The organism is Tardiphaga sp. 42S5 (assembly GCF_034044155.1).
GTDB lineage: Bacteria > Pseudomonadota > Alphaproteobacteria > Rhizobiales > Xanthobacteraceae > Tardiphaga > Tardiphaga robiniae.
The window spans coordinates 2112512-2169547 of record NZ_CP139027.1 but is presented as its reverse complement, the minus strand read 5'-3'; the positions used below and the strand labels follow the sequence as shown (position 1 = coordinate 2169547).

Below are 57036 nucleotides of genomic sequence, written 5' to 3'. Positions count from 1 at the left end.
CCCTGCGCGCGGATATAGGCCTTGGCGGCATCGGCATCGCTGAAGCGCTCATAGGCCGCGGTCGGAATGTTGTTGGCCTTGCAGAGATCCTTGGTGAAGCCCTTGGAGCCTTCGAGCCGGGCGGCGGCCTTGCTCGGTCCGAACGACTTGATACCGGCAGCAGCCAGATCGTCGACGATCCCCGCAGCCAGCGGCGCTTCGGGGCCGACCACGACGAAATCGACCTTGTTCACCTTACAGAAATCAATCACGGCCGCATGGTCGGTGATATCCACCGCCACGCATTCGGCCTCCCGGGCGATGCCGGCATTACCGGGCGCGCACCAGAGCTTGGTCAGCAGCGGAGACGCGGCGAGTTTCCACGCCAGCGCGTGTTCGCGACCACCGGAACCGAGGAGGAGAATGTTCATAACCAGCCAGACCAATTGCAATCAAACACGTCCACCGTTTAGCACGGCGCGTCGGCACGGCAATCAGTGGTCTGAGTAATCAACCGACCAGGCGACCAACCCGTCACGCGACGGCGACACTTGTTTCCGCGCGATAGCGGCGGATCAAACCCACCGTCCAGCCAAGGAAATAGCCGGCGCAGGCCCCCGACACCAATTGACCGATCAGCGGGACGGCAGCACCCGAACCCAGCTTCATCGCGGTTGCGACCGCCACGGCATATTGCAGGAGGAAGACCGACAGGTTGCGGATCAGGGGCAGCCAGCTCCCGGGACGCAGAATGGTGCCGTCCCGCCGATCGACCGTCATCTCGCCGGGGCCGATCCACAGAGCGACGGCCGCCATCACGATTGCCGCTGCCAGCCATGCCCCGATCAGATGCATTTGGCCGCCGGCAAAGATCAGCCGCGACATCCCCATCAGGAGAAACACCATCGGAACGATCAGCAAACGGCGCAGCTCTGTCTTTCGCGGCCGAAGCGACAGGCTTCCGAGCCAGATCAGCAGTGCCAGCAACGCGAACACCCAGATCGGCGTGTTGGTCAGAATGCGCCACGCGACGTCCATGACAATCTCCCAGGCTTTGCTCTACTTGCCTTCCGCAGTTGCGATGATCTCACGCAAGGTGGCGACGTGCCGCGCGAAGGCACCACGCCCGGTCGCGGTGGCCGTCACCGTTGTCTGCGGCTTCTTGCCGACAAAGGCCTTTTCGACGCTGACATAACCGGCTTTCGCCAGTGTCTCGATATGAGCGCCGAGATTGCCATCGGTGGCGCCGGTCAGTTTCTTCAATCGCGGGAAATCCAGCCCCTGTGCCGGATGCAGCGCGTTCAGCGCTGCCATGATCTTGAGCCGCAGCGGCTGATGGATGATGTCGTCGAGTTCGGCCATGTCAGCTGCGCCGCATCCAGAGGCCACCGAGCAACAGGCCGCCACCATTGACGACAGCCATCCAGAGCGTGAACCACGGTCCGGCGAAGAAGTAACCGAGCAGCGTCAGCGCGATCACGCTCATGCCGATGACGACAAAGACGCGGCCGAACCAGAACCCTGTCATCACGTAAGGCAACATGAAGTAAGTCGTCCAGAACGCGCCGATCTGCCGCGGCACCATGTTCCCGAAAACGATGCTCCACAGACAGCCAAAAGCCACGAACGCGATAAACGCTGCCGTCGCGCGGGCATCGAAGGTGCTGACACCTTCGCGCTTCTTGTTGAGGGCCCCGATGATGATCGCGCAGATGACACCCGCGACGATGACGATCGACCAGATGACGGGAGCCGCAGCAGGCGCGAAGAACGAGAGCAGATAACCGATAAAAGTCGCAACGCCCCATAGAATGAGCATCGTGCTGGCATGCCGATAGAACACCGACTGCCGGACCAGCCGACTGAGGCTCTCGATTTCCATCAACGCAGCACTGGCTTCCTGGCTGTTGATCACGATGTCACCTCGTTGCGATATCGTCGGCGACGACGGCGACGAAACTTGCCGTGCTGACGACGTCCATATGATTTGCGTTGTCGAGGACGCGCACGTCGATATTGGCTTTCGACTGCATCGCCTCGCGATATTTGTCCGCGAACATCAGCTCGTCATTGCGCCCGGCGATGACCGATATGGGCCCATTCGCCGGATCGAGATCCAGGCGGTAGTCGCGATGCGTGCCGAAATTCTGCAGCAGCCTGAACGAATACTCGGATGTCAGAATGCGTGTCGACCCCGGTTGCACGGCAAAGGCGACCACCGGAAGCTGCGCACAGCATGTCACCCCGAACGACTGCAGCACGCTGAGCGCGATGATGCGCGGCACACTCGGACTGGCCCATCCACCTGCGTTCTCGCGTGTGGAGGGCGACTTCAGGCCGAGATAGGGTGACAGCAGAACGGTGCGTGCGAAAAGCCCCTGATTGACGGACCCCGCCACGCGCAGCGCAAACCCGCCGCCGGACGAATGCCCGGCAAGCGTGAGTGGCGACGCCAGCCCCTGCCCGCGCAAATGGCCGACGAGATCTGCGAGATCATCGTCAAGCTGGCCGAGATAGGCGATATCGCCGCGGGTCCCCGACGCGCCATGGCCGCGCATGTCGGGAGCGATGCTTTCGACGCCCCGCGCGGCAAGCGCTTTCGCGAGAGCGTGCACCGCGATGCTGGATCCCGACGAGCCATGAATGAGCAGTGCGGCACGGTTCACGGACGGTCCGGATGGCGTGTAGCGCCGGTAGGCCAGATTCGAGCCGTCTCTCGCCTGGAAATACTGCAGTGGCGGCACGTCCCCGCGATACGCACTGCGCGCCGTGTCCGCAATGGAGGCCAGTGCCTTGGGCCTGGAGACCGGCACCGCAATCATGCCGGCCAGCACCAGGGCGACCAGGCCCGCTGCAGCAAGGAGCCAAATGATGCCACGAACCGCGAAGATCAATATCGACGCCATAATACCCGCCATTCTCTGAATACAGATAACTCTGTACAACAGAGTTATCTGTAAATCAATATCTGATTGGCGTTTTGCGACCGACATCCCTACTTTGCGACGATCCTGAAAGCCGAGATTCGATGCCCAAAGCCGCCGCCCCCCTCACCAATTCCCCCGAATTCACCGTCTCCGAGCTGTCCTCAGCCCTAAAACGGACGGTGGAAGACACATACGGGAACGTGCGGGTGCGCGGCGAAATCTCGGGTTTTCGTGGGCCGCATTCGTCCGGCCACTGCTATTTCTCGCTCAAGGACGAGAGCGCCAAGATCGAGGCGGTGATCTGGAAGGGCGTCCATGGCCGGATGCGGTTCAAGCCGCAGGAAGGCCTCGAGGTCATCGCCACCGGCAAGCTGACCACCTATCCCGGCTCGTCGAAATACCAGATCGTCATCGAGGCCATCGAACCCGCGGGCGTCGGCGCGCTGATGGCGCTGATGGAGGAGCGCAAGCGCAAGCTTGGCGCGGAGGGTCTATTCGACGAAGCGCGCAAGCAGCTGCTGCCATGGCTGCCGGAAGTCATCGGCGTGGTGACATCGCCGACCGGCGCTGTCATCCGCGACATCCTGCATCGGCTGGAAGACCGCTTCCCGCGCCGCGTGCTGGTCTGGCCGGTGAAAGTTCAGGGCGAAGGCTCGGCCGAACAGGTCGCCGCCGCGATCCATGGCTTCAATGCGCTGCCGGTGGGCGGCGCCATTCCGCGGCCGGATCTGCTGATTGTCGCGCGCGGCGGCGGCTCGCTGGAAGACCTGTGGTCGTTCAACGAAGAGATCGTGGTGCGCGCCGCGGCCGAGAGCATGATCCCGCTGATCTCGGCTGTGGGCCACGAAACCGACATCACGCTGATCGATTTCGCTGCCGACAAGCGCGCGCCGACGCCGACAGCGGCCGCCGAAATGGCGGTGCCTGTGCGCGCCGAACTGATGGTGGAGATATCCGGCTTCGAGCGCCGCATGATGCTGTGCTGGCAGCGCGGGCAGGAATCCCGCCGCAACGAACTACGCGCCGCGGCGCGTGCCCTGCCGGATCTCAGCGAATTGCTCGCCATTCCGCGCCAGCGCCTCGACGGCGCAACCGCATCGCTGCCGCGTGCGTTGAAGGCCAATACGCATGCGCATCATCGCCGCTTCGCTCAGGCGAGCTCGGGTCTCACGCTGCGCGTGCTGCGCGCACAGATCGCCCACGCCACGCAGCGACTGACGGTATCGGGTGAACGCCTGAGCCTCTCCGCGCGTGCACTGCTTCGGCAGCGCCGCGATCGCTTCACTGGCCTTGAAGCACGATTGAAGGCTTCCAAGCTCGCCAATGCGCAGGCGCAGCGCAATGCCATCACGCGCGATCGGGAGCGCGCTCTGCGCCTTGCCGAACGCGCGCGCCGTGCATTGACGACGCTGGTGCAGCGCCAGCAGGCACGCGTACAGGCGTCGAGCCAGTTGCTCGGTGCCCTCTCCTATCGCAGCGTGCTGGCCCGCGGCTTTGCGCTGGTGCGCGACGAGCAAGGCGCGGCGCTGCATGCCGCCGCCACTGTCGGAGCGGGCGCGCGCCTGAGCATCGAATTCGCCGATGGCCGCGTTGGCGTGACTGCCGATGGCGACCGCACGGCCGCTGCGCGTGAAGCAAAGCCTGTGTCGCCGGCCGCGCCGAAAAAGGCGACGAAAATCGATCAGGGCAGCCTGTTCTAGAGTCGCACAGGCCGCCTTTATTGGGCGACGCCGCGGCCCTATTTATGCTACGAGATGACGACATTCAGGGCCGGTGACCGATCCGGCAAGACGACTTAGTGACGATCCAGGAGACCAGCCGTGCTGAACAAATTTGGCCCCTCGGGCCACGGCGAAGCCCAGTTGCAATATCTCGACGGCGATTTCCGCGTGGTGTCGCCCGGCACCTATGTGACTTGCGCCATCACAGGCGAGCGCATTCCGCTGGACGAGTTGAAATACTGGAGCGTCGATCGTCAGGAAGCCTATGCGGTACCGAATGCCGTGCTGGCGCGGCATTATCCGGACGCTGTGAAGGGTCAGAAGTAAGGCCGTAGGATGGGTAGCGCGTCTTCGCGAAACCCATCATCTCCCCGCACGAAAGGTGATGGGTTTCGCGGAGTTTATCATCGGGCGCGCTTCGCGCGACCCGTTGGCTCTACCCATCCTACCTTCCGAGTGTCTTCACTCTTGCCCGATTGAGCTTCTCGACCACGAAAGCCTGCAGCGCCGCCTTGTCTTCGAAGGCCAGCGTGACGGCGAATGGTACGATCTCCGCCGCGGCCGGCATGCTGCTGAGCTTGACGATGTCCTTCTCTGTCGTCACCAGCACTAGCCCATCACGCTTCGCTTGCAGGGTCAGCGCGTCGATCTCAGCGGGCGCATACGGGTGGTGATCGGCGAAGGCCTTCTCCACAGCCACGTCCACACCTGCATGACGCAACGTCCGGAAGAAGCGTTGGGGATCGCCGATTCCCGCAAAGGCCAGCACGCGCTTGCCGCGCAAGGCTGCCACTGACGCCTCATCCGGCACAAGGCGCGCCGTCAATACCGGACCGCCCCGGCCCGCGACCAGCGCCGCCACGCCCGTCGCTGCAACACCATCGCCAATCACCACGAGCGCATCGGTGCGTGCGATCTGCAGATCGAGCGGCGCGCGCAAAGGTCCTGCGGGCAGCACGCGCCCGTTGCCGAGACCGCGATTGCTGTCGATCACAATAAACGACGCGTCCTTCGCGATGGCCGGATTCTGAAAGCCGTCATCCATCACGATGACGCTCGCGCCGGTCGAGCGCGCCAGTGCGGCGCCTGCGACGCGATCCCCGGAGATCACCACCGGCACCTGCCGTGCCATCATCAGCGGTTCGTCGCCAACATCTGCCGCCACATGCCTCGACGGATCGACTTTCACCGGGCCGCGCAACTTGCCGCCATAGCCGCGGCTGAGCACCACCGGCGTCTCGCCGAGATCGCGCAGCACTTGTACCAGTGCTAACGTGGTCGGCGTCTTTCCGGCACCGCCGACGTGATAGTTTCCGACGCAAAGCACGGGAATGCCGACATCGACGCCCTTGCGGGCCATGCGGCTGCCTGCGACTTCGCCATAGATGGCGCCAAGCGGCATCAGCAGACGCGACAACCATGTCGATGGCGGCCGCCAGAATGCCGGCTCACGCATCCTGCGCTCCCGCTTCGAGCCGGAGCTGCATCAAATAAGGCTCCAGCGCATGCAGGGTGCGGTCGAGCGCGCCGCCAAGCCGTTCAACCACGCGATGCCCGGCCTCGATTGCGGCATTGCGTGCCGCCTCGTTGCCGAGCATCTGGCCGAGCTGTTTCACCAATTGCTCCGAGGAGTCGGCGAGCTTTGCGCCGCCGGCTCCATCCAGCGCCTCATAGACGTCGGTGAAATTGAAGACATGCGGACCATGCACCACGGACGCACCGAGCTTCACGGCTTCAATCGGATTCTGCCCGCCATGCGGCACCAGCGAACCGCCGATGAACACCACCGGTGACAGACGATAGAACAGGCCGAGCTCGCCCATGGTGTCGGCGACATAGATATCAGTGCCTGCATGCGGCAATTCCTCGCGCGAGCGCAAGGCAACCTGCGCACCTGCCACCGTGATCATCTGCGCGATATCCGCCCCGCGATGGGCGTGGCGCGGCACGATGACGGTCAACAATTTCGGGAAGAAGCTGGTCAGCGTCTTGTGAGTCTCGAGGATGATTTCCTCTTCGCCGGGATGCGTCGAGGATGCGACGATGATGGGGCGACCGCGCGTCACCGCCATGAGCTTATCGAGCTTCACAGCGTCGCCGGGCGGCGCCTGCACATCGAGCTTCAGATTGCCTGTCACAACGACGCTGCGCGACCCCAATGCGCTGAAGCGCTCGGCGTCGGTTTCGGACTGCGCCAGGCAAATCTCGAAACGGCCGAGCAAGGCGCCGATGGTCGCCGAAAATTTCTGCCAGCGCGGGAACGAGCGCTGCGACATGCGCGCATTGATCAGCACCATCGGCAGCCGGCGCTTGGCGGCGGAGATGATGAGGTTCGGCCAGAGATCGCTCTCGATGAACAGTGCCAGGCTCGGCTTCCAGTGATCGAGGAAGCGCGCCACGAAGCGCGGTGAGTCATAGGGAATGTATTGATGGATGATATCGGTCGGGAATCGCTTGGCGATGATCTCGGCCGAGGTGACCGTGCCCGACGTCAGCAGGATGCGCATGCCCAACGCGCGCAGCCGCTCGATCAGCGCTGCCGCCGCCAGCACCTCGCCGACGCTGGCGCCGTGAATCCAGACCAGCGGCCCGGCGGGGCGCTCGATCTGCGAGATGCCGCGACGCTCGTCGAGGCGCGCGGGATCTTCCTTGTTGTTCTTCAACCGTTGCCTGATCAGGACGGGCGCAAGCGGCGTCAGCGCCGCCGACAATCTGCGATAGGCGCGCAGCGTGATCGGCAGCGCGTTAGGCACGACGCGCACCTTCCGGCCGACCTACCGCGTCATAGGCACGCTGCGTGGCCTCGTTCAGCGTGACTTCGAGCTGCAGGCGCAACGCCTCCATCGTGGCAGCGTCGGCATCGGCAGGAACGCTCAGCGGTTCACCGCCGACCAGCACGCCTCGACCGAAAGGCAGATTGATCGTGGTACGGTCCCAGTTGTTGAGCTGGACGTAGCGGCTGGTGGCCATGGCAAACGGCATGATCGGCCGGCCGCTTTCACGCGCCAGCATGATGATGCCCATGCCGGCGACACGCGAACGCTTCGGCACGTCGGCCGTCAGCGCCATATTGATACCGCGCTCCAGCACCCGCACCATTTCCTTGAACGCACCGACACCGCCCTTGCGGTGAAACGCGCCGCCATGGTCGCCGGAGCCGCGGACGGTGGCGATGCCGAGCCGCTCGGCAGCCAGCGCATTGAACTCACCGTCGCGATGCTTCGAGATCAGCACCGCGCCGCGATAGTCCTTCTGCCGGATGAACGGCGTCATGAAGTGCTGGCCATGCCAGAACGCCAGGATGACCGGCATCTGCGGTTCGACAATGTCATAGACATCGACGGGATCGAAGGTGAAGGTGTTGGTCTTCCAGACCAGACGCAAAAATTCGGCCGCGAGAAACCCCGCGGCGCGCTGAACCCAGCTGCTGCGCAGCGTGTTTCGGAGCAGTCGTTTCAAGCGGTCGGCTTCGCGTCTTGACCCGGATCGAGCAGCCGATGGAGATGGACGATGAAGTAGCGCATGTGGGCGTTATCGACGGTCTGCTGCGCCTTGGCCTTCCAGGCGACAAATGCCGTCGCGTAATTCGGATAGACGCCGACGACTTCAACCTGGCTGAGATCCTTGAACGTCGTCTCTTTCAGGTTGGTCAGCTCGCCCCCGATGACCAGATGAAGCAGTTGCTGTGGTGTGTCAGACATGAATCCTGTTCCTGCAGCGACCGGCTGCGATCCGATAAGTCAAAGATAGTGGTGCAGCCGGTTAAACCCAGCGATTCTGGAATTGCTCGACGATGTAAGCATGGCGATCGGCCCCCGCTGCCACCAGCAACCCGTGCGTGACTTCCCGGCGATTATAGAGGATGGGATCGCCCGAAAGCTCGGTCATCCTACCATTCGCTTCGTGCACGATCAAATCTGCGGCGGCCAGATCCCAGTCCCGGCTCTGCCCCCCAGCAAACGCCGCATCCAGCCGGCCATTGGCGATCCAGCACAAACGCAGCGCCAGTGAGCCGATGCGCGGATAAAGCGTGATATCCTGTCTGGGATGGACCATCCGCTCGACCAGAGGCTTCGGGCCCGCCACGCGCGAAAAGTCCATTGCGGAACCGGTCGTGGCCCGAACCGGAACGCCATTGCAGGTGGTGCCCTGCCCGCGGATCGCCAGAAAAAATTCATCTGTGGATGGCGCGAATACCGCGGCCATCACCGGCCGGGCGTCCTCGACCAGCGCGACACAGACACACCAGTCCTCGCGACCGGCGAGATAGCTGCGGGTGCCGTCGATGGGATCGATGATCCAGGTCAGGCGCTTGCCGAGACGAGACTCGTCATCGGCGCTCTCCTCCGAGAGCCAGCCATAATCGGGCGTCGCGGCGCGAAGCCGCTTCTCGATCAGATCGTTGACGGCGATATCCGCTTCGGAAACGGGAGAGGATTCACCCTTGGTCCATTTCCTGAGTTCTGTACCGAACATTGCGAGGCCGAGCTCGCCGGCCGCCCGCACGGTGTCCGCCATCAGGGCAACATCGTGCGCGAGCCGTTTGTCGGTGTCGAGATCAGCGTCCGGCAATCGTCAGCCCCTCGACGCGCACGGTCGGCGCGTTGACGCCGTATTTGAAAGTGAGGTCGTTCGCAGGCGTCATCGACTTGAATATCTCGAACAGATGACCGGCGATAGTGATCTCGCTGACGGCGTAGGTCAGCTTGCCGTTCTCGATCCAGAATCCGCCGGCGCCGCGGCTGTAGTCGCCGGTCACGCCATTGACGCCCGAGCCGATCAGATCGGTGACGTAAAAACCTTCCTTGATATCGGCGATCAGGTCTTCGGGGCTCACGTCGCCCGCTTCCATATGCAGGTTATACGCTCCGGGCGATGGTGACGACGACACGCCACGATGCGCGTGGCCTGTCGTGGTCATGCCGAGTTCGCGCGCGGTCGCGCAATCCAGCAGCCAGGTGGTCAGTACACCGCCATCAATGATGGCCTGCTGCTTCGTCGCAACGCCTTCGGCATCGAAGGACTGCGAGCGCAACCCGCGCACGCGCAGGGGATCGTCAATGATGCGGATATTGCTGCTGAACAGCTGCTTGCCGAGACTGTCCTTGAGGAACGTCGTCTTGCGCGCGACGGACGCGCCATTGGCGGCACCGATGACATGACCGACCAGCGAGTTCGAGACGCGCGGATCGTAGACCACCGGCACCTTGCAGGTCGGTACCTTGCGCGGATTGGCACGCGCCACCGTGCGCTCGCCTGCGAGCTTGCCAACGCTGGCTGACGACTCCAGATCGGACGCATGCAGCGCCGAGGTGAAGGCGTAGTCGCGCTCCATCTTGGTGCCATCGCCGACGATCGCGGTCATCGACACGCCGTGGCTCGATCGCAGGTAGGAGCCATGGAAGCCGGTGGATGTCACCAGCACCATGCCGCCGATGCCGGTCGAGGCCGATGCACCGCCGGACTTGGTCACGCCTTTCACCGCCAGCGCCGCCGCTTCGGCTTCCACTGCGCGGCGTTCGAGTTCGCTCACGGATGGCACGACAGGATCGAGCAGATCGAGGTTCGCAAAATCGCGGGCGAGCAAGGCGGGATCGGCGAGCCCGACATACTGATCGTCCGGTGCCACGCGCGCCATCGCGACAGCACGCTCGGCCAGTTGCGCGACATTATCGCCGGACATGTCATTGGTGGAGATCACCGCCTGACGTCGGCCAACGAACACGCGCAATCCCATATCGTCGCCTTCCGAACGCTCGGAAGCTTCGACCTTGCCGTCACGCACTTCGACGCCATGCGATACGCCGCGCACCGCGACCGCATCCGCGGCATCCGCGCCGGCCTTCTTCGCGGCTTCGACGAGACGCTGCGCCAGCGTGGAGAGTACGGACTGATCGAGCAGATCGGAATTGTCGGATTTCGTGGAGGCAGACGACGATGCGTTTGGTGAAGAATTCACGAACAAAATCCCAACATTGAGAGACGATTTCAACAGGTCCGAAGTGGCGATGGCCGCTGTTAGAGATGTGCCTATTTCGCAGGGACTTCAAGCATTTGCCGCGCCGAAAAGGAAAGAATTTCAGGGCTTTCGCAAGGACTCGTCAATCATGCCTGCCAAGCTTCTGTCAATCATGAGGGGCAGTCGGATTCGATTAACCAGCCTTTTTAAGCCGATTCCGAACCGGCTCTGGCAAGGTCTCCCCATCGACCGAAAGCATAATTTCGGCGGGGAGATAAAAAGCCGTGAGGCATCAAACAGCGACAGGTGGGGCCCATGCCCCGGGATCGAGCAGCGCATTGCGGCTCGATCCCCATTCACTTCCGGTTCGTTTCGAGGCGCATGATACCCGCGCCGACGGAGCGATCCGCCATATCGAACTGCATCGTACCCGGGTCGTCCTGCATCGCGCCGTCAGCGGCATGCGCATGGCGATCAATGTGCGCGTCAGCGATTTTCTCGGCGTCACCCTGCGCGGTCTCGACGAGGGCAAGATGCTGATGCTCGCGCATCGCGATCCCTCATTGTCGGTGCCGCTGCTGGTCAGTTCGGATCGCGAGGAAATCGACATGGCCTGGCAGATGTGGAGCGAGATTTTCGCACTTCCGCAATTGCCCGAAGAAAAGACTTACGAACCGTCGCAGCGCCGCCGTCGCCGCAATGCGATTCGCGAACGTCGCCCGAAATTTCTTGTGCGTCGTCGTCCGGGCGCGTTGCTCGGCGAAGCCGGCAGCTACAAGGGTGAACGCGAGATCATCGCGCGACACTAAGAAGACAGGCAGGAGCCTCCTGCCGTCTTACTCTCCCGGCAGTCGCAACACCTTGACCGGATTCATCATCCGGTCGGGATCGAGTGCGAGTTTCACGCGCCGCATCAGATCGAGCTCGACTTCCGACGTGTAGAGCGGAAGCCGGTCGATATGCATGCGGCCGATGCCGTGCTCGGCGCTGATACTGCCGCCACAGGCGACGCTTTCCTGATGCACGATGGTGTTGGCCTCGTGCGCCGCAGCCTCGCGGACCTGCGCGTCGCCGATATCGTAGGGAAACACGACGATCACATGCACATTGCCATCGCCGACATGCCCGCAATGCGCGACCTGCGCATTCGGCAGTTCGCGCTGCAGCCGACGCGTGATGCGGTCGATGAATTCCGGCAGCGCCGAGATCGGCACCGACGTATCGTTCGACACGGTGAAGCCTTCACGCTTGTTGGATTCCGAAATCGTGTGGCGCAGGTTCCATATCCGGTCGGCCTTGGCCTGATCGGTGGCGATCACCGCATCGCCGATGAGCCCTTCCTCCATCGCTGCTGCCAGTGTGGTCTCGAGGCTTTCCACGGCATTCCAGTCCGCGGCGCTGTCCGCCAGTTCGAGCAGCACATACCACGGTGCTTCATCTGCCATCGGGCTGCCGCTCCCCGAGCCATGGCGCAAAACGATCTGCAACTGGCTCTGCGACATCAGTTCAAAGGCCTCGACACGACCGCCCGTCGTGCGCTGCAGATACTGTAAGAGCGCAATCGCCTGGCTGACCTCGTCCATCGACACCATTGCCGTCGCTGACACCATGAGCTTCGGATACAGTTTCAGCACAGCGGCAGTGACGATGCCGAGCGTGCCCTCAGCGCCGATGAAGAGCTGTTTCAGGTCGTAGCCGGTATTGTCCTTACGCAGCGCCTTGAGGCCATTCCAGATGCGACCGTCTGCCAGCACCACTTCCAGCCCGAGCACCTGCTCGCGCATATTGCCGTAACGCAGCACACCCGTGCCGCCGGCATTGGTGGAGATCAGCCCGCCGACCTCGCAACTGCCGACGCTACCGAGCAGCACGGGAAATTGCCGGTCGTGCTGGTCAGCCAGCGCACGCACATCCGCCAGAATGCAGCCGGCTTCCACCGTCACCGCATTGTTGAGCGGATCGAGATGACGCACACGGTTGAGCCGCGAGACATTGACGATCAGACAGTCCAGTCCATCCGGCGCAATGGCACCGCCGGTGAGCCCGGTATTGCCGGCTTGCGGCACGACGGCCACACCGAAGCTGCGGCAGACGCCCATCAGTGCCGCAACTTCCTCCGTACTTCCCGGCAGGGCTACAGCGACAGCAGCCCCGCGATAACGGGCGCGCCAGTCTTGCTGATAGGAATCGGCATCCGCACCAGTACGCACATATTTGCCGCCAATAACTGCGGCCACGGCAGCAAGAAATGCAGCAGGATCAGCTTTCAGAGACGTCAACACGCTATCCTTCCGCAGAGCTACTCCGCCTTCAGACCGGCGGCCTGGATGATCGGGCCCCACTTCACGCCTTCGGCTTTGACCTGCGCCTCGAGCTCGGCGCCGGTCGAGCCCACCGGATCGCCGCTCAGCTCACGCAACTGCTTCGCCACGTCCGGATCCGCCACGGCCTTGCGGAACTCTGAACTCAACCGTTCTGCAAGCGCCGGCGCCATGCCGGGTGGGCCGAACACCGCGTTCCAGGTATAGGTCTCGCAATCAGGCAGGCCGGACTCGGCAACGGTCGGGATATCAGGGAAGGACGGCGACCGCTTCTTGGTCGTAACGGCCAGCGTGCGGATCGAGCCCGCTTTGATGAACGGCGCCGCGCCGCTCAGCACGTCGAACAGAACCGGGATTTGTCCGCCCATCAGGTCGTTCATCGCCGGCGCACCGCCGCGATAGGGCACGTGCTCCATCTTCACGCCCGCCTGCACCTTGAATAACTCACCGGAGAGATTGGGCGGTGTTCCCACGCCGGACGACCCGTAACTATATTTGGTCGGATCGGCCTTGAGCAGCGCGATGAGTTCGCCGACGGTGGTCGCCTTCACCTGCTTGGACACCATCAGCACGTTGGGCACCGTGACCAGCATCGAAATCGCCGTGAAATCCTTGACCGGATCGTAAGGCGGCACCTTCGCCATCAGAGGATTGATCGTGTGAGTGGAGATCGTGCCCATCAACAATGTCAGCCCGTCGGGCTTGGCGCGCGCGACCCGCGTGGCACCAACCACACCGCCTGCGCCGCCGACATTTTCGATGAGGATGGTCTGCCCGAGTTGATCGGAGACCTTCTTGGCGACATGCCGACTGACGATGTCGGTGGCCCCACCGGCTGCGAAAGGCACGACCAGCGTAATCGGGCTTTTCGGCAGGTCTGCCTGCGCCCAGGCATTCGTGCCCGGAATCATCATGCTGGACGCCGCAACGGCTGCCGAGCGGCAGAACGTGCGGCGCGTGATCTTGCTCGCCATTGTTTCCCTACCCTTGATGATTTTTGTTTCCCACACTGGTTTTCCAGCATTGGGTCTTCCAGCGATCGTCAGAAGGGCGCCGCATCTACTTTGATGGGCGCCCTTCCGTTGGTTCAGAGCGGCGCGTGTCCGAGCGCTGCGCGGAATCGGTTCTTCACATAGACGCCGTCGCGCGGCGGCAGCACGCGGGGCGGATTTTCCGCTTTCACCTTGATGGCCGCAAGTTTGACGCCATCGCGCGACGACAGCCGACCGCGCAGATCCTCCACACCGGCCATGTCGCGGATCGCGCGCGTCCAGCCGAAGCCGCAGGCTTGCGCCACGCGATCGAGATTGACGCCGAGCCCGGCATGGCTCACCTGCATGCCGGTCTCACCGAAATGCCCGTTGTCGAGAATGGCAATCGTCAGATTGGCAGGTTTACGCGTGGCGATGGTCGCGAGTCCGCCCATGCCCATCAGCATCTCGCCGTCGCCGGTGATGACCAGCACCGAATGGTCGGGCTTCGCCGTGGCCAGCCCGAGCCCGACCATGGCGGCGCTGCCCATGGCCGCCCAGAGATAGTAGTTGTTGTCGTGGTCGCCGGCAGCCATCACGTCATAAGACGGTGAGCCGAGGCCGGTGACCACGAGCAGATCCTTGCGGCCGGCCAGCAGCTTCTGCACGACCTCGCGGCGATCGAGCGCGCCAGTTTCGTTTACTTGACCCACTGCTTCTCTCCGATCAAACGCTGCCCCAGGAGCAATGCGCAGGCCGCATCGCCATTGAATGCCATCGACGCGGCACCATGCAACAGCGGTGCTACATCCTGCGGCTCATCGGCGCGCCAGGTCAGCACGCCCATCAGGTTGAGCGCCTTCTCCGTCGCCTGCCCCATCGGGTTCTGCCACGCATTGAACTCCGCCCAGTCGCCGCGCATGGTCACGACCATCAGCAGAGGAAAGCGCGTGCAAGCCTGCAGTGCCAGCGTATTGATGCAGTTGCCGACGCCGCTCGACTGCATCAGCAGCGCACCGCGCTCGCCGCCGAGCCAGGCACCCGCGAGATAGCCGATGCCTTCCTCCTCGGTGGTCAGCACCACGGAATTGATCGCATTGTCTTCGTCGGCGAGACGGATCGCCGTGGAGTGGCCGGCATCGGGCACATAGACGATGTGCTTGACGTCGGCCTCCTTCAGGATGCGGAACACATCGTGCCGCCAATCCACCTGTGAACCGGGCGTGGGCCCTGCATCTGACATTCCAGTCTCCGTTGCTTGCAGCATAGCGCTGACTCACGCTTAGCCCAAAGCAGACGGCCCGACGCATACCGATTTGCTCGAAGAGATATGCCGAGATTTGATCTCTGGCGTTGCAGCACTCGACAGCGCGCGCATGGTGCGACGCAGCTACGTCTTCCTGGGATCGATCATGTGACCGACCCAGATATTCCGGGCCACGAGATCGGCCGCGATCTCCGTGAACGTATCGCCGACAAAGCGCGCCGCCGCACTGACCGAACGGTCCGCCGGATAGGCCAGCACCAGCTTGCGCGCCGGCGTGGGATCGACCAGCGGCGCCGCACAGAGCACGCCGCTCTCGACCAGCGCATGGATCGGCGCGAGTGGCAAAGCCGTTGAGCCGACACCGTTGCGCACAAGATCGATCATCGCGCCGAATGAATCCGCCTCGACGCTGCCACGCAACTGGATGCCCGCCTGCCGCGCGCATTCCTCCATGATCCCGCGCAAGCCATGGCGAAGGCTCGGCAGAACCAGTTCTTCATGGGCCAGCGCCGCGAACGGAACGGGCCGATCCATGCGCAATCCCTTGCTGCCGGCGCTGACGAACAGCAGGTTCTCCATCATCACCGGCACGATGCGCAGTGAACGCAGCGGCTGCGGATCGTAGGACACGGCGAGTTCGAGTTCGCCGCGCTGCAGCCAGTCGAGCAAATGGCCGGTGAAAGCCGATGACAGCCGGATCGAGAGCTGCGGATGCACTTCCTTGATCTTCTTCACCAGGGGAACGGTGACGATCTCGGCCACGGTCGGCGTCGTGCCGATGGAGACGAGGCCCTTGAACGAGGCGCTCTCCTCGGAGGTGACATTGCGAATGGCATCGAGCTCGGTCATCACGCGGGTGGCGTGGTTGAGAACTTCGCGGCCGATCTCCGTGATAACCATGCCGCGCCCGTGCCGCTCGAACAGCGCGGCGCCAAGTTCCTTTTCAAGTAATCTGATCTGCCGGCTCAAGGCCGGCTGCGCGATGCGAAGGCGATCGGCGGCCTTGCTCAGGCTTCCCAGTTCGGCCACGTGGATGAGTGTCTTGAGCTGCGCGACGTCCATCTCTGTGGTCCACCAGTGCTTAGGAAGGCGCGATTACGCCGCCCGCATGATGGCATCCACAAGCAATCCTACAAACAGCAGCAGCCCCGCATCGCGGTTGGACTTGAACAGCCGCAGGCATAATGCGGAGTCGCTGATATCGATGCGGGTGATCTGCCAAGCCAAGTGCGCCGCGAACGCCGCGAGGCCGAGCCATGCCGGCCAGCGCGCGCCAGCCAGTGCTAGCGCCGCGCCGATCAGCAACACGGCAAGCCCGTAGAACAGCGTCAGCGCGGCCTGCGTGCGTTCCCCAAACAGCAGCGCGGTCGACTTCACGCCGATCAGCGCGTCGTCCTCGGTGTCCTGATGAGCGTAGAGCGTGTCATAGGCGATCACCCAGCAGATCGAACCCGCGTACAAAGCCAAAGCCGTCGCATCGATGCGGCCGAACACGACGGCGAAGCCCATCAGCGCGCCCCACGAGAAAGCAAGACCCAGCACGCTCTGCGGCCAATAGGTGATGCGCTTCATGAAAGGATAGGCGGCAACGATGCCAAGCGAGGCAATGCCGGTGGCGATGGCGAAACTGTTGAACTGCAGCAACACCACAAGGCCGATGAGGGCCTGCAGCACCAGAAATGCAAAAGCCTGTTTCGCCGTGACCTGCCCGGCCGGGATCGGCCGCGAGCGTGTGCGTTCCACCTTGGCGTCGAGGTCGCGATCGGTGATGTCGTTCCAGGTGCAGCCGGCACCGCGCATGACGAAGGCGCCGATGAAGAACAGCGCGATCATCTTCGGCAGTTGATGGATATCGTGCGCCATGCCGGAGGCGAGCGCCGCCGACCACCAGCACGGCATCAGCAGCAACCATGAGCCGATCGGACGGTCGAAGCGCGACAGCCGCAGATAGGGCCGCGACCACAACGGCGCCGAGCGATCGACCCAGTTGCCGGTCGCATCCGCAACGCGGGCGGCCGCGTCGCTCATTGGAACAGAATGATCTGCGACCCGATCATCGGGTGAGCACGTTGCCGTTCAGCGTATCGAAGGTGGTGCCGCCGCTCTTGCGCGCATTGTTCGCTTCCGGCAGCGATGCCGAGGAGCCCAGCACGTCGCTTAGGCGCGGCGCTGCCACCGGGCCGCCACCACCGCCACCCCGTTGCTGCTGCGCAACGCTGCAGACTTTCTGCCGCATGCCTTCGGTGTTCTTGTGGCCGGTCTTCATCTGTTCGCCGACATTGGGCGGAATGCCGCACTTCTGCGCATTCGCCTCGATGTATTTGATCATCTTGACTTCGGTCTGCGAGAAAGAGGTGATCAGCTTGCAGGCCTCGTCCGGAGGCGCGCGACGTTCGCTCGCAGCCTTGATGGCAGCGCCCTTCTTTTCGGCGTCCTGACGCAGGGGCAGAAAGCCCTTCATGCAATCTTCGCCGCCGGGCGGGCCCGCCTGCTGCTGCGGAGGAGCGCCGAAGCCGCCACCACCGATCGGCGCAGCGCCATTGGAGGGAAACGCGCTGGGCGCAGCCGCTGCACCATTGACCGGCGGAAATGGCGATGCGCTGGCAGGCGCACCGTTCACCGGCGGGAATGGCGACGAACTCGCAGGCGCAGCCGAGCTATTGCCCGGCAGCGGCGCGGGAAACGCGCCCTGGGCGTGAACTTCGACAGCCTGCATGGCGAACACGGCCATGGACAGCGGCACAATCAAACGACGGATGATCACAGATATTCCTCCGGCAGCTCAGTGCCCCGATTGATCGGGGGCGAAGCCCATCCTGATTCAGGACTTTCTACGATTCCTGCCAAGCCTTAACAACCCACCAACAGCACGCGGATTCGGGCGGCAGCACGGCGCAAAGCCGCGTTCTCGCATGATAATTCGTCGCAGTTGGGCTAAAGCTCGCCCTCTGAATGGAACATGAACGATGCCGCAAGCCGATTTCCGCAGTCCCCGCCTGTTTGTCGATGCGCCTTTTGCAGCCGACGCAACCATTTCGCTCGACCGCAACCAGAGCAATTACCTCGGCAATGTGCTGCGGCTGGGCTCCGGCGCCTCGGTGCTGGTGTTCAACGGCAAGGACGGCGAATGGCAGGCCGCCATTTCCGGCGGCAAGCGGGCAGACCGCCTGACCCTGCTGACCCAGGTCCGGCCGCAGGACCACCTGCCCAACGTGACCTACGTATTCGCCCCGCTGAAACACGCCCGGCTCGATTACATGGTGCAGAAGGCCATCGAGATGGGCGCGGCGGCGCTGCAGCCGGTGATGACGCGCTTTACCCAGGCCAGCCGGGTCAATACCGAGCGGATGCGCGCCAATGTGGTCGAGGCCGCCGAACAATGCGGAATTCTGAGCGTGGCCGCTGTCGCCGAACCGCTGAACCTGCCCAAATATCTCGACCAGCGGGATGCCAAACGGCTGCTGATCTTCTGCGACGAGGCCGCGGAAGTGACCGATCCCATGACCGCGCTGACCGGCGCCCGGGAGGCCGCAGCGAACGGAATCGACGTCTTGATCGGCCCGGAGGGCGGCTTTGCCGAGGAAGAACGGGCCCTTCTGCTGAAACAGGTCAATATTCTCCGGCTGGCGCTGGGCCCGCGGATCATGCGGGCCGATACGGCGGCCGTGGCGGCACTGGCGCTGGTGCAAACGGGACTTGGTGACTGGAATGGTAACCAAGTAGGCAAATAAGGCGCTGCCATGACCCGACATTAAGGCCGCCGGGCGATGGTGGTCGAAACGTCGCAACCGCCATGCTATGGGCTGCGCCAACGACCACTCTGTTGAGATTGCTGGACTTCGAGATGACCAAACCCGCCGCCCCTCGCGCGACCGGATCCGCCGCCTGGGCGGATGCGCTGCTGTTGTCGTTTGCCGAGGCCGGCTACGCCCATGCCGAGCCGGCGATCCTGCAGCCGGCCGATCCGTTCCTCGATATGTCCGGCGAAGACATCCGCAAGAGCCTGTATCTGACGACCGACGCGTCGGGCGAAGAGCTATGCCTGCGGCCGGATCTCACGATCCCGGTGGCGCGCGATTATCTCGCCTCACCTCAGGCCGGCCAGCCTGCGGGCTTCAGCTATCTCGGCCCGGTGTTCCGCTATCGGCAGGGCACGCCCAGCGAATTCCAGCAGGCCGGCATCGAATCCTTCGGCCGTCAGGATCGCGCCGCCGCCGATGCCGAAATGCTGGCGCTCGGCCTGGAGGCAACGGCCGCCTTTGGCCTCAGCGATATCGAAATCCGCACCGGCGACGTCGCGCTGTTCGCGGCGCTGATCGAGGCGCTCGACCTCTATCCGGTATGGAAGCGCCGGCTGATGAAGGATTTCAACCGCAAGATCAGCCTGACCCACGACCTCGACCGGCTCACCCTCGCCGAGTCGCCGGTGCGTAACGAATATGAAGGCGTACTCGCCGCGCTGGCAGGCTCCGACCGCAAGGCAGCGCTGGCACTGGTCACCGACCTGATGTCGATCGCCGGTGCCACCAATGTCGGCGGCCGTTCGGTGGCAGAAATCGCCGATCGCTTCCTCGAACAGTCGACGCTGAAAGGCGGCGCACTGCCGCGCGATGCGCTGGTGCTGATCAAGCGCTTCCTCGCGATATCAGGCGATCCCGACGATGCCCTGCAGCAACTGCGCAAGCTCGCCTCCGATGCCAAACTCAACATCACGGCCGCCATCGACGAATTTGAAAGCCGCATCGGCTTCATGGCGGCGCGTGGTATCGATACCACCAGGACGCGTTTCTCGACGTCATTCGGCCGCGGCGTCGACTACTACACCGGCTTCGAATTCGAGCTGCACCGCAAGGGCAATGGCACCGAGCCACTGGTAGCCGGCGGCCGGTATGACGGACTGCTGACGCAGCTCGGCTCCGCTACGCCGATCCCTGCGGTCGGCTTCTCGATCTGGATCGAAGCCCTCACTCAGAACGCGTCCTCGGCGCTGGTTTCCGGGAGCGCGTCATGACCACACCATTCGTCCTTGCCGTTCCGTCCAAGGGACGCCTGCAGGAAAACGCCGAAGCCTTCTTCACCCGTGCCGGCCTGACGCTGGCGAAGCCGGGCGGCGTGCGCGATTATCGCGGCACCATTGCCGGCTTCGACAATGTCGAAATCGCCTATCTCTCGGCCAGCGAGATCGCCTCGAACCTGGCGCGCGGCGCCGTGCATCTCGGCATCACCGGCGAAGACCTGCTACGCGAAAGCATCCCGGACGCCGACAAGAAAGTCGCTTTGATCGATGGCCTGGGCTTCGGCAGCGCCAATGTGGTCGTTGCCGTGCCTCAGGCCTGGATCGACGTCCGCACCATGGCCGATCTCGATGACGTCACCACCGGCTTCCGCGCGCAGCACAATCGCCGCATGCGCGTCGCCACGAAATATATCAACCTGACACGCAACTTCTTCGCGTCGCATGGCGTGGTCGACTATCGCATCGTCGAAAGCGCCGGCGCCACCGAAGGCGCGCCCGCCACAGGCACTGCCGAGCTGATCGTCGACATCACCACCACCGGCACAACCCTCGCCGCCAACGGCCTCAAGGTACTCGATGACGGCGTCATCCTGCGCAGCCAGGCCAATCTCGTCGCCTCGCGCGCCGCCGACTGGTCGCCGCAGTCGCTGGAAACCGCGCGCATCATTCTCGACCACATTGCCGCGCGCGCCCGCGCCAGCAAATACAAGGAAGTGCGCACCCGCTTCGCCGGCTGCAATCAGGCGCTGCTGACCGAGGCCCACAACCGCTTCGGCGTGGTATCGCCGTTCGGCGGCCCGACCTCGTCGGGCATGATCACGCTGCACTGCCCGCCGGCGCAGCTTTACGCGCTGAGCAGCTTCCTGCGTGCGAACGGCGCAGATACCGTCTCGGTCGCCTCGCTCGACTATGTGATGGATCGCGAGAATCCGCTGTTCGCCAAACTTGAGGCGTTCTTGCGGCAGTAACGCGCAGCGCGGCGTTTCGCCTTGCTGGCGAACGTACGGGCTGATTACCATATGATTCATGGGCATATTCTGGATGTTGGATTCTAGTCGATGATGCTGGGCAGCGACGTATCGAGCCTGTCGACCGATGCCGCGACCTCCGCGGCACAAGGCCTGTCGATCGTGGTGCCTGTCTACAATGAGGCACCCGGCCTTGCCTTGTTTCATGAGCGGCTGGCGACGCTTGCGACTACCCTGAAAGAACGCCACGGCCTCGCCTGCGAAGTCGTCTATGTCGATGACGGCAGCGCCGACGGTACGCTGGCGATCGCGCAGTCGCTGCCGGCGAGCACGCTCGATGTCCAGGTCGTGTCGCTGTCGCGCAATTTCGGCAAGGAAGCCGCGTTGATGGCGGGCATCGACCACTTCACCAAGGGCGCAGTTCTGTTCATGGACGGCGACGGCCAGCATCCGCCGGCACTTGTCGAACAGCTGGTACGGCACTGGATCGTCGAAGGCTATGACGTCGTCTATACCGCCAAGGCGCATCGCGACAACGAGTCCTTCCTGCGCCGCCAGGCGGTGCGCGGCTTCTACGCGCTGATCAACTGGGGCGCGCGGCAGAAGATCCCGGAAGACGCCGGCGATTTCCGTTTGCTGTCGCCGCGCGCGGCAGCGGCGCTGCGCCAGCTGCCGGAGCGCAACCGGTTCTTCAAGGGACTGGCCACCTGGATCGGTTTCCGCCAGCTCCGCGTCGACTACGAGCCGGCGGCGCGCGAGCACGGCGTCACATCATTCAATCCGAAGCAGTTGATCGGCCTGTCGATCGAAGGACTGACCTCGTTCTCGGTCGCGCCTTTGCGTCTCGCCAGCCTGCTCGGACTATTGCTCGCCTTCGGCGCATTCCTGTTCGGCCTGTCGATCCTGTGGGAGACATGGGTGTCGGGCAAATCGGTGCCCGGCTATCCATCGCTGGTGGTCGGCCTGATGACCATCGGCGGTGTGCAACTGCTGATGATCGGCGTGCTCGGCGAATATATCGGCAAGATCCTGTCCGAACTGAAGGCGCGGCCGATCTATTTCGTCGCCGAGCACAGCGTGAAGCGTAACGCGACCGATAGCACGGTACAAACCACCGACCGGACCGCCGCCGAATGACCGGCGCAGCCCTGCGCCGCATCACACTCTGCGCCGACGATTACGGCATCAGCCCCGGCGTCAATCAGGGCATCCGCGAACTCATTGCGCTTGGACGCCTCAACGCCACATCCGTGATGGTGGTCGGCCCCGCGATTTCGCGCGATGACGTGAGTGCGTTGCAGGACGCCGTCGCCAAGAATCCGAACTGCGAGATCGGGCTACACGCGACGCTGACCGCGCCGTTTCATCCACTGACGATGCACTACCGGCCGCTGCTCGACGAGCTGTTCCTGCCGCTTGGCAAGATGCTGCGCTTCAGCCTGTTGCGAAAACTCGATCGCGAGGCGATCGAAACCGAGCTGACTACGCAGATCGCGAAGTTTGTGGCCCTGTTCGGGCGCGCCCCCGACTATGTCGACGGGCACCAGCACGTACAGACCTTCCCGCAGGTGCGCGATGCGCTCCTCGCTGCGGTGAGGAAAAATGCGCCGACGGCCTGGGTCCGCCAATCCGGCCGTGTGCTGCCGTTAGGCCAACGCCTCGATAATCCGAAGGCGCTGCTGCTCGACACGCTCAGCGCCACGTTCCGCCGACGTGCGACGCGCGCCGGCGTGACGTTCAATCCGGGATTTGCCGGCGCCTATGACTTCACCAAGCATGCCGACTTCGGCACGCTCATGGCCGGTTTCCTCAACGACCTTCCGGATGGCGGACTCGTGATGTGCCACCCGGGTCATGTCGATGAGATCCTGATCGACCTCGACCCGTTCACCGACCAGCGCGAGCGCGAATATCAATATCTGGCAAGCGATGCCTTCGTGCAGTTGCTGGCGACAAACAACGTCACGCTGGCGCGCTAGTCGGCAAACTGTCCACTCGCCTTGATGATCGGCGCCCAGCGATCGACCTCGCTGTCGAGCTGCTTCTTCAATGCCTGCGGCGTCGCCTGATCCTGCGGCACCGGATCGGTGTTGATGTCGTTGAAGCGCTTGATCAGTTCGGGATCGCGCAACGAATCCTGCAGCACCTTCGCCAGTTTCTGCACGATATCGTCAGGAGTTCCCTTTGGCGCGTAGATGCCATGCCAGGCGCCCGCCTCAAAACCCTTCAGGCCGGCTTCATCCGCGGTGGGCAGGTCCGGCATGGACGACAAACGCGTCTTCGTCGTGATCGCGTAGCTCTTCACAAGTTTCGCCGCGATCGGGCCGGTGGTGTTGGTGGTCTGGTCACAAGTGAGATCGATCTGGCCGGCGATCAGATCGTTCATCACCGGGCCGTTGCCCTTGTAGGGCACCGACAGGATCTGCTTGTCGATGGCATTCATGAACATCAGGCCACAGAGCTGCGAGGCGGCGCCGAGGCCGGCATTGCCGAATGTCATCTTGTCGCCGTTGGCCTTGATATAGGTGATCAGCTCGGCGAGCGTGTTCGGCGGCAGGTTCGGCCTGGAGATGATGGTCATCGGCGCATTGGTGACGAGGCCGATCGGCGCGAAGGCGGTCTTGGTATCGTAAGGCAGTTTGCGATACAGCGTCGCAGCCGTAGAAATTCCGATGTGATGGATCAGGATCGTGTAGCCGTCCGGCTCGGCGCGAGCCGCGCGTGCGGCGGCAATGGTGCCGCCGGCGCCTGTGGCATTTTCAATGATGATGGTCTGGCCGAGGATCTTCGACATTGTCGCAGCGGTGACGCGCGCAACGGTGTCGGTGGCACCGCCGGCCGCGAACGGCACCAGCATGGTGATCGGCCTGTTGGGATAGCCCTGTGCGAAGGCAGCGGAGCTTGCCAGCGTAATCGCAAACGCAAGTGTAGCTGTGACTTTCATGAGATCCTCCCTGAATATTGTTTTGATTATTGAAATCGAACGCCCCGGTGAGACCGGGGCGTTCGGAAATCGCGTCAGACGTTCGAACTATGGATCGCGTCTACCACGGCGTCGGTCACTTCTTTCGTCGTGGCCTTGCCGCCGACATCGGGCGTGATAATGCCGGCCTCGCAGACCTTTTCCACCGCACGCATCAACCGCGCCGATGCATCCGGCTCACCAAGATGATCGAGCATCTGCGCAGCGGTCCAGAAACTGGCGACAGGATTGGCGATGCCCTTGCCGGTGATGTCGAAGGCCGAGCCGTGGATCGGCTCGAACATTGAGGGAAAACGGCGCTCCGGATCGATATTCGCCGTCGGCGCGACGCCGAGGCTGCCGGCCAGTGCGCCGGCGAGGTCGGAGAGAATGTCGGCGTGAAGATTGGTGGCGACGATGGTGTCGAGGCTCTGCGGCTTCAGCGTCATACGCACGGTCATGGCGTCGACCAGCATCTTGTCCCAGGTGACGTCAGGGAAGTCCTTCGACACTTCGTCAGCGATCTCGTCCCACATCACCATGCCGTGGCGCTGCGCGTTCGACTTGGTGACCACGGTGAGCAGCTTGCGCGGACGTGACTGCGCGAGCTTGAACGCGTAGCGCATGATCCTGACCACGCCGACCCGGGTGAACACCGAGACTTCGGTACCGACTTCCTCCGGCAGCCCGCGATGCACGCGGCCGCCGCAGCCGGCATATTCGCCTTCGGAATTCTCGCGCACGATCACCCAGTCGAGATCGCCAGTTTCGACACCGCGCAGTGGCGAGGTGATGCCGGGCAGGATCTTGGTCGGGCGCACATTGGCGTATTGGTCGAAGCCCTGGCAGATCGGCAGCCGCAGGCCCCACAGCGTGATGTGATCGGGCACATCGGGCGCCCCCACCGCACCGAAATAGATCGCGTCGAACTTCTTCAGCTTCGGCAGGCCATCGGCCGGCATCATCACGCCGTGCTTGCGGTAATAGGCCGAGCCCCAGTCGAACGTCTCGACATTGAAAGTCACGTCGCCGATGCGCTTTTGCAGCGCTTCCAGCACGCGTGTACCGGCGGCGATGACTTCGGGTCCGATCCCGTCGGCCGGGATGGCCGCGATGGAATATTCGCGCATGGTGAGGTCTCTGCTGGGTTGAACTGGCTCTCCCCACCCTGCAGGCGGGCAGCGCCCGGCTCAATCGAGGTTGTTTATATAAATAAATGATATAATGACTTCCGAGGCGGCCGAAGGGCGCCATCGGGAGGCTTGATGGATCTGCACCAGTTGCGCTGTTTCGTAACGGCGGCGGACGAACTGCATTTCGGCCGCGCGGCGCAGCGGCTCGAGATGATGCCGTCGGCACTCGGCCGCTACATCCGCCTCCTTGAGGACGATCTCGGCACACGCCTGCTGACGCGCACGACGCGCAGCGTCGCCCTCACCGATGACGGCGTCGAGTTTCTGAAACAGGCACGCGACCTGCTCGCCCGCGCGGATCAGATCGCGTCATCCTTCCGCGCACGCGTGCGGGCCCGTGCAGCCACGATCCGGGTCGGCGCAATCGACAGCGCCGCCGCCGGGCTTCTGCCGGCACTGCTTCACGATCTTCGCGAGCGCGTCCCTGACCTTGCCATCAAGCTGGATGAGGACAAGACGATCCGGCTGCTGCCGCGCCTGCTGTCGGGCCGGCTCGATCTCGCTTTTGTCCGGCCGCCCGAGAGTGCCGACAAGCGGCTGGAATTCATGTTTCTGTTTCACGAGACAGCCGTCATGGCCGTCTCCGAACGCCATCCGCTAGCGTCGCGCACGCATCTGACGATCGCAGACATCGCCGACGAGCCGCTGATCGTGCCGGAGCGGCGGTCACGGCCGCATAGTCATGACCTGACAATGAAGCTGTTTGCGGAATCCGGGTTACAGGCGAATGTCGTTCAGATCGCCGACGAGAAGCAGACCATCGTCAATCTCGTCGCCGCCGAAATCGGGCTGGCGATCGTGCCGCGCTGGACGTCTCGCATGCCCGCACGCGGCGTGCGCTATATGCCGCTAGGCATGGCGGCAATGAACCGGCTTCCGCTCGCCGCAGCCTGGGTCAGAGGGACCCGCGATCCGGCACGGGATCAGATTCTCGACATGCTGAAGGCCAATCTGGCGCGCTACGCGCAGGAAGCATGACACGAGGAAGCACGACAAGGCCTGCCGGTCGTTTTGTCGCATAACTAAATTTAATCCGGGCGGCACTTATTGCGACACAAAGCGTCACTACATCTCCAGCGCGCAAAGCAAGCGCGCTTTGAAGACAGAGGACGCCATGACACCGCAAGAACGCCAACTGGTTGACGATCTCTTTGACCGGCTCAGCAAGGTCGAAGGCGCGCCACGCGATCCAGACGCGCTCGACGCCATTGCGCAGGGCCAGCGCCGCGCACCCAATGCGCTGTATGCGCTGGTGCAGACCGTATTGCTGCAGGACGAAGCGCTGAAGCGCGCCCATGAGCGCATCCAGCAATTGGAAGGCAACGGCGCCCCCGAACAGGCCGCGCAGGGCGGTTTCCTCGATTCGATGCGGGACGCCCTGTTCGGTCAGGGTCAGAACCCGAACCAGCCGCGCGGCTCCGTGCCGAGCGTTCGCCCGCCCGAGCCCAGCCGTCCCGCCTGGAACACCGGGCAGGTCATCGGCCAGCCCCAGCCACAGGGTGGCTATGGTCAGGGCGGATACGGCCAAGGTCAGGCGCCGGGACAGTTCGGCCAGCAACAACCGCAAGCCGGTGGCGGCGGCTCATTCCTGGGTACAGCTGCGGCGGCAGCAGCCGGCGTGGTCGGCGGCTCGTTATTGCTCGGCAGCATCCGTTCGATGATGGGCGGCAGCCACCAGCAGGGTTTCGGTGACGCCGCCAATGCCAGCGAGAGCAAGAGCCCGTGGAGCTCCGGTTCGGATTCCTCCGGCGGCAACCTCGGCAATCAGGCCGGCGTCAATGATATCGGTTCGTCCAGCGGCTCCCGCGCCGGATCCTTCGATCAGGCGCAGGCCGATGCCGATCAGGACCAGGATCAAGACCAGGACGACGGCGATTACGACGCCATGGACATGGATTCCGACGATAGCGATTTGGCCTGATCGTTTAGACCAGCAACACAAAAACGGCCGCTCTCATGAGCGGCCGTTTTCATGCGACGGGAGATCAATCAGATCACGACGACCCGGGCGCCGACGCCGACGCGGCCATAGAGATCGATGACGTCCTCGTTGCGCATGCGGATGCAGCCTGAGGAAACGTTGGTGCCGATCGTCCATGGCTCGTTGGAGCCGTGAATACGGTACAGGGTCGAGCCGAGATACATCGCACGCGCACCGAGCGGATTTTCCGGACCGCCTTCCATGTAACGCGGCAGATCAGGACGGCGCGCCAGCATTTCCTTTGGCGGCGTCCACGACGGCCATTCCTTCTTCGCCGTGATCGTCTTCACACCGGACCAGGTGAAGCCCGGCCGGCCGACGCCGATGCCATAGCGCATTGCCTTGCCGCCACCCTGTACCAGGAACAGAAATTTGTTCGGCGTATCGACAACGATGGTGCCCGCACTTTCGCTGCCCTGATATTCGACCAGCTGCGGCTGATATTTGGGATCGAGCGCGGGGCGCGCGGCATCTGCCGTCTCCTCCTGCTGATAGACACGCTGTTGCGGATCCATCGGCGGCAGCAGCGAACGCCGCTGCTCGTAAGAGTAGTCCGGCTGCTGCTGATAACGCTGGCCCTGCCGCGCCGGACCGTCGCTGAACAGAAACTCGATGAAACCGCCGCCCATGCGCGAGCGTTCGGCATAGGCCGCGCGCTGCATCGGGCGCTGCGGCTGCTGCGCATACACCACCGGAGGCTCGGCGAATTGCGCCGCGGCTTCCACCGCAGGCGTCTGATGCGATCCAGCCGCGATGAAAGATGCGCTGGCAAGAAGCGTGAGAGAGAATTTTTTGAACATCGACGTACTCTGCACTGTTTCGTCGTGCGCGTTCTCACCTGAGAAGCGCTTTGCACACTCCGACTTAAGGTTAAAATCGCCTCGGTTTGGTAAACACAATCGCCGTTTGGATTCACCACGTCGTCAAACAGCGCAGTTCTATTTGGTAGCGTTTATTTTGAATGAACGCGAAGGGCCCATGGTTAACTAACAGTTTGCGCAGCGATTATCGGCTATCGGTGCGATGTTCCCGCGTGAACTTCACGTTAAACTCATGGGTATACGAATGGGGGATTGATTGAACGTTGGGGGACCTGATGTCTGTTCGTCGCAAGCGATTTCGCATTGAAGAAGTTTTCGGTACTGCACCTATGCCCAATGAAGTGGTGGGCAGCAGCGAGCCGATGCCAATGCATCGCGAAATCATGGCTGAGCTCCGCGCGATCCGCGCGCAGATGGGAGCGCCGGCCCGCAACGCCGTGACAGATCAGGTCGGCGCCGCCGCCGATCAGCAGGTTGCGGAAGCGCAGGCGCTGCTGGCCACCTATCGCGCTCAGATCGAGCAGTGCGAAAAGCTCAAGATCGAACTCGATCTGATCCACGACGCCATTACCCGTACCAAGATGGAAATCGCAGTTCTTCACGGCAAGAGCTTCGAAGGCGACGAAATGGCGAAGGTCAACGGTGAACTCGGCGCCGTCGTCGGCGGCACCGAAGAAGCCACGCAGCAAATTCTCGCCGCAGCCGAAGCCATCGATAATGCATCGACAGCGCTCGGCAAGGTGACCTCACCCGATCAGCAGAAGCAGATGCTGGAAGAGATCGGCGATAACGTCGTCGCGATCTTCGAAGCCTGTAACTTCCAGGACCTCACCGGCCAGCGCATCAGCAAGGTGATGACCACGATGAAGTTCATCGAAAACCGCATTACTGCGATGATGGACATCTGGGGTGGCGTCGATGAGATCAAGGCGCATGCGCCGGCCAAGGTCGATGACCGCAGCGAAGACGACAAGCTACTCAACGGCCCGAAGCTGGACGGCGACGTCGGCCATGCTTCGCAGGACGATATCGACGCGCTGTTCGGCTAAGATAATTTTCGACCACAGTTAGAGATCGTTTAACGCCGGGCCGCAACGCCCGGCGTTTTTATCATCACGAAGCAGACCAGTACGATCAACGCTCCCGCCGTCCCGAGCAGCAGTATAGTGCGGTCCGACAGCGTCTCGACCGCGGATGCCACCACGAACGGTGCAAAGGCCTGCACGAACAAAGCCGGCCGCGCGATACGGCCGATCACACGGCCATATCCCGCCGGGCCAAACATCAGAAGCGGCAGCGCACCGCGCGCGATGGTCATGACGCCATTGGCCGCGCCGAAGCCGATAGCGAACAAGGCCGCCAGCGGAAACGAAATCCCCGCAAAGGCCAGCATCGCGAAGGCCGATACCACGAGCACCACCGCCCCGCGCGCGATCCACAGCGGATGGGTACGCCCCGCGAGCATGAAGTCTGCCAGCCGCGATGCCACCTGCGCCGGTCCGAACATCGCGCCGATGGTCACCGCCGTTGCAGCACTGAGCCCGCCGCGCTCCAGCAGCGCGAGCAGGTTCGAGGTCACGCCCGACAGAATGAAGCTGTAAAGCGAGAAAGCCGCCGCCAGCAGGATGAACGGCCAGCCTTCCGGCCGCAGGGTTACTTGTTGAGGAACGACAACGGCGTCTGCCACGGGCAGCGGCGCGACGGCGACGTGGCGCGGCAATGCAAAGGCATGAAGCGGCGCAACGACAAAGGCGAAGATCGCTGCGAAGGTCAGATAGGTCCCGCGCCAGCCGACAGCCTCAAGCAGAAGATGGGTCGCCGGCCAGCCGACCGTCGAAGCGAAGCCGCCTGCAAAAGTCACGAAGGTGATCTGCCGCCGCGCCGAGGCACCGAAGATGCGCGTCAGCGTGGCGAAGGCGGGATCGTAGAGCGACGCCGACATTGCAGCGCCGAGCAACAGCCAGCAGGCCAGATAGGTCGCGGGATGATCGGCGACTGAAAATAGAGCGAGACCCAAGGCACCGGCCAATGCGCCCGATGCCATGACGACATTGCCGCCGTGACGGTCGATCAATCCACCAACCACCGGCGACAGCAGTCCCGATACGATCAGCCCCAGCGAAAAGCCCGCCATGCCGAAGGCCAGCGACCAGCCATGCGCCGCCGTGACATGCGGCATGGTCAGCACAGGTGGGTAGATCAGGATGCCCCAGGTCAGGATCTGGGTGAATGCCAGCACAAGGACCGCGCGGCCCGGTCCGAAAACAAGGTCGCGCAATCGGTGCATGGGCTCACGTCTTCAAGGGAGTGGCGGGACCCGCCTTATGCCTCAGGTCAGGCCTTGTCAGGTCAGGCCTTGGGTGCGCAACGGACATAGACCATGTTGCCGTAGCGAACCGCAGCGTCCTTGTCGATGAAGCGCGTGACGAGAATCCGACCGTCGAAGGAGACGATCTCGCGATCCTTCTCACCACCGGCGGGACCGGGCGGGCCGATATAGTTCTTGCCGCTCGGCGAGCCCTTGAGGCGCAATTCCTGCGGCGTCGCCTCGTCGGCAAGATGCATGATGACCCCGCCGGTGGCGCCCTGGCCGATGATATAGGGCTGCTTGCACTGGCCGCGCGCGGCATTCTCGGTGCGAACGCGATCGTTGGGATTCATGTAGGACGCCAGACCCCAGCGGCCGACGAGTTCTTCCGAGCGGATCGAGGCTGGCAGTTCCGGCGCCGGCGGAGGCTCCGGCGGCGGTGTCGGCTGCGAGTTCCCAAAGCTGAACCCGCCCAATCCACCAGACGTGCCGCACCCGCCCAATGACAGCGCCAAAGTTGAAACGATCGCCAGATGGGCAACCGTGCGGGCGTAGCGTGACCTGATCATATTATCCCCTAGAGCAAATTCCCCGGCTGCCCGTCCCGGCAGCCAAGCGCAAAACACCTGACGGCGCAATGAGGTCGGCAGAATTACGCCGACTCTCCATTATGGTTTCCAGATCATCCTATATTGGCCTCACCAAGGCCTTAAGGCCTCGCTTGACTCAAAAAGCGTCTGGCCATATTTCCCGGACGCTCAATTAGCACTCCCGGAGCGCGATTGCTAAGGGAATGAGCCGGCCGCCTTGAGCGTTCCGGCTGGATTCCCGCCCGCCTCCGAGATGGCAACGAAATCGCAAACCCTAAAGGGACACTCCCATGGCCAAGACCAAATTCCGCCCGCTGCACGACCGCGTCGTCGTCAAGCGCATCGTCGCCGACGAGAAGACCAAGGGCGGCATCATCATCCCGGACAGCGCCAAGGAAAAGCCGTCTGAAGGCGAAGTCGTCGGCGTGGGCCCCGGTGGCCGCGACGAAGCCGGCAAGCTGATCCCGATCGACATCAAGGTCGGCGACAAGGTTCTGTTCGGCAAGTGGTCGGGCACCGAGATCAAACTCGACGGCGAAGAACTCCTCATCATGAAGGAGTCGGACATCATGGGCGTGATCGCCTAAGCGACTCGCTTCAGCCTCCCCACACGCCGTCATCACCGGGCTTGTCCCGGTGATCCACGTCTAGGCCGCAAGCTCGGCAAGGCGTGGATGGCCGGGACAAGCCCGGCCATGACAGCGTTTTAATTTCAAATTCCCATCACTTGGAGCACCATCACATGGCCGCCAAAGACGTTAAATTCTCCGGAGACGCGCGCGATCGCATGCTGCGCGGCGTCGACATTCTCGCCAACGCCGTCAAGGTCACGCTCGGTCCGAAGGGCCGCAATGTCGTGATCGAGAAGTCGTTCGGCGCTCCGCGCATCACCAAGGACGGCGTCACCGTCGCCAAGGAGATCGAACTCGAGGACAAGTTCGAGAACATGGGCGCGCAGATGCTGCGCGAAGTTGCCTCGAAGACCAACGACACCGCAGGCGATGGCACCACCACCGCCACCGTGCTGGCCCAGGCCATCGTCCGTGAAGGCGCCAAGTCGGTTGCTGCCGGCATGAACCCGATGGACCTCAAGCGCGGCATCGATATCGCCGTCGCCGCCGTCATCAAGGACATCACCAAGCGCGCCAAGCCGGTTGCGTCTTCGGCTGAAGTCGCTCAGGTCGGCACCATCTCCGCCAACGGCGACGCCGCCATCGGCAAGATGATCGCCCAGGCGATGCAGAAGGTCGGCAATGAAGGCGTCATCACGGTTGAAGAGAACAAGTCGCTCGAGACCGAAGTCGACATCGTCGAGGGCATGAAGTTCGATCGCGGCTACCTGTCGCCCTACTTCGTCACCAATGCCGAAAAGATGACCGCCGAGCTCGAGGACGTGTACGTCCTGCTCGTCGAGAAGAAGATCTCCAGCCTGCAGGCCATGCTGCCGGTGCTCGAAGCCGTGGTGCAGTCGGGCAAGCCGCTGCTGATCATCGCTGAAGACGTCGAAGGCGAAGCCCTCGCCACCCTCGTCGTCAACCGCCTGCGCGGTGGCCTCAAGGTTGCTGCCGTCAAGGCACCGGGCTTCGGCGATCGCCGCAAGGCGATGCTGGAAGACCTTGCGATCCTGACCGGCGGTCAGCTCGTCTCGGAAGATCTCGGCATGAAGCTGGAAAGCGTCACGCTCGCCATGCTCGGCCGCGCCAAGAAGGTCGTGATCGACAAGGAAAACACCACTGTCGTCAACGGCGCTGGCAAAAAGCCGGCGATCGAAGCCCGCGTCAATCAGATCAAGGCGCAGATCGAGGAAACCACCTCGGACTACGACCGTGAGAAGCTGCAGGAGCGTCTGGCCAAGCTTGCAGGCGGCGTCGCGGTGATCCGCGTCGGCGGCGCGACAGAAGTCGAAGTAAAGGAAAAGAAGGATCGCGTGGATGACGCGCTGAACGCCACCCGCGCGGCCGTTCAGGAAGGCATCGTCCCCGGTGGCGGCACTGCGCTTCTGCGCGCCAAGAAGGCCGTCGGCCGTCTCACCAACGAGAACGCCGATGTGCAGGCCGGTATCAACATCGTGCTGAAAGCGCTGGAAGCTCCGATCCGCCAGATCGCCGAAAACGCCGGCGTTGAAGGTTCGATCGTGGTCGGCAAGATCCTGGACGAGAAGTCCGAGACCTTCGGCTTCGACGCGCAGACCGAAACCTATGTCGACATGGTCGCCAAGGGCATCATCGATCCGGCCAAGGTGGTGCGTACTGCACTGCAGGACGCCGCCTCGGTGGCCGGCCTGCTGGTCACCACCGAAGCCATGGTCGCCGAACTGCCGAAGGAAGCTGCACCGGCGATGCCGGGCGGTGGCGGCGGTATGGGTGGCATGGGCGGAATGGGAGGCATGGGCTTCTAAGCCCTGCTTTCACGCTCAACTGCATTGTGATCGAAGGCCGCCTCCGGGCGGCCTTCTTTTTTGCCTGCCACGCATCGTGCCTGCGACTTATGGCCTTTCGCCTTGGTCGCGGTTCTGATTCAATCCCGTGATTAATCTCGCATGGGCGGAATCAGATAAATCCGCCCGGAGACACGTCGATAACGTCTAGGGACTTTTGAAATGCGCGCGCTTCATCTTTGTCTGCTCGGCCTTACGGTCACCGGCTCGGTTGCGACCGTCCACCACGCCTTCGCGCAGGTAAAAGCCGCGCCGAAGAGCCAGCCGGCAGGCCCCGAGACACGCTATTTCACCTCGATCGACGGCGTCATGAACGGCAATGCCGACGTCATCCTGCGCGAGACTCGGCAGGGCAAGAACGTCACCGCCGCGACGCTTGATGTCTGCTATCCCGCCGAGAAAGGCAGCGACCGCAAGGATCGCTTCGTCGCCAATCTCACGGTCAGCGGTTCGACGCTGACCGGCGCAACGCAGACCCAGGTCGACAAGCTGCCGGTGACCATCAAGCTGAACCGCCGGCCGACCGGCGACACGTTCGAATTCAAGGGACAGATCTCGGTAGGTCAGACCAACAACAACGTGACGTCCTCGGACAATTCCGATCAGAGCGAGAAGGAATTCCAGGACAATCAGTCCACCGACGACAATATCGCGCCCGCACCGAAGGATTTCACCGAAGTGTCGCCCGAAGCGATCGCGGTCAAGATCAAGCTCGAAGCTGCGCTCGATTTCGTGCGCACGCTGCGCGGGCAGAATGTGGAAGTCGCACTGAACAGTCTGACAGTCTCCTGCGACGCGCTGCGCGCCGGCGAGCAGGTCATCAGCCTCGCCATCGATCCGGAACGCGCTGCGGCGTTCGTCGCCAAAACCAAGACCTATCCTGGCGTCGTCAATGTCGGCTGGACCACGGGCGCTATCGACATGGATCGTACCGTGCGCTTTGCAGCCGCCGACTGGCGCGATGGCGACAAGATCAATCGCGACAAGGTTGCGACGGCGCTGGCGAATGTGCTCGCCAGGACCATGTCGGGCAAACCTGCCGCCACGTCATGGGACGATGAGACCGGAAAGCTCAAGCTGACCTTCAAGCGCCCGAGTCAGATACTGCCCGCGCTCGAATTGACCGAGACGGTCGAGGTCAACGCGATCATCGCTCCCGACAAGCCCGGCACGACGGATAAACTCATCCTGTGGGTCAGCACACCGTCAGTGACGACCGCGGATGAGAACTCGGGCGCGAAGCTGGCTCTCGCGGATTCGCCGACGGCCGATGAAGAAAGCGATCCGCGCGACGACAACGGCGCGGTTGCAGCCGTCGCTGCCGAGTTCAAGGCACAGCGTTGGGATGCGGACAATTCGAACTGGAAGTAGCACGTAAGACTAAGCGCTCTTTCTTCCCCTCTCCCCCAGCGCAGCAAAGCTGCGCGCCGCGGGAGAGGGTGCCTGAGCGCAGCGAAGGCGGGAGAGGGCCGGAGTTCGTGGCGCCCCCTCTCCCGTCTCGAACCGCTTTGCGGTTCGATCCACCCTCTCCCACCTCGCGGAGCTACGCTCCGCGGGGGGCGAGGGGAGGAAACGCCCGTGCTATCAATTCGTATTCAGCCGAAACCGCAGTGACTTCGGACCGACGAACGTCACGCTGTCACCCCGCCGTTGCCAGTTGGTGGCCGCGCCGAGATCTGCCAGCAACTGATCGTCCAGCGTGGCCTGCGCATCTGAACAGCTGCGCTGCTCCAACGCGCCGGCAACAAACACGACCGTGTTGCCGGCAACCGAGAACTGGCCCTTTCCGCCCTTGCACCACAACTCCACCCGCGCCTCGCCGGCCTCGCCGATTTCCAGATTGGGAATCCGCTTCGAGCCGGGCTGACGCTGCGCATCCAGAGTCATTTCCATACCGAATGGAAACTCGTCGGCAGCATGCGCTGGGACAACGGTCAGAAACGCAGCACCGGCAAGAGCGGCCCGCAGCAAAGTGGTCATGGCAGTCATATGAATTCTCGGCGTGGTGGGATCGGCGACAATCGGCGCGGTTCTACGCGCGGCGACGCCGGTTGACCAGAACCGTCGGGAAACAATATGGCGCGACAACGAAAAATCCCCGCGGCCTTGCGGCCACGGGGATTCGTCATTGAGTCGTTGCGTACGCTCTACGGCGCCAGGACCATCAGCGTGAACGGGTAGACATAGGCTTGCAGCATCACGAACAGGCCGACCATGCAGGCCAGCACGATCGAGTGCCAGAACACGAAGCGCAGGATCGTGCCCTCATGCCCGAACCAGTTGGTTGCGGTGGACGCCACAACGATCGATTGCGCGTCGATCATCTTGCCCATCACACCGCCAGACGAGTTCGCCGCGCTCATCAGGATCGGCGACAGACCGAGCTGTTCGGACGTGATCCTCTGCAGGTTGCCGAACAGCACGTTCGACGCGGTGTCCGAACCGGTGAGCGCCACGCCGAGCCAGCCAAGCAGCGTACCGAAGAACGGGTACAGCACGCCGGTTGCAGCAAAAGCCAGACCGAGCGTCGCGTCGACGCCCGACAGACGCGTGAGCGTGCCGATGGCCAGCATTGCCGAGATGGTGATCAGCGAGTAGGCGCAGATCTTGATGGTGCGGCCATATTCCACGATCATCTTTGCAGGCGAGAAGCCCATGATGAAGCCGGAGATGATCGCAGCCAGCAACATGCCGGTGCCGGTATAGGAGACGTAAGTGAACGCAAACACCGCGCCTTCGGGCGTCGGCTTGGCGGCCACCGGCGGCACCTTGTTGATCATGTTGTGCAGCTCAGGCACTGGAAAATTCCAGGAGAAGATCGGATTGACGATCCCCTTGAACCAGTTGGTGCCCCAGACCAGCAGGATGACGCACAGGATGATCCATGGGGTCAGCGCGCTCCAGACCTGAGCCGAGGTCAGCTTCTCCGTGCTCATCGGCTTCACCGGCGGCACGGTCGACGCCGAGTCGTCATGCTGGCGCAGCGCGGCCGAGGTCCAGATCGTCTTGGGCTGCCAGACCTTCAGGAACAGGATCAACGCGCCCATCGAGATCAGCGAGGCGCCGATGTCGACGATCCACGGATTGATGAAGTTCGAGATCACGAATTGCGGGATCGCGAAGGAGAGCGCGGTAACGAGGATGGCGGGCCAGACTTCTTTCATGCCCTTCCAGCCGGCAAACGCCCAGACCACCCAGAACGGGACGATCATGGAGAAGATCGGCAACTGGCGGCCAACCATCGCACCCAGAACGAAGGGATCGAAGCCGGTGACGGTGGCGAGACCCTGGATCGGCGTACCGAGTGCGCCGTAGGCGACGGGCGCAGTGTTCGCGATCAGCGACAGGCCGGAGGCAGCCAGCGGCGAGAAGCCGAGGCCGATCAGCACGGCGCCGGTGACGGCCACCGGCGTACCGAAGCCCGATGCACCTTCGAAGAATGCGCCGAACGAAAACGCGATCAGCAGAATCTGCAGACGCCTGTCTTTGGTCACACCGCCGATCGCGCGTTGCAACACTTCGAAACGGCCGCTGTCCACCGTCAGGCGATACATGAAGATGACGTTGAGAACGATCCAGCCAATCGGGAAGAAGCCGGTGACGACACCGAGCGCCGATGCGCGGATCGACATGTTGGCAGGCATCGTGAATGCGTAGATCGCCACGAGATTGGCCAGCACCAGCGCGATGATCGCAGCGATATGCGCCTTGACCTTGTTGGTCGCGATCAGGACCAACAGAACCACCACCGGAATAGCGGCGACCAGCGTCGAGATCGTGCTGTTATCGAATGGATTGTAGACCTGATTCCACATCGCCGTTCTCCCCCATGGCTTTATTGCAGCAGCTCGATCGATACCGGTCGGCAAATTGCTGATTGTTCACTTGCGAGGGCAATCGCGATCGGTCAAAGCCGACAACGCCCATGGCTACGCGAATGCAAGCCCCTGCCTCACTTGGTGTGATGCTAGGGTGAATCACAGTTTCGCGACAAGCTGCCGCAGGCCATCAAACCAGCTACTTTAGTCTAAACGGTCGAATTCGTTCCTGATCCTAAGGGCTTACGGCCCGCCTCTCGGAGACTCTCTGTGAATAACATCCGCTCCACGCTCGCGACTGTCTGGCGGATCGCGGCTCCCTATTTTCGTTCCGAGGACAAATGGGCGGGGATCGGACTGCTCACGGCGGTGATCGCCATCGAACTGGCGGTGGTCGGTCTCAGCGTCCTGTTCAATCGCTGGAACAACACCTTCTACAACGCACTGCAGGACAGAAACCTCGACGTCTTCACCTATCAGCTCGCTTACTTCAGCGTGCTTGCGGCGATCAACATCGCGCTCAAGGTCTATCAGCTCTACCTCAACCAGTGGCTCCAGATCCGCTGGCGGCGCTGGATGACCGAGCGCTATCTCGGCAACTGGCTCGCCGATGCCAACCACTATCGCATGCAGCTGCAGGGCGACGCTGCCGACAACCCGGATCAGCGCATCGCCGAAGACGTGAAGCTGTTCGTGGAGAAGACGCTCGACATCGGTATCGGCCTGCTGAGTTCGGTCGTCACACTGTTCTCCTTCGTGATCATCCTGTGGGGCCTGTCCGACGCAGCGCCGCTGCATGTGTTCGGTCGGGATATCCCGATCCCCGGCTATCTCGTCTGGGGCGCGCTCGTCTATGCCGTCATCGGTACTGCGCTGACCCACTATATCGGCGCGCCATTGATGGCACTGAATTTCCAGCAGCAGCGCTATGAAGCGGACTTCCGCTTCAATCTGGTGCGTGCGCGCGAAAATGCCGAGCAGATCGCTCTGCTGCGCGGCGAACCGGTTGAGCGCCAGCGACTCTTGACCCGCTTCCAGCTGGTCGTCGGCAACTGGATCGACATCATGCGCCGCACCAAGAAGCTGACATCCTTCACGGTCAGCTATCAGCAGATCGCGATTATCCTGCCCTATGTTCTGGTCGCGCCAGCCTATTTTGCGGAGAAGGTCCAGCTCGGTGCCGTGATGCAGACCGCGGATGCGTTCGGCACCGTGCAGGGTGCGCTTTCATTCTTCGTCACAGCCTATCGCACACTGGCGGAATGGCAGTCCGGCGTGATGCGCCTTGATGGCTTCGAGACAGCCATTGCCAACGTACAGGCGCTGACGACCAAGGCCGATATCGTTCACGCCACTGAGACCGGCGCCGGTGACATCGCGCTGAGCGATCTGACGCTCACCCTCCCCAATGGCGCTCCCATGGTGCAGACGCCGGGCTTCAGCTTCCGCCGCGGGGAACGCACGCTGTTTACGGGCCCATCGGGCTCCGGAAAATCCACGCTGTTTCGCGCCATCGCCGGCATCTGGCCGTTCGGCAAGGGCAAGATCTCGATCCCCGCGGATGCGGCGATCATGATGCTGCCGCAGCGGCCGTACTTCCCGGTCGGTACATTGCAGGATGCGGTGGCTTATCCTGCCGGGACCGATGCATTCAGCCCACAGGAGGTCGCCGACGCCGTCAGGTCCGTGGGTCTGCCTGCGCTGGCGACCCGGCTTGACGAAGATGGCCACTGGAATCGCATGCTGTCGCTCGGTGAACAACAGCGTCTCGGCGTCGCCCGCGCGCTGCTGCAAAAGCCGCAATATCTCTTCCTTGACGAGGCTACCGCGTCGCTCGACGAACCATCGGAAGCGGCTTTGTACCGGCTCCTGGAAGACAAGCTGCCTGGCACGACCATCGTTTCGATCGGCCACCGCAACACGCTCGATGACTTGCATCAGCGCAAGGTGTCGCTAACGCGGTCCGGCGATCACTTCGCGCTGGGAGATGCAAGGGCCAGGACGGAAACCGCCTGAGGCGTGACACGCCCCGCTAAAGCCAGTGCCGCGGCCAGTCGCGGCCTGCCGCATAGCGATGCCAGACAAACGTGAAGCTCGCGAGCAGCAGCGCGCCGACCAGCACCGGCGCGAGCAGGAACGTCCACGGTAGTGCGTGAGACACGACAAGCAGCGGGTTGATCCCGGCAGGCGGGTGGAATGTGCCGGTCACATACATCGCCAGCACAGCGAGGCCGACTGCCATGGCAGCGGCCCAGGCATGGGGGCCGATCAGCTTGAGCACAGCGAGCCCTACCAGCGTCGCGACGATGTGTCCGCCGACCAACGCGCGCGGCTGCGCCGGTTCGGCTTCCGGAGAGCCGATCACGAGGACGATCGAGGTCGCAAAAGGAATGATGACCAGCGGATAATGCGCAACCGCCGAGAAGAATTCCATCACACCGATGGCAATCCCCGCCCCCAGCCCGGCAACGGCGCCGGCCAGCGCATTGCGATGATTGTTCCGACGGATCGTCTTCGCTGCGCGCCGCAACCAGTCCCGGGTCATGGAAGCCCTATCCCAAAAGAAAAGGGGCGGCAGATTGCTCTGCCGCCCCTTCGATCTCAGTCGAAGTTCTTACTTCAGGTTCGACATCGCGGTCAGGTCAGCCGAGAGCTTGACGATGCCGGTCGCGCCGCACCAGCTGGAGCTAGCACCACCCGGGTTGATCGCGGTGATGTTGTTGACGCCCGAAGCCGTAAAGTCCGAGGTGAAGGCGTTGCAGTCACCCTTCGAGAGGTTGGTGTCCGAGTAGCGCAGGTCGAGCGTGAACACCTTGTAAGTGAAGCCAACGCCAATGTTCCAGGTGTTGTAGTCGGCATACTTGATGCCGCCCGGGAACGGACCCGCAAAGCCGGGGTTGGTGAAGGTCGTGCCGTAGAAGGAGTCCGAAGTGCCCAGCCACTGGCGGCCGAACTCACCCGAAACATACATGCCGAGACCAGTCGAACCGAACCAGGTCGATGGAGCGATCGCCTTACCGGTGATCGACGCGTAGGTGCCCTCAGCGCCGGTGTTCAGGAAGTTCGGCGAGTAGTAGGCGTTACCGCCAAGCGAGAAGTAGTCGTTAAAGGTGTAGTTCACCTTCGCGTAGCCCTCGTAGAAGCTCACATCCTTCTTCATGACGTTCAGAGCGGGGAGAGCAACGTTGGAACCGACCGGGCAAACGCCGCCGCCGCCGATGGTGCCGTCGATGCACTGGCCGCCCGGATAACCGTAGTACCAGAAGCCGAAGTCGAACGCTGCGGCACCCCAGGTCGGGCGGATACCGAAGTAGCCGTCGATTTCAAGCGCTGCACGGTTGGTGAAGGAGATGCTCGAAGCTGAGGTACCGATGTAGAGCTGCAGGTCCTTGTTGACGTTGTAGCGCGGCTCGAAATAGGCCGAGACCGACGGCTTGTTGTTCGACTGGCTGATGCCGCGGAACAGGTAGTTATTGGTGATGGAGGCGCCGAAGGCGATATCCCAAGGATCGTAGGCAGCCACGATCGGCGGCGCCTTCTTGTACAACTTCGCGCCCAGATCGGCTGCGGAAGCCGAGCTCATCCCCATGGCGAGCACCGCAGCAGAGGCGACAACAATTTTCTTCATGACATTCCCCATCACTTTTGAAACCAGAGGCAGTTCCGTGTCCGAAAGACGGCGAGACCGCGAAATTCATCGACTGAACGCAACTTTGAGGCGCAAAGCCGGAGTGGTGAAGGAAAAAAAACGAGCAAGTGCCGCCTAAATAGGCGTTCTGACGTTTCCGTGAGAGGTTGTGGCGCGGTGTTGCAAAAGCACAACGTTTTTGGAGGGATTCCAGCCCGAAAATACCACCACGGGGAATTACCACTGACTGGGAATTGTGGATTGCCGTCCCTGGAGCGGTTAACAGCTGCCCGTCAGGGCCTCCGGGCCAACGATCACTCGAATCGCCTGCAAATTCAGGACACCCGGGCATCGGTTGAAATACGCATGCGCGACAGAGCCTGACCAAGCAAAAACCGCAGCGGCGAGCGCTGCGGTTTTCCGGAGTTTATTGGCGAGTCAGGAACGCGGACTTAATCCGGTTCGACTATCTGGTTTCGTCGTGATCGGGCGACGTATCGCCAGGAGATTCGATTGCCGTCGTCTCGCCTGAAGAATGCCCTTCGACCGGTGACGGATCAGGCTCCGGCGTCGCCCAGCTCGGTGTCTCAGCGATTGCCGGTGCGACCGGCTTGGGCTTGGGAGCACGCGGCTTGCGCGGCGGCTTCGGCGGCAGCGCAACCGGCGCTGGAGCTTCTGTCACAGCGGGTGCGGGCGCCGTGCTCGACAACAGCGTAGAAGGAACCTTCACGGACTTCTTGGCAGCTTTCTTCGGTGTTGCTTTCTTGGCGGCCTTTTTCGGCGCAGCCTTCTTCACTGCCTTCTTGGCGGGAGCTTTCTTCGGCGCCTTCTTGGCAGACTTCTTCGCGGCTTTCTTGACAGTCTTCTTGGTGGCTTTCTTGGCCGCCTTCTTCACCGTCTTCTTGGCTGATTTCTTCGCAGCCTTCTTGGCCGCTTTCTTCACAGCCTTCTTCGCGGATTTCTTGACTGACTTCTTGGAGGACTTCTTCGCGGGTTTCGCCGCCGTCAAAAGCTTCTTCTGCTTTTTCTTGTCCTTCTTCGACTTCTTGCCTTTAGCCATCGTGGTCCTCCTGTTGGCGCCGATCCAAAAGGGACCGGCGTTTCAAGTCTTCCGCGCCAGCGCGGGGCCAGTTTAACGCGGGGCCGTTGTCACAATTAGATCAGTTCAATCCTGGCCTGGGACCGCCTGTCGCCCAATCGAGTAGCTCAATCGTATGTACGACCGGGACTGACGTCCCTCCGGCGATCTGAACCATGCAGCCGATGTTGCCGGCAGCGATGATATCCGGCTTGACCATCGCGATGTTGGCGACCTTTCGATCGCGCAACCGGCTCGCAATATCAGGCTGGAGAATGTTGTACGTCCCCGCCGAACCGCAACACAAATGGCTCTCTGGGATATCTTTCACCACGAATCCATTCTTGGAAAGCAATTCTTTGGGAGCCTGTGTGATTTTCTGCCCATGCTGCAGCGAACACGCCGAGTGATAGGCGACGACGAGGTCGCTTTGTTTGTCAGGCTTTGGGAGATCCATGGAGCTGACATACTCGCTGATATCCTTCGCCAGCGCAGAGACCTTGGCCGCCGGCGCGGCGAACTCCGGGTCCTCGCGCAGCATGTAGCCATAGTCCTTGATAACGGTTCCGCAGCCGGACGCGGTGACCAGAATGGCGTCGAGACCGCCCCTGTCTGCCTCGCCGAGCCAGACGCCGATATTGGCCCTGGCCCGCGCCAGCGCATCACCGTCGCGGCCGAGATGATGGGTCAGCGCACCGCAGCACTGTTCGTCCCGGACCAGCACGACCTCGACGCCATGTCGGGTCAAAAGGCTGATGGCGGCCTGGTTGATCCGCGGCGCCAGCACCTGCTGGGCGCAGCCCTGCAGGAGTGCGACCCGGCCCCGGCGAGCGCCAACGGCGGGAAAGACGCTGCCGCCGGACGGGCCAGCGGCGGGGAGCTGTGCCGGCGCCATGGTCAGCATCGCCTTTACGCGGCTAAGCAGGTTTGGGTTGGATTGCTTGCTGGTCGAGGGCAGCAGCGCCGCCAGCGGCCGCGCCAGCCGGGCCATGATCATGCTCAGGCGAAACAGACCGGGACGCGGCAGCACCCAGGCCAGCACGTCACGCAGCAACCGCTCGGAGAGCGGCCGGGTATAGTCCTTCTCGATCTTGACCCGCGCCTGATCGACCAGATGCATGTAGTTCACGCCGGACGGGCAGGTCGTCATGCAGGCGAGGCAAGAGAGGCAACGATCGACATGCTTGACCACCTCCTGAGTCGGCTTCTGATCCTTTTCCAGCATCTCCTTGATCAGGTAGATGCGGCCGCGCGGACTATCGAGTTCGTCGCCGAGCAGCACATAGGTCGGACAGGTCGCCGTGCAGAAGCCGCAATGCACGCATTTGCGCAGGATCTTGTCGGCCTCGGCAATATCCGGATCGGCCAGCTGGGTCGGGGTGAATTCGGTTTTCATGTCGCAAGTCTTTCAAGTACCAAGGCCACGCGACATCCGGCCGCGATTGAGAATGGTCTTCGGATCGAAACTGTTGCGCACGCGTTCGCCGAGCGCCGCGATGCCCTTGGGCTGCGGATGAAACACATCGACCGCACGGCGCACATCTTCCGGCGCGCGGATCAGCGTCGCATGGCCACCGGCCGCATTGACCAGCTTGCGGAGCTGCGTTGCCTGCGCATCAGCCGATGGCGGCAGTGCCGCCCAGATCAACCCGCCGCCCCAGTCATAGACGACCTCGCCTTGCGATCCCTTGGCGATGGCCTGGCCCAGCGCACCGCCCGATGCCGGCGGCGTCACGATGCGCCACACCGGCCACATCGCACGCGGACCGCTGGCCGCGAACGGCGTCACATCTCGGACACCCGCCCACAGTGCCACGGACTGAGCGTCTTCAAGTATCTCGGCCACGCCGAATGACTTCAGCGTCGTGCTCAGTGACACCGCGCGCTGCGACGCGGACGCGGTGATGCCTTCAAGGCGGATCAGCGTCACCGACTGGTCGGACGACGCGATCTCGCCAAGCGCACCCAGCGTGGTACGTAACGCCGAGCCCGGCAGATGCGCGGCACCTGAGACATCGAAGGGCGACCCCAACGCCGCGGTCATCGCCTTGTTAGCTGCGATATCATCGAGCCCGCTCAGCACCAGCGTGCGCTCGCTCTCCGCGCGCGGCATGACCTTGAGGGTCACCTCCGTCATCACGGACAGCGTGCCCCACGCGCCGGCGAGCAGCTTGCAGACATCGTAACCGGTGACGTTCTTCACCACCCGGCCGCCGGCCTTGTAGCTGTCGCCGAAGCCGGACACCGCATGCACGCCGAGCAAATGATCCCGCGCACCGCCGGCCTGAATGCGCCGTGGCCCGGCGAGCCCGGCGGAAATCATGCCGCCGATGGTGCCGATATCCGGCGTCCCCAGGAGCTGTGACGTGTTCATCGGCTCGAACGAAAACTGCTGATTCTTGGAATCGATCAGCGACAGTACATCGGCCATCGGCGCGCCGGCCTGCACGGTGAGGATCAATTCGTTCGGCTCATAGGACGTCACCGCATTCAGCGCCGACACGTCGAGCACCGCATTGGTCGCAATGGGCTGGCCGACCATGCGCTTGCTGCCATGACCGATGATTTCCAACGGCTGCTCGCTGGCAATTGCCGCGCGCACCGCCTGCTCGACGTCCTGAGCGTCGCGTACTTTCAAAATGTCCACGATAGATGCCCTACACGCTGTAGATTCCCTCCCCCCTTGCGGGGGAGGGTTAGGGAGGGGGGTAGCCACACGCTCCGGAGATTGGGGTTACCCCCCTCCCCGGCCCTCCCCCGCAAGGGGGGAGGGAGCACTTTGTCCGCGCGTGCTGCAAAAGCAGATGGCACGACTAACTTCACAGTTCTCATCATCAAAATCGCGGCAGATCGGGAAACGCCAGCTTGCCGCCATGCACATGCACGCGGCCAAGTTCGGCGCAGCGATGCAGCGTCGGAAACACCTTGCCGGGATTGAGCAGACCCTGCGCGTCGAACGCGCATTTGATGCGCTGTTGCTGATTGAGATCGACCTCGCTGAACATCTCCGGCATCAGGTCGCGCTTCTCGATGCCGACCCCGTGCTCGCCGGTCAGCACGCCGCCGACCTCGACGCACAGCCTCAGAATATCTGCACCGAAGTCTTCCGCGAGCTGCAATTCGCCGGGCTTGTTCGCGTCATACAGGATTAACGGATGCAGATTGCCGTCGCCGGCATGAAACACGTTGGCGACGCCGAGGCCGTATTTGGCTGACATCTCCTTCATGCGGCGCAGCACCAGCGGCAAGGCCGCACGCGGAATCGTGCCGTCCATGCAGAGATAGTCCGGCGAGATGCGCCCAACTGCAGGGAAGGCTGCCTTGCGGCCAGACCAGAACAGCAGGCGTTCCTGTTCGGAGGTCGATATCTGGCAGGTGGTCGAGCCGCAGCCGAGCGCGATTTTCTCGACGCGCTTGATGAGTTCGTCGACTTCGACGCCTGGGCCGTCGAGTTCGATGATGAGCAGTGCTTCGACATCGAGCGGATAGCCCGCATGGACGAAGGCTTCGGCCGCATGGATCGCCGGCTTGTCCATCATCTCCATGCCGCCGGGAATGATGCCGGCGCTGATGACATCGGCAACGCACTGGCCGGCCTGCTCGACCTCGGCAAAGCCGATCATCAGCGCACGCGCCGTTTCCGGCTTCTGCAGGATGCGCACGGTGATTTCGGTGATGACGCCGAGCAGACCTTCGGAGCCGGTAATGATCCCCATCAGGTCGTAGCCCGATGTCTCTGCGGTCTTGCCGCCAACGCGAATGACTTCGCCCGACATCAATACGATCTCGCAGCCGAGCAGATTGTTGGTGGTCATGCCGTATTTGAGGCTGTGCACGCCGCCGGAATTCTCCGCAACATTGCCGCCGATCGAACAGGCAATCTGCGATGAGGGATCCGGCGCGTAGTAGAAGCCCGCATGCGCCACCGCCTGGCTGATGGCGAGATTGGTGACGCCGGGCTCGACGACGACGGCGCGGTTGTCGAAATCGATCTCGCGCACGCGCTTGAACTTGCCGAGACCAAGCAGTACCGCGTCGGCCAGCGGCAGCGCGCCACCAGACAGCGACGTGCCCGAACCGCGCGGCACCACCTTGATGCCGTTCTCGTGACAATATTTCAGAACTTTTGAGACTTGCTCAGTCGTATCGGGCAACACGACAACCATCGGCGGCTGGCGATAGGCCATCAGCCCATCCGACTCATAGGGGAGCATTTCGGCCGCGCTGGAGATCACCCCCTCGCCCGGCACCAGCTTTCGCAATGCAGCGATAATGGCCTCGCGCCTTGCGAGGACAGCCTGATCCGCCGCCGGCATCATGATGGTCATTGAACGCGCACTCCCGAAGATCGCAGCGATCACTCGGCTGCTTTGCCATGAATCAACCACGTCCGTGTGGCTTTGGGTAGCTTACCAAAGCATGACGCGTCGCATGGTGCCGGAACGCGCGGCAGCCGCCATCGCACTTGTGGACTACTCGGAGCGTGTGCAACAAACTAAGCTGGAAAGCCAACCAACAAAAAGAGCCATCCATGAAGTCTGTCACTTTCGGCGCCCTGATCGTTCTTGCCGCCTCGACCGCCTCCTCCTTCGCACTTGCACAGGACGTCGCCGCCGGGAAATCCTCCTTCAACAAGTGCCTCGCCTGCCACGCCGTCGGCGAAAACGCCAAGAACAAGGTCGGTCCGGAACTCAACGGGTTGAACGGCCGCAAATCCGGCATCGCCGAGGGCTATTCATATTCGGACGCCAACAAGAATTCCGGCATCACCTGGGATGAAGCGACGTTCAAGGAATACATCAAGGACCCGAAGGCCAAGATCCCGGGAACCAAGATGGCCTTTGCCGGCATCAAGAAGGAATCCGAGGTCAACGATCTCTGGGCCTTCCTCGCGCAGTTCGACAAGGACGGCAAAATCAAGCAGTAAGCGCTGAAGCCTTTTGTTTTGGCGCGGTTTCTTGGCGCGAACCGCTACCAACCTCGCTTGAAAACGCGCTACGCGCCGGCGGCCATCTTGGTCGGCAGTACGGCCTGTACCACAAGCCCGCGGGCGCGGGCATCCATCACGCCAACGGCGCGCAGCGCCAGCAGCGTGACGGTTTGCACCGCGTCGCGCAGCTTGGCCTGATCTTCGAGATTGTCCGGCGCCATCGGCCCGACCAGCGCTTCATGCAACGCGCCGAGCAGTGCGGCGGCCGCGAGCGCCGTATCCTGCGCCGGCAAATGACCGGCGCGAATAGCGGCCGAAATGCGGGATTCGATTTCGCCGGCAATCTCGCGGCGGCTGGCCAGTCGCGACTCCGTCACATCGACCTCGACCGGCTCGGCCAGGATGCCCCACGACAATTTGCGGTGAGAGACGACATGCACGGCCACCGTGGTCACCGCAGCAGCGAGCGCCGATGACGGTCCCGGCGCGGCATCCGCAGCCCGGCGGATCGCGGCGAGTTCGTCGCGCGAAACGTCAGCGATAAGTTCGGAAATCAGGTCGGCTTTGGACGGGAAATACCGATAAACCGTGCCCGCCGCGACATTGGCGCGAACCGCAACGGGTGCAATCTGAACCGCCGCCATGCCACCTTCGGCACAGGTTTCGCGGGCCGCCGCCAGAATGGCGCTGCGCCGCGCCGCAAGTCGCTTCACGACTTGATGGGTCCGTCGGTAAACCATGAGCGTTCTCGTCCCCGGCACCCCCTTAGCCAGCCTGACGGCTGTCACAAATAAGGCGCGTAACTTCAAGGTTTTGAGCGAGCTTGAGGGTGCCCGCGATAAGAACTGAACACTAATTCAGACTCGTTGACAAGGTGTTTCACGCATAGCGGGATTCAACTTTTCGGGTAGATCCAGGTGTCCAGTCCCGAGGTCAAGTGGAGGGAGATCGAGGCTGAAGCGGTCTGGCTTGTCCGCTCGTACCTTGCAGATAGCGTCATCGGATGTGAGGCCACTTAGGGTCTTAAGGCGTCTAGCGTAGTTGTCGGCATCAAGGAATGCGGCGAGGCGATCTTCCAGCTGCCGGTGGCTCTCATAGTGGGTAGCGCTGACGCCGGCCTCCTTGAGTGGGCGGTTCATCCTCTCGACCTAGCCGTTGGTCCAGAGGTGGTCGGGCTTGGCCATGCTTCTGCGATCGAGCGCACGGTCGTCGGCGCCTTCGGCGCATCGTGGAGGAAGGCGCGTTTACATCACTTGGCGACCAACCGGTGGCGACACTTGGCGACCAACCGGTCTCTCGATCAGCTGCTCACTCGATCAGAAGTTGCTGAAACGCAAAATTATCCCTTTCGGATCAGGGTACCGGGTCATTTGATAGTCAACCAAGAGCGGGATGCCATGAAGGGGCTGTGGAGCGATCTATCGGCGGAGGTCCGAAAACTCAGCATTAAGGAAACGGTTTACGTACTCGTTGCGACTTTCCTGACGCTGATTCTCCTGCTGGTGTGCCTTGCGGTCTATTCCGCTCGCGGACAGCACGCCTATCAAGAGAAGCTGGATATCTCGTCGCGCGCGGCCCTGAACATCGAGCGGGTCAACGCTTTGATCTATGCCGCGGTGATGGAATCGCGCGGTATCTATATGTCAGCTGATCGTGCCAAAGCGAAGACGTTTGGCGATAGCCTTCTCAAGCGAAACAGAGAAATCGAGCGGGTCGTCGCGGAATGGGAGCAGATTGTGAGCGACGATGACGCCGCGCAGTTTGCCGTTTTCAAGAAACGCATCGACCAGTTTGTCGGTTTCCGCGATGAACTCGTTCGCCGAGCCAGGACGATTGATCCAGCCGCCGGTCGCGAATGGGGCGATAACGATGCCAACCGCACCGTGCGTATTGCGCTGAACGAAGACCTCGAAACTCTCGCAAAGGTTTATGCGAGTCGTGCCAAGGATGTTGCGGAGCTTGGCAAGCATGGTGAACTCGTCTCGTGGTATCTCATCGCGTTAGGCATCGCGGCAATGGCGATGGCAGCTTTCGTTGCGCTATTGATCCTCAAGTCTATCGTGCGTCCACTGTCGGACATTACCCAAACCACAGACAGAATCGCTTCCGGAAAGATCAAACTCGCGATTCCGCACATTAACCGCCAGGACGAGATCGGCCATCTCGCTCGCGCCGTTCGGAACTTTCAGGACGCGGTAGGTCAGATCGAAGAACTTCAAGAGCAAAACCTCGCACTCGAAGGCGAGCGCGAGGTTGTCGCCAAGGCGCGCGACAGTTTGGAAGACAGGTTTCACACGAAAAAATGGCAGCTGGACGCGGCCATCAACAATATGGCCCAGGGCTTGATCATGCTTGATCGATCCGGCGGGATTGTTCTTGTCAATGATCAGTACAGGAAGATGTATCGCTTGCCGCCAGAGGTGATACGCCCCGGCTGTTCCCTCAAGGATGTCCTGAAGCACAGGGCCCAGATTGGATTGTTTACGGGCGACATCGACGGTTACATGAGCATGATCCTGACCCGGATCGCCGAGAGAAAACCAGCCGTCCACGACATCGAACTGGCGGATGGGCGGATCATTAGCGTTTCGGAACGGGCGATGGACGGAGGTGGATGGGTGGCGACCCACCAAGACATCACCATCCAGCGTCAGGTTATGAAGGCACTCGAAAGGACCGAGCAGTTCCTAGCGACGGTTATCGAAAACGTGCCCGAGGCGATTATCGCCAAGCGAGCGCGCGATCTGAAGTATGTCTTCGTCAATCGGGCCGCAGAGATACTTTACGGCCTCCCGCGATCCGAAATCATCGAGAAGACGGCGCATGATCTTTTCCCCAAACAGACCGCTGAATTGATTGAGCGTCATGACAAGCAGCTGCTGGCAGAAAATCGCGAAATTGAGGCCGGCACCCACACAATTGAAACGCCTGGCAACGGCGTGCGGATTGTTTCGGTAAAGCGGCTTCCGATCGCCGGCAAGGACGGCGGTTCCCATTTCTTGCTGAGCATGATCGAAGATCACACCCACTTAAATTCAAGCGCTGCCTGAATAACGTCGTAAAGCGTCGAGCTTGAGGGGTCACGACTACCGCGGCGCAAGAAGATCCGAAGCGATGACGTCGGTAGGGCTTCGGCGCCTCGCGAATCCAGGAAGCTCGCTGGAGCCGATATAACGACTAGCCGCCAAAACCGAGCGCCCGGGCGGCCGCGGCTACCGCCATGCCGGTGATGACGGCAATGAAGTCGTTGCGGCGGATGATGGTCACGGCCATCGCGGCGAGGATCGCGAAAACCACCACTGGCCCGCCATTGACGGCCACGGGCAGCGCGGCGGCGACGATGATCGAGCCCGGCAATGCATCGAGCATCCGCCGCACCCGCGGCGTGACATTGACGTAGCCCATCAGCCAGTAGCCTCCGAGGCGCGAGGCCACTGTTACCGCGGTCATGACCGCAAAGGCGACCATCACGTCGCTGCGCAAAAATTCCGTCATGCGGACACACCCGCCGGATGTTGCGGTTCGGGTTCGTCCATGAGCCCGGCACTGATCGCTCCCGATAGCGCGCCGGCGATGATGAACCACCAGCCCGGCACCAACCAATGCACCGCGAGGGCAACGACGCCCGAGACGACCCAAGGGATGGCACGGCGGGGGCCCTTCCAGGCAGGCACCAGCATCGCGGCATAGAAGGCCGGCATCACCAGATCGACGCCATACTTTCTCGGGTCCGTGAGTTGTTCGGCCAGCAGGAAACCGGGGATGGCCGAAAACAGCCAGGTGAAATACAGCACGATACCGCCGCCGAGATAGAACGACGCATCGGCCCCGCCGTGATCGCGATAGCGCATCGCGGCGAGCCAGCCGCCATCGGTGACCAGCAGCATCGACGGGTAGGCTTGCCAGGCCGGCAACGTGCCGAACCACGGGCGCAGCGTCGCGCTCATCAGGAAGAAGCGGATATTCACGGTGAGTGTGAGCAGCGCCAGCGTCGCGATCGCGCCCGGCGTCAGCACATCCGGCCATGATTGCACCGCAACAAATTGCGATAGCCCGCCATAAACCGTCGCCATCATCACTTCGACTTCGGCAAGCGAGAGGTTCTTCTGCGCACACAGCGCACCGAATGCCATGCCAAAGGCCAGCGTGCCGGGCAGCATCGGACCGATGGCAATGATGCCAGGCACGATGGCGGCCTTCGACCAATAGGCTGGTGCTTTAGGGATGTGGGTGGCGTGCATCGACTGATCCGCGTGATGCCGAAAGGCGAGATCATGCCTGCGGGCATCACGCGATCAGGTCAAGCGATGCGGATTCATATGCGCCATGCAGCGGCGGATATGAGACCAAAGACTACTCCCAGTTCAGCGCGCCGCCGTTCTGGTATTCAATCACCCGGGTCTCGAAGAAGTTTTTCTCCTTCTTCAGGTCCATGGCTTCCGACATCCACGGGAACGGATTTTCCGTCTCAACGAACACCGGCGCGAGGCCGATCTGGGCGCAGCGGCGGTTGGCGATGAAGTGCATATAGGTCTCGCACAGCGCCGCATTCAGTCCGAGGAAGCCGCGCGGCATGGTGTCTCGCCCATAGGCCGCCTCGAGCTCGGCCGCGGTGCGGATCATGTCGCGGATTTCCTCCTGGAACGCTTTGGTCCAGAGGTGCGGATTCTCGATCTTGATCTGGTTGATGACGTCGATGCCGAAATTCAGGTGGATCGATTCATCGCGCAGGATGTATTGATACTGTTCGGCGATCCCGACCATCTTGTTGCGGCGGCCGAGCGACAGGATCTGCGCAAAGCCCGTATAAAACCACATGCCTTCGAAGATCACATAGAACGCCACGAGATCGCGCATGAAGGCCTGATCGGTCTCCGGCGTGCCGGTCTTGAAGTCGGGATCGTCGAGATGCTGGGTGTGCTTGAGCGCCCAGGCGGCCTTCTCGGTGATCGACGGCACCTCGCGATACATGTTGAACAGCTCGCCCTCATCGAGGCCGAGACTCTCGACGATGTACTGGAAGGTGTGCGTATGCACCGCCTCCTCGAACGACTGCCGCAGCAGATATTGCCGGCATTCCGGATTGGTGAGGTGGCGATAGATCGCCAGCACGATATTGTTGGCGACGAGGCTCTCCGATGCGGCGAAAAAGCCGAGATTGCGCTTGATGGCGCGGCGTTCGTCTTCGGTGAGGCCGTCACGCGACTTCCACAGTGCGATATCGGCCTGCATCGAGACTTCGGTGGGCATCCAGTGATTGTTGCAGCCGGCGAGATACTTCTCCCACGCCCATTTGTATTTCAGCGGCAACAGCTGATTGACGTCCGCGCGGCAGTTGATCATGCGCTTCTCGTCCACCGAGACGCGGCCGCCGGAGCGATCGATGGTGCCGAGGCCGGTGGCGTCGGTGGGAGATTGCGGGATCGGGATGAAGGCGGGGGTTTTGGGAGCGGATGAGGTATCGGACCAGTCGAGCATGGGTGTTCCTTGCGTATTTGTTCGGCCCTCATGGTGAGGAGCCCGCTTCTTCAGCGGGCGTCTCGAACCATGAGCGTGGGGCAATCCTTCGAGACGCGGCCAAGAAGCCGCTCCTCAGGATGAGGTCAGTGTGTTTGGCGCACCCTTACTGACACGCCTCGCATTCGGGGTTGTCGATCGAGCAGGCCATCGCTGCAGACAGATCCGGTGCAGTGACGGCGGAAGACTGAACGAGGATTGGCGCACCTGCTGTCTTCGCTGCTGCGCCTGTTGCCGACACCGCGTTGAGCTTCCCGTCGGTGCCCTTCAGCGTCGACTTTTCCACATGCGTCGCGCTGCGCGAGCGCAGGTAGTAGGTCGTCTTCAATCCCAGCGTCCAGGCCAGGCGATAGAGCTGATCGAGCTTCTTGCCTGAGGGATTGGCAATGTAGAGATTGAGCGACTGCGCCTGATCGATCCATTTCTGCCGGCGCGAGGCCGCCTCGATCAGCCACGCGCTGTCGATTTCGAACGAGGTCGCATACAGCGCCTTGAGATCGTCGGGCACGCGATCGATCGATCCGACGCTGCCGTCGAAATATTTGAGGTCGGAGACCATCACCTCGTCCCACAACCCGCGCTTCTTCAGATCGCGCACGAGGAAAGCATTCACCACTGTGAAATCGCCTGACATGTTCGATTTGACATACAGGTTCTGATAGGCCGGCTCGATCGACTGCGCGACGCCGCAGATATTGGAGATCGTCGCTGTCGGCGCGATCGCCATCACGTTGGAATTACGCATACCGGTGGACTTCACACGGTCACGCAGGCCGTTCCAGTCGAGCGTGGTCGAGCGATCCATCTGCACGCCACCGCGGGCTTCCGCGAGTATCTCGATGGAGTCGATCGACAGGATGCCGCGGCTCCACAGCGATCCATCGAAGGACGGATAACGGCCGCGCTCGGCGGCGAGATCTACCGATGCGGAGATCGAATGGAAGGCAATCGCTTCCATGCTGGTGTCGGCAAACGCCACGGCCGCATCCGACGCCATCGCGATACCCTGCACCTGCAGTGCATCCTGAAAGCCCATCAGACCGAGACCGACCGGGCGATGCTTGAGGTTGGAACGCCGCGCTTCCGGGATGGTATAGAAGTTGATGTCGATGACATTGTCGAGCATCCGCATCGCCGTGGTCACGGTGCGCTTCAGCTGCGCGTGATCGAGACCGTCCTTGCCGATATGATTGAGCAGGTTGACAGAGCCGAGATTGCAGACCGCGACCTCATCATCGGACGTATTCAGCGTGATCTCCGTGCAGAGATTCGATGAATGGATCACGCCAGCATGCTGCTGCGGCGAGCGCAGATTGCAGGGATCCTTGAAGGTGATCCAGGGATGGCCGGTCTCGAACACCATGGTCAGCATGCGGCGCCACAAGTCAGTTGCGCGCACCTTCTTGAACACGCGGATCTCGCCGCGCGCAGCTTTTTCCTCATAGGCTGCGTAGCGCTCGGCAAACGGCTTGCCATAGAGATCGTGCAGTTCCGGCGTCTCGTCCGGCGAGAACAGCGTCCATTCGCCATCAAGCTCGACGCGCTGCATGAAAAGATCCGGCACCCAGTTGGCGGTGTTCATATCGTGCGTGCGGCGGCGGTCGTCGCCGGTGTTCTTGCGGAGATCGAGGAATTCTTCGATGTCGATGTGCCAGGTCTCGAGATAGGCGCAGACCGCGCCCTTGCGCTTGCCGCCCTGGTTGACGGCGATGGCCGTATCGTTGGCGACCTTGAGGAATGGCACCACGCCCTGGCTCTCGCCATTGGTACCCTTGATATGCGCGCCGAGACCGCGCACGCGCGTCCAGTCATTGCCGAGACCGCCGGAATATTTCGCCAGCAGTGCGTTGTCCTTCACCGACTTAAAGATGCCGTCGAGATCGTCGGCCACCGTCGTGAGGAAGCAGGACGACAGCTGCGGCCGCTGCGTACCCGAATTGAACAGCGTCGGCGTCGAGGCCATGAAGTCGAACGACGACAGCAGATTGTAGAATTCGATGGCGCGGGCTTCGCGGTCGATCTCGCGCAGCGCGAGGCCCATGGCAACGCGCATGAAGAAGGCCTGGGGCAGTTCGATGCGATTGCCCTGCACATGCAGGAAGTAGCGATCATAGAGCGTCTGCAATCCCAGGAACTGGAACTGAAGGTCCCCTTCCGGCTTCAGCGCGGCAGCGATTCGCTTCAGGTCGAAGCGCGCGAGTTCGGGATCGAGCAGCTCGGCCGCAATGCCGGTCTTGATATAGGCGCCGAAATATTCGGCGTAGCGCGTGGTCATGTCGGCCTGCGACGCGTGGGTCGGCGTGCCCCCTACAATGGACAGGACTTCGGTGCGCAGCTTGTCGAGCAGCAGGCGGGCGCTGACAAAGGTGTAGTTCGGCTCCTGCTCCACCAGCGTACGCGCGGCCATGATGCCGGCCAGTGCCAGCTCATCCAGCGTAATGCCGTCATAGAGATTGCGGCGGGTTTCCTCGAGCACCGGGGCGGCATCGACTCCGTCAAGGCCGGCGCAGGCCTCGTTGACGATCAGCGCGAGACGCGCCGAATCGAGAGGCGCGCGCGTGCCGTTGGCGAGCGTGACATGCAGCACCGGCGCGGTGGAAACCGGCGCGGGCTTGGCTGCCAGTTCCTCGGCGCGGGTGCGAGCGCGCTCCTCGCGGTACAGGACATAAGCGCGGGCCACCTTGTGGTGCTCGCTGCGCATCAGCGCCAGTTCGACCTGATCCTGGACGTCCTCGATATGGAAGGTGCGGCCTTCACCGACGCGGCGAGTCAGCGCCGCCACGACTTCGCCGGTCAGCTGTTCCACCGCCTCATGGACGCGGCGCGAGGCCGCTGCCGTGTGGCCCTCGACCGCGAGGAAAGCCTTGGTCATGGCCACGGAAATCTTGCCCGCATCGAACGGCGACACCGTGCCGTTGCGTCGGATGATCTGCATCGAGGGTTCGCGCGCAGGCGCAGCGAGCGTTTCCGGCGACAGTTGAATCAGCGGCGCATGAGCCGCATCGCGTCCGTTGGACAAAACAGAAGATGAAGTAGGCATCGGCAAGACCCCGTGTGATGCATCAAGCAATGGGGGCTGGGGCCGAAAGGACGCTGCAAAATACACGGCGGAGATCCGCCGGCATTGCCTGCAAGCGACCGCTGGGACACCCCGCCCATGGACGTTCTGGTGTCGCGGCAGGTCTCCTGGCTCGCAGGTCAATGTCTGTTTCAGCCTTCCCGATGCTTGCGCATCAGTGACTTCAATCGAAACAGACTCACTGCTTACAGTTGCGGGGGCAGCGCCGGAATATGACGAAAAACAACGTCTTTACCGGCTTCCCTCTTAGCCACCAAGTCTTGCGACAGGGCGGACCGTGACATCTACATTTGGTGTGACCCGCGGTGTAGTGTCAAGCGGGCATTGGAGCCGAACGCAACAAATTCGGTAGGGCTGTTGGTTCAGTGGACAACCGCTTGCGTGGCGGAAACCGCGGGGTCGTTGGCGGTTTCTGCACGATGCGATTCGTTGCCGCCGAGCACCGCGAAGCGCAGAACATCGTGATCAACCGATGGAGGATGCGATGCGCGACCTGATGACGACCACTGAAAGGATCAACTTCAACGATTTCGTGGAGCACGCAGGCGCGCTCACGGCGTTCGAGACGACGGAGCAGATCGCCCGGCGCCGCCTCGACGAGATGCTGAACGAAGCGCTGATGGACAGCTTTCCTGCGAGCGATCCGATTTCTTCGTTGCAACTCGCCTGAGCGGATCAGACCGCGCGAAAGCTGGCCCGATACTGGCTGGGCGTCAGACCCAGCCGTCGCACGAAGACCTGACGCATATGTTCGGCGGTGGTGAAACCGGATTCATAAGCCACCACCTTGAGTGGAAGATCGCTGCCTTCGAGACGGTTACGCGCCGTGTCGATCCTGGCGCCCTCGACAAAATCAGCCGGCGTCATCTTTGTTTCGTGCTTGAACACCCGCGCGAAGGTCCGCGCGCTCATGCCCGCCACATCGGCCAGTTCATCCACGCTGTGTGCGTCACGCAGATGGGCCATCACATGGGTATGGACTCGCGCGATCGGCGAGTCCGGCTCGGCCGGCGGTACCAGATACGGACTGAATTGCGACTGGCCACCCTGGCGCTGCGCCACCACAACCAGACGCTTGGCCACGGCCAGCGCAACATCCGCGCCATGATCCTCCTGGACCAGCGCGAGACCCAGATCGATGCCTGCGGTGACGCCGGCTGACGTCACCAGCGCACCGTCACGACTATAGATGCGATCGAACTCCACATGCGCTTTGGGAAAACGCAGCGCCAATAGCGGCGCGTTCTGCCAGTGCGTCGTCACCGTCTTGTCGTCGAGCAAGCCTGCATGGCCGAGCGCGAATGCCCCGGTGCACACCGAACCATAACGCCCCGCCTGGAGCGCCGCATTGGCCAGCCACTCTGTGAGCTGCGGATCCGCCTCCGCCGTCGGCAGCCCTGGCCCGCCGGCCACCAGCACCAGATCCCAGGGCTTGTTCGCATCACTGAACGCCAGATCGGCGGATATCCGCAAACCGTTCGATGCACGCAGCGGCGCGCAGTCTGCAGCGACAAGTGTAATGTCGTAGCCGTCGCCCGGTGCAACGAAGCGATTGGCCTCCATG

At 62.5% G+C, this 57036-nt stretch carries 55 protein-coding genes, 1 pseudogene and 1 riboswitch (2 of these 57 only partly in view); of the genes and pseudogenes, 18 read left to right on the top strand and 38 right to left on the bottom strand.

Annotated features, from left to right (window positions below; all coding sequences use genetic code 11):
* The 5 genes from purD to SFY93_RS10070 all read right to left on the bottom strand — a co-directional run.
* On the bottom strand, positions 1-410 hold the 5' portion of the coding sequence (gene purD, locus SFY93_RS10090) for a phosphoribosylamine--glycine ligase (protein WP_320446980.1). It extends 874 nt beyond the left edge of the window; only the first 410 of its 1284 coding nucleotides appear in the window; it begins with the start codon at positions 408-410; the stop codon falls past the left edge of the window.
* Between the two features lie 103 nt (positions 411-513).
* Positions 514-1017 (bottom strand): DUF6622 family protein, encoded by a 504-nt coding sequence (locus SFY93_RS10085; protein WP_320446979.1) that lies wholly within the window; start codon positions 1015-1017, stop codon positions 514-516.
* A 21-nt stretch (positions 1018-1038) separates the two neighbouring features.
* Positions 1039-1341, bottom strand: a complete 303-nt coding sequence (locus tag SFY93_RS10080; protein ID WP_089261883.1) for a winged helix-turn-helix domain-containing protein — start codon at positions 1339-1341, stop codon at positions 1039-1041.
* A gap of 1 nt (position 1342) precedes the next feature.
* Positions 1343-1894 carry a hypothetical protein gene (locus tag SFY93_RS10075; RefSeq protein ID WP_320446978.1) on the bottom strand — a complete coding sequence of 184 codons (552 nt, stop codon included), beginning with the start codon at positions 1892-1894 and terminating at the stop codon, positions 1343-1345.
* Between the two features lie 4 nt (positions 1895-1898).
* Entirely contained in the window at positions 1899-2885 is a 987-nt protein-coding gene (locus SFY93_RS10070) for an alpha/beta fold hydrolase (RefSeq protein WP_320446977.1), read from the bottom strand.
* Between the two features lie 122 nt (positions 2886-3007).
* Between SFY93_RS10070 and xseA the strand changes: the two genes are divergently transcribed.
* Positions 3008-4606: an exodeoxyribonuclease VII large subunit gene (gene xseA, locus SFY93_RS10065; RefSeq protein WP_320446976.1), complete on the top strand. Its 1599-nt coding sequence runs from the start codon at positions 3008-3010 to the stop codon at positions 4604-4606.
* A gap of 120 nt (positions 4607-4726) precedes the next feature.
* Positions 4727-4954, top strand: a complete 228-nt coding sequence (locus SFY93_RS10060) for a DUF2093 domain-containing protein (protein ID WP_089261889.1) — start codon at positions 4727-4729, stop codon at positions 4952-4954.
* A 118-nt stretch (positions 4955-5072) separates the two neighbouring features.
* Here the strand turns inward: SFY93_RS10060 and lpxK are convergent, their stop codons facing one another.
* The 6 genes from lpxK to SFY93_RS10030 all read right to left on the bottom strand — a co-directional run bounded on the left by lpxK (position 5073) and on the right by SFY93_RS10030 (position 10586).
* A complete protein-coding gene (lpxK, locus tag SFY93_RS10055) occupies positions 5073-6083 on the bottom strand; it encodes a tetraacyldisaccharide 4'-kinase (protein WP_320446975.1) in 1011 nt (336 codons plus the stop codon).
* Entirely contained in the window at positions 6076-7380 is a 1305-nt protein-coding gene (locus tag SFY93_RS10050; protein ID WP_320446974.1) for a 3-deoxy-D-manno-octulosonic acid transferase, read from the bottom strand. The genes lpxK and SFY93_RS10050 overlap by 8 nt, the downstream gene beginning before the upstream one ends.
* Positions 7373-8086, bottom strand: coding sequence for a lysophospholipid acyltransferase family protein (locus SFY93_RS10045; RefSeq protein ID WP_320446973.1), 714 nt, complete (start codon positions 8084-8086; stop codon positions 7373-7375). Before SFY93_RS10045 ends, SFY93_RS10050 begins: the two co-directional genes overlap by 8 nt.
* On the bottom strand, positions 8083-8328 hold the full coding sequence (locus SFY93_RS10040) for a DUF4170 domain-containing protein (protein ID WP_068733639.1): 246 nt from the start codon (positions 8326-8328) through the stop codon (positions 8083-8085). The genes SFY93_RS10045 and SFY93_RS10040 overlap by 4 nt, the downstream gene beginning before the upstream one ends.
* A 61-nt stretch (positions 8329-8389) precedes the next feature.
* Positions 8390-9199 carry a 3'(2'),5'-bisphosphate nucleotidase CysQ gene (locus tag SFY93_RS10035; RefSeq protein WP_320446972.1) on the bottom strand — a complete coding sequence of 270 codons (810 nt, stop codon included), beginning with the start codon at positions 9197-9199 and terminating at the stop codon, positions 8390-8392.
* The gene (locus tag SFY93_RS10030; protein ID WP_320446971.1) at positions 9186-10586 is read right to left on the bottom strand and encodes a TldD/PmbA family protein; all 1401 of its coding nucleotides are present in this window, start codon (positions 10584-10586) and stop codon (positions 9186-9188) included. The genes SFY93_RS10035 and SFY93_RS10030 overlap by 14 nt, the downstream gene beginning before the upstream one ends.
* Before the next feature lie 284 nt (positions 10587-10870).
* Between SFY93_RS10030 and SFY93_RS10025 the strand changes: the two genes are divergently transcribed.
* A complete protein-coding gene (locus tag SFY93_RS10025; protein WP_320446970.1) occupies positions 10871-11395 on the top strand; it encodes a DUF6101 family protein in 525 nt (174 codons plus the stop codon).
* A 27-nt stretch (positions 11396-11422) separates the two neighbouring features.
* Here the strand turns inward: SFY93_RS10025 and SFY93_RS10020 are convergent, their stop codons facing one another.
* From SFY93_RS10020 to SFY93_RS09990, 7 genes are all read right to left on the bottom strand, one after another.
* Positions 11423-12865: an FAD-binding oxidoreductase gene (locus SFY93_RS10020; protein ID WP_320446969.1), complete on the bottom strand. Its 1443-nt coding sequence runs from the start codon at positions 12863-12865 to the stop codon at positions 11423-11425.
* Between the two features lie 20 nt (positions 12866-12885).
* On the bottom strand, positions 12886-13881 hold the full coding sequence (locus tag SFY93_RS10015; RefSeq protein ID WP_320446968.1) for a Bug family tripartite tricarboxylate transporter substrate binding protein: 996 nt from the start codon (positions 13879-13881) through the stop codon (positions 12886-12888).
* Positions 13882-13994: 113 nt separating this feature from the next.
* Positions 13995-14591, bottom strand: coding sequence for a thiamine pyrophosphate-dependent enzyme (locus SFY93_RS10010; protein ID WP_320446967.1), 597 nt, complete (start codon positions 14589-14591; stop codon positions 13995-13997).
* Positions 14579-15121, bottom strand: a complete 543-nt coding sequence (locus tag SFY93_RS10005) for a thiamine pyrophosphate-binding protein (protein WP_089261903.1) — start codon at positions 15119-15121, stop codon at positions 14579-14581. Before SFY93_RS10005 ends, SFY93_RS10010 begins: the two co-directional genes overlap by 13 nt.
* Before the next feature lie 147 nt (positions 15122-15268).
* A complete protein-coding gene (locus tag SFY93_RS10000) occupies positions 15269-16207 on the bottom strand; it encodes a LysR substrate-binding domain-containing protein (protein WP_089261905.1) in 939 nt (312 codons plus the stop codon).
* A 33-nt stretch (positions 16208-16240) separates the two neighbouring features.
* On the bottom strand, positions 16241-17173 hold the full coding sequence (ubiA, locus tag SFY93_RS09995; RefSeq protein WP_320446966.1) for a 4-hydroxybenzoate octaprenyltransferase: 933 nt from the start codon (positions 17171-17173) through the stop codon (positions 16241-16243).
* 25 nt (positions 17174-17198) lie between these two features.
* On the bottom strand, positions 17199-17909 hold the full coding sequence (locus SFY93_RS09990; RefSeq protein ID WP_414717097.1) for a hypothetical protein: 711 nt from the start codon (positions 17907-17909) through the stop codon (positions 17199-17201).
* Between the two features lie 202 nt (positions 17910-18111).
* Between SFY93_RS09990 and SFY93_RS09985 the strand changes: the two genes are divergently transcribed.
* From SFY93_RS09985 to SFY93_RS09965, 5 genes are all read left to right on the top strand, one after another.
* Positions 18112-18876, top strand: a complete 765-nt coding sequence (locus tag SFY93_RS09985) for a 16S rRNA (uracil(1498)-N(3))-methyltransferase (RefSeq protein ID WP_320446965.1) — start codon at positions 18112-18114, stop codon at positions 18874-18876.
* Between the two features lie 113 nt (positions 18877-18989).
* Positions 18990-20156, top strand: a complete 1167-nt coding sequence (locus tag SFY93_RS09980; protein ID WP_320446964.1) for an ATP phosphoribosyltransferase regulatory subunit — start codon at positions 18990-18992, stop codon at positions 20154-20156.
* A complete protein-coding gene (hisG, locus tag SFY93_RS09975; protein ID WP_320446963.1) occupies positions 20153-21130 on the top strand; it encodes an ATP phosphoribosyltransferase in 978 nt (325 codons plus the stop codon). Before SFY93_RS09980 ends, hisG begins: the two co-directional genes overlap by 4 nt.
* 90 nt (positions 21131-21220) lie before the next feature.
* Positions 21221-22267 (top strand): glycosyltransferase family 2 protein, encoded by a 1047-nt coding sequence (locus SFY93_RS09970; protein WP_320446962.1) that lies wholly within the window; start codon positions 21221-21223, stop codon positions 22265-22267.
* Positions 22264-23109 (top strand): ChbG/HpnK family deacetylase, encoded by an 846-nt coding sequence (locus tag SFY93_RS09965; RefSeq protein ID WP_320446961.1) that lies wholly within the window; start codon positions 22264-22266, stop codon positions 23107-23109. Before SFY93_RS09970 ends, SFY93_RS09965 begins: the two co-directional genes overlap by 4 nt.
* On the opposite strand, the gene SFY93_RS09960 is transcribed toward SFY93_RS09965, so the two are convergent.
* Together SFY93_RS09960 and SFY93_RS09955 are read right to left on the bottom strand one after the other, a co-directional pair.
* Positions 23106-24074, bottom strand: a complete 969-nt coding sequence (locus tag SFY93_RS09960; RefSeq protein ID WP_089261917.1) for a tripartite tricarboxylate transporter substrate-binding protein — start codon at positions 24072-24074, stop codon at positions 23106-23108. The genes SFY93_RS09965 and SFY93_RS09960 overlap by 4 nt on opposite strands.
* Before the next feature lie 74 nt (positions 24075-24148).
* Positions 24149-25222: a tartrate dehydrogenase gene (locus SFY93_RS09955; protein WP_089261919.1), complete on the bottom strand. Its 1074-nt coding sequence runs from the start codon at positions 25220-25222 to the stop codon at positions 24149-24151.
* A 135-nt stretch (positions 25223-25357) separates the two neighbouring features.
* On the opposite strand from SFY93_RS09955, the gene SFY93_RS09950 reads away from it, so the two are divergent.
* Positions 25358-26263, top strand: a complete 906-nt coding sequence (locus SFY93_RS09950) for a LysR family transcriptional regulator (RefSeq protein ID WP_320446960.1) — start codon at positions 25358-25360, stop codon at positions 26261-26263.
* A 136-nt stretch (positions 26264-26399) separates the two neighbouring features.
* Positions 26400-27206: a DUF2076 domain-containing protein gene (locus tag SFY93_RS09945; RefSeq protein WP_320446959.1), complete on the top strand. Its 807-nt coding sequence runs from the start codon at positions 26400-26402 to the stop codon at positions 27204-27206.
* Between the two features lie 68 nt (positions 27207-27274).
* Here the strand turns inward: SFY93_RS09945 and SFY93_RS09940 are convergent, their stop codons facing one another.
* On the bottom strand, positions 27275-28066 hold the full coding sequence (locus SFY93_RS09940) for a L,D-transpeptidase (protein ID WP_320446958.1): 792 nt from the start codon (positions 28064-28066) through the stop codon (positions 27275-27277).
* 296 nt (positions 28067-28362) lie between these two features.
* Here SFY93_RS09940 and SFY93_RS09935 point away from each other — a divergent pair, with 296 nt between their 5' ends.
* Complete coding sequence (locus SFY93_RS09935) at positions 28363-29136, top strand: protein phosphatase CheZ (RefSeq protein WP_089261924.1); 774 nt, start codon at positions 28363-28365, stop codon at positions 29134-29136.
* A gap of 29 nt (positions 29137-29165) precedes the next feature.
* Here SFY93_RS09935 and SFY93_RS09930 read toward each other — a convergent pair whose 3' ends face one another.
* Both SFY93_RS09930 and SFY93_RS09925 read right to left on the bottom strand, forming a co-directional pair.
* A complete protein-coding gene (locus SFY93_RS09930) occupies positions 29166-30374 on the bottom strand; it encodes an MFS transporter (protein WP_320446957.1) in 1209 nt (402 codons plus the stop codon).
* Between the two features lie 62 nt (positions 30375-30436).
* A complete protein-coding gene (locus tag SFY93_RS09925; protein ID WP_068733601.1) occupies positions 30437-30964 on the bottom strand; it encodes a hypothetical protein in 528 nt (175 codons plus the stop codon).
* A gap of 311 nt (positions 30965-31275) precedes the next feature.
* On the opposite strand from SFY93_RS09925, the gene SFY93_RS09920 reads away from it, so the two are divergent.
* The 3 genes from SFY93_RS09920 to SFY93_RS09910 all read left to right on the top strand — a co-directional run bounded on the left by SFY93_RS09920 (position 31276) and on the right by SFY93_RS09910 (position 34793).
* Positions 31276-31572, top strand: a complete 297-nt coding sequence (locus SFY93_RS09920) for a co-chaperone GroES (RefSeq protein ID WP_089261928.1) — start codon at positions 31276-31278, stop codon at positions 31570-31572.
* Positions 31573-31727: 155 nt separating this feature from the next.
* Entirely contained in the window at positions 31728-33383 is a 1656-nt protein-coding gene (gene groL, locus SFY93_RS09915) for a chaperonin GroEL (protein WP_068733597.1), read from the top strand.
* A gap of 201 nt (positions 33384-33584) precedes the next feature.
* The gene (locus tag SFY93_RS09910; RefSeq protein WP_320446956.1) at positions 33585-34793 is read left to right on the top strand and encodes a hypothetical protein; all 1209 of its coding nucleotides are present in this window, start codon (positions 33585-33587) and stop codon (positions 34791-34793) included.
* A gap of 213 nt (positions 34794-35006) precedes the next feature.
* Here SFY93_RS09910 and SFY93_RS09905 read toward each other — a convergent pair whose 3' ends face one another.
* On the bottom strand, positions 35007-35402 hold the full coding sequence (locus SFY93_RS09905; protein ID WP_320447736.1) for an META domain-containing protein: 396 nt from the start codon (positions 35400-35402) through the stop codon (positions 35007-35009).
* Between the two features lie 167 nt (positions 35403-35569).
* On the bottom strand, positions 35570-37237 hold the full coding sequence (locus SFY93_RS09900; RefSeq protein ID WP_320446955.1) for an L-lactate permease: 1668 nt from the start codon (positions 37235-37237) through the stop codon (positions 35570-35572).
* A 273-nt stretch (positions 37238-37510) separates the two neighbouring features.
* Here SFY93_RS09900 and SFY93_RS09895 point away from each other — a divergent pair, with 273 nt between their 5' ends.
* Positions 37511-39256, top strand: a complete 1746-nt coding sequence (locus SFY93_RS09895) for an ABC transporter ATP-binding protein/permease (protein ID WP_320446954.1) — start codon at positions 37511-37513, stop codon at positions 39254-39256.
* Positions 39257-39272: 16 nt separating this feature from the next.
* Here SFY93_RS09895 and SFY93_RS09890 read toward each other — a convergent pair whose 3' ends face one another.
* From SFY93_RS09890 to SFY93_RS09865, 6 genes are all read right to left on the bottom strand, one after another.
* On the bottom strand, positions 39273-39785 hold the full coding sequence (locus tag SFY93_RS09890) for an HPP family protein (RefSeq protein WP_320446953.1): 513 nt from the start codon (positions 39783-39785) through the stop codon (positions 39273-39275).
* 69 nt (positions 39786-39854) lie between these two features.
* Positions 39855-40868 carry a TorF family putative porin gene (locus tag SFY93_RS09885; RefSeq protein WP_320446952.1) on the bottom strand — a complete coding sequence of 338 codons (1014 nt, stop codon included), beginning with the start codon at positions 40866-40868 and terminating at the stop codon, positions 39855-39857.
* 466 nt (positions 40869-41334) lie between these two features.
* Positions 41335-41928, bottom strand: coding sequence for a hypothetical protein (locus SFY93_RS09880; protein ID WP_089261941.1), 594 nt, complete (start codon positions 41926-41928; stop codon positions 41335-41337).
* Between the two features lie 100 nt (positions 41929-42028).
* Entirely contained in the window at positions 42029-43342 is a 1314-nt protein-coding gene (gene glcF / locus SFY93_RS09875) for a glycolate oxidase subunit GlcF (RefSeq protein WP_320446951.1), read from the bottom strand.
* A 12-nt stretch (positions 43343-43354) separates the two neighbouring features.
* On the bottom strand, positions 43355-44593 hold the full coding sequence (locus SFY93_RS09870) for an FAD-binding protein (RefSeq protein ID WP_320446950.1): 1239 nt from the start codon (positions 44591-44593) through the stop codon (positions 43355-43357).
* 187 nt (positions 44594-44780) lie between these two features.
* Positions 44781-46274 carry an FAD-linked oxidase C-terminal domain-containing protein gene (locus tag SFY93_RS09865; protein WP_309947417.1) on the bottom strand — a complete coding sequence of 498 codons (1494 nt, stop codon included), beginning with the start codon at positions 46272-46274 and terminating at the stop codon, positions 44781-44783.
* A gap of 203 nt (positions 46275-46477) precedes the next feature.
* On the opposite strand from SFY93_RS09865, the gene cycA reads away from it, so the two are divergent.
* Entirely contained in the window at positions 46478-46873 is a 396-nt protein-coding gene (cycA, locus tag SFY93_RS09860) for a cytochrome c-550 CycA (protein ID WP_320446949.1), read from the top strand.
* A gap of 68 nt (positions 46874-46941) precedes the next feature.
* Here cycA and SFY93_RS09855 read toward each other — a convergent pair whose 3' ends face one another.
* Both SFY93_RS09855 and SFY93_RS09850 read right to left on the bottom strand, forming a co-directional pair.
* The gene (locus tag SFY93_RS09855; RefSeq protein WP_089261951.1) at positions 46942-47616 is read right to left on the bottom strand and encodes a TetR/AcrR family transcriptional regulator; all 675 of its coding nucleotides are present in this window, start codon (positions 47614-47616) and stop codon (positions 46942-46944) included.
* A 264-nt stretch (positions 47617-47880) separates the two neighbouring features.
* A pseudogene (locus SFY93_RS09850) lies at positions 47881-48045 on the bottom strand (IS481 family transposase); the annotation flags it as partial.
* Positions 48046-48273: 228 nt separating this feature from the next.
* On the opposite strand from SFY93_RS09850, the gene SFY93_RS09845 reads away from it, so the two are divergent.
* A complete protein-coding gene (locus tag SFY93_RS09845; RefSeq protein WP_320446948.1) occupies positions 48274-49926 on the top strand; it encodes a PAS-domain containing protein in 1653 nt (550 codons plus the stop codon).
* A gap of 127 nt (positions 49927-50053) precedes the next feature.
* On the opposite strand, the gene SFY93_RS09840 is transcribed toward SFY93_RS09845, so the two are convergent.
* The 4 genes from SFY93_RS09840 to SFY93_RS09825 form a co-directional block, all read right to left on the bottom strand.
* Positions 50054-50371: a branched-chain amino acid transport AzlD family protein gene (locus tag SFY93_RS09840; RefSeq protein ID WP_089261953.1), complete on the bottom strand. Its 318-nt coding sequence runs from the start codon at positions 50369-50371 to the stop codon at positions 50054-50056.
* On the bottom strand, positions 50368-51117 hold the full coding sequence (locus SFY93_RS09835) for an AzlC family ABC transporter permease (RefSeq protein ID WP_175366434.1): 750 nt from the start codon (positions 51115-51117) through the stop codon (positions 50368-50370). The genes SFY93_RS09840 and SFY93_RS09835 overlap by 4 nt, the downstream gene beginning before the upstream one ends.
* Positions 51118-51229: 112 nt before the next feature.
* Positions 51230-52354, bottom strand: coding sequence for a ribonucleotide-diphosphate reductase subunit beta (locus tag SFY93_RS09830; protein WP_120288541.1), 1125 nt, complete (start codon positions 52352-52354; stop codon positions 51230-51232).
* Between the two features lie 145 nt (positions 52355-52499).
* The gene (locus SFY93_RS09825; RefSeq protein WP_320446947.1) at positions 52500-55433 is read right to left on the bottom strand and encodes a ribonucleoside-diphosphate reductase subunit alpha; all 2934 of its coding nucleotides are present in this window, start codon (positions 55431-55433) and stop codon (positions 52500-52502) included.
* Positions 55434-55552: 119 nt separating this feature from the next.
* Positions 55553-55767: riboswitch (cobalamin riboswitch) on the bottom strand.
* Positions 55768-55956: 189 nt separating this feature from the next.
* Between SFY93_RS09825 and SFY93_RS09820 the strand changes: the two genes are divergently transcribed.
* The gene (locus SFY93_RS09820; protein ID WP_175366381.1) at positions 55957-56142 is read left to right on the top strand and encodes a hypothetical protein; all 186 of its coding nucleotides are present in this window, start codon (positions 55957-55959) and stop codon (positions 56140-56142) included.
* Between the two features lie 5 nt (positions 56143-56147).
* On the opposite strand, the gene SFY93_RS09815 is transcribed toward SFY93_RS09820, so the two are convergent.
* On the bottom strand, positions 56148-57036 hold the 3' portion of the coding sequence (locus SFY93_RS09815) for a GlxA family transcriptional regulator (RefSeq protein ID WP_320446946.1). The gene runs 71 nt beyond the window's last position; the window shows 889 of its 960 coding nt (coding positions 72-960); its start codon lies off the right edge, out of view; it ends in the stop codon at positions 56148-56150.

Excerpts from the sequence above, each read along its gene's own strand:
- SFY93_RS10085 (WP_320446979.1), bottom strand. The coding sequence starts at position 1,017 with ATGGACGTCGCGTGGCGCATTCTGACCAACACGCCGATCTGGGTGTTC.
- SFY93_RS10080 (WP_089261883.1), bottom strand. The coding sequence starts at position 1,341 with ATGGCCGAACTCGACGACATCATCCATCAGCCGCTGCGGCTCAAGATC.
- SFY93_RS10070 (WP_320446977.1), bottom strand. The coding sequence starts at position 2,885 with ATGGCGTCGATATTGATCTTCGCGGTTCGTGGCATCATTTGGCTCCTT.
- xseA (WP_320446976.1), top strand. The coding sequence starts at position 3,008 with ATGCCCAAAGCCGCCGCCCCCCTCACCAATTCCCCCGAATTCACCGTC.
- lpxK (WP_320446975.1), bottom strand. The coding sequence starts at position 6,083 with ATGCGTGAGCCGGCATTCTGGCGGCCGCCATCGACATGGTTGTCGCGT.
- SFY93_RS10040 (WP_068733639.1), bottom strand. The coding sequence starts at position 8,328 with ATGTCTGACACACCACAGCAACTGCTTCATCTGGTCATCGGGGGCGAG.
- SFY93_RS10015 (WP_320446968.1), bottom strand. The coding sequence starts at position 13,881 with ATGGCGAGCAAGATCACGCGCCGCACGTTCTGCCGCTCGGCAGCCGTT.
- SFY93_RS10005 (WP_089261903.1), bottom strand. The coding sequence starts at position 15,121 with ATGTCAGATGCAGGGCCCACGCCCGGTTCACAGGTGGATTGGCGGCAC.
- SFY93_RS10000 (WP_089261905.1), bottom strand. The coding sequence starts at position 16,207 with ATGGACGTCGCGCAGCTCAAGACACTCATCCACGTGGCCGAACTGGGA.
- ubiA (WP_320446966.1), bottom strand. The coding sequence starts at position 17,173 with ATGAGCGACGCGGCCGCCCGCGTTGCGGATGCGACCGGCAACTGGGTC.
- SFY93_RS09985 (WP_320446965.1), top strand. The coding sequence starts at position 18,112 with ATGCCGCAAGCCGATTTCCGCAGTCCCCGCCTGTTTGTCGATGCGCCT.
- SFY93_RS09980 (WP_320446964.1), top strand. The coding sequence starts at position 18,990 with ATGACCAAACCCGCCGCCCCTCGCGCGACCGGATCCGCCGCCTGGGCG.
- hisG (WP_320446963.1), top strand. The coding sequence starts at position 20,153 with ATGACCACACCATTCGTCCTTGCCGTTCCGTCCAAGGGACGCCTGCAG.
- SFY93_RS09970 (WP_320446962.1), top strand. The coding sequence starts at position 21,221 with ATGATGCTGGGCAGCGACGTATCGAGCCTGTCGACCGATGCCGCGACC.
- SFY93_RS09965 (WP_320446961.1), top strand. The coding sequence starts at position 22,264 with ATGACCGGCGCAGCCCTGCGCCGCATCACACTCTGCGCCGACGATTAC.
- SFY93_RS09960 (WP_089261917.1), bottom strand. The coding sequence starts at position 24,074 with ATGAAAGTCACAGCTACACTTGCGTTTGCGATTACGCTGGCAAGCTCC.
- SFY93_RS09955 (WP_089261919.1), bottom strand. The coding sequence starts at position 25,222 with ATGCGCGAATATTCCATCGCGGCCATCCCGGCCGACGGGATCGGACCC.
- SFY93_RS09950 (WP_320446960.1), top strand. The coding sequence starts at position 25,358 with ATGGATCTGCACCAGTTGCGCTGTTTCGTAACGGCGGCGGACGAACTG.
- SFY93_RS09945 (WP_320446959.1), top strand. The coding sequence starts at position 26,400 with ATGACACCGCAAGAACGCCAACTGGTTGACGATCTCTTTGACCGGCTC.
- SFY93_RS09940 (WP_320446958.1), bottom strand. The coding sequence starts at position 28,066 with ATGTTCAAAAAATTCTCTCTCACGCTTCTTGCCAGCGCATCTTTCATC.
- SFY93_RS09935 (WP_089261924.1), top strand. The coding sequence starts at position 28,363 with ATGTCTGTTCGTCGCAAGCGATTTCGCATTGAAGAAGTTTTCGGTACT.
- SFY93_RS09930 (WP_320446957.1), bottom strand. The coding sequence starts at position 30,374 with ATGCACCGATTGCGCGACCTTGTTTTCGGACCGGGCCGCGCGGTCCTT.
- SFY93_RS09925 (WP_068733601.1), bottom strand. The coding sequence starts at position 30,964 with ATGATCAGGTCACGCTACGCCCGCACGGTTGCCCATCTGGCGATCGTT.
- SFY93_RS09920 (WP_089261928.1), top strand. The coding sequence starts at position 31,276 with ATGGCCAAGACCAAATTCCGCCCGCTGCACGACCGCGTCGTCGTCAAG.
- groL (WP_068733597.1), top strand. The coding sequence starts at position 31,728 with ATGGCCGCCAAAGACGTTAAATTCTCCGGAGACGCGCGCGATCGCATG.
- SFY93_RS09910 (WP_320446956.1), top strand. The coding sequence starts at position 33,585 with ATGCGCGCGCTTCATCTTTGTCTGCTCGGCCTTACGGTCACCGGCTCG.
- SFY93_RS09905 (WP_320447736.1), bottom strand. The coding sequence starts at position 35,402 with ATGACCACTTTGCTGCGGGCCGCTCTTGCCGGTGCTGCGTTTCTGACC.
- SFY93_RS09900 (WP_320446955.1), bottom strand. The coding sequence starts at position 37,237 with ATGTGGAATCAGGTCTACAATCCATTCGATAACAGCACGATCTCGACG.
- SFY93_RS09890 (WP_320446953.1), bottom strand. The coding sequence starts at position 39,785 with ATGACCCGGGACTGGTTGCGGCGCGCAGCGAAGACGATCCGTCGGAAC.
- SFY93_RS09885 (WP_320446952.1), bottom strand. The coding sequence starts at position 40,868 with ATGAAGAAAATTGTTGTCGCCTCTGCTGCGGTGCTCGCCATGGGGATG.
- SFY93_RS09880 (WP_089261941.1), bottom strand. The coding sequence starts at position 41,928 with ATGGCTAAAGGCAAGAAGTCGAAGAAGGACAAGAAAAAGCAGAAGAAG.
- glcF (WP_320446951.1), bottom strand. The coding sequence starts at position 43,342 with ATGAAAACCGAATTCACCCCGACCCAGCTGGCCGATCCGGATATTGCC.
- SFY93_RS09865 (WP_309947417.1), bottom strand. The coding sequence starts at position 46,274 with ATGACCATCATGATGCCGGCGGCGGATCAGGCTGTCCTCGCAAGGCGC.
- cycA (WP_320446949.1), top strand. The coding sequence starts at position 46,478 with ATGAAGTCTGTCACTTTCGGCGCCCTGATCGTTCTTGCCGCCTCGACC.
- SFY93_RS09855 (WP_089261951.1), bottom strand. The coding sequence starts at position 47,616 with ATGGTTTACCGACGGACCCATCAAGTCGTGAAGCGACTTGCGGCGCGG.
- SFY93_RS09845 (WP_320446948.1), top strand. The coding sequence starts at position 48,274 with ATGAAGGGGCTGTGGAGCGATCTATCGGCGGAGGTCCGAAAACTCAGC.
- SFY93_RS09840 (WP_089261953.1), bottom strand. The coding sequence starts at position 50,371 with ATGACGGAATTTTTGCGCAGCGACGTGATGGTCGCCTTTGCGGTCATG.
- SFY93_RS09835 (WP_175366434.1), bottom strand. The coding sequence starts at position 51,117 with ATGCACGCCACCCACATCCCTAAAGCACCAGCCTATTGGTCGAAGGCC.
- SFY93_RS09830 (WP_120288541.1), bottom strand. The coding sequence starts at position 52,354 with ATGCTCGACTGGTCCGATACCTCATCCGCTCCCAAAACCCCCGCCTTC.
- SFY93_RS09825 (WP_320446947.1), bottom strand. The coding sequence starts at position 55,433 with ATGCCTACTTCATCTTCTGTTTTGTCCAACGGACGCGATGCGGCTCAT.
- SFY93_RS09820 (WP_175366381.1), top strand. The coding sequence starts at position 55,957 with ATGCGCGACCTGATGACGACCACTGAAAGGATCAACTTCAACGATTTC.